General features: G+C 60.9%; 44 protein-coding genes and 2 riboswitches (2 of these 46 cut by a window edge). Of the genes, 21 read left to right on the top strand and 23 right to left on the bottom strand.

Annotation, left to right across the window (positions count from 1 at the left end; translation table 11 throughout):
• Both GJT30_14100 and GJT30_14095 read left to right on the top strand, forming a co-directional pair.
• Positions 1–5,476: the 3' portion of a hypothetical protein gene (locus GJT30_14100; protein MSM40744.1), read on the top strand. It extends 3,356 nt beyond the left edge of the window; only the last 5,476 of its 8,832 coding nucleotides appear in the window; its start codon lies off the left edge, out of view; it ends in the stop codon at positions 5,474–5,476.
• A 41-nt stretch (positions 5,477–5,517) separates the two neighbouring features.
• Positions 5,518–6,681: a hypothetical protein gene (locus GJT30_14095; protein ID MSM40743.1), complete on the top strand. Its 1,164-nt coding sequence runs from the start codon at positions 5,518–5,520 to the stop codon at positions 6,679–6,681.
• 520 nt (positions 6,682–7,201) lie between these two features.
• Here GJT30_14095 and GJT30_14090 read toward each other — a convergent pair.
• From GJT30_14090 to GJT30_14080, 3 genes are all read right to left on the bottom strand, one after another.
• Complete coding sequence (locus GJT30_14090) at positions 7,202–7,675, bottom strand: hypothetical protein (protein MSM40742.1); 474 nt, start codon at positions 7,673–7,675, stop codon at positions 7,202–7,204.
• Between the two features lie 49 nt (positions 7,676–7,724).
• Positions 7,725–8,327, bottom strand: a complete 603-nt coding sequence (locus tag GJT30_14085; GenBank protein ID MSM40741.1) for a hypothetical protein — start codon at positions 8,325–8,327, stop codon at positions 7,725–7,727.
• 107 nt (positions 8,328–8,434) lie between these two features.
• A complete protein-coding gene (locus tag GJT30_14080; protein ID MSM40740.1) occupies positions 8,435–9,076 on the bottom strand; it encodes a hypothetical protein in 642 nt (213 codons plus the stop codon).
• Between the two features lie 530 nt (positions 9,077–9,606).
• Here GJT30_14080 and GJT30_14075 point away from each other — a divergent pair.
• From GJT30_14075 to GJT30_14050, 6 genes are all read left to right on the top strand, one after another.
• The gene (locus GJT30_14075) at positions 9,607–10,356 is read left to right on the top strand and encodes a hypothetical protein (GenBank protein ID MSM40739.1); all 750 of its coding nucleotides are present in this window, start codon (positions 9,607–9,609) and stop codon (positions 10,354–10,356) included.
• A gap of 44 nt (positions 10,357–10,400) precedes the next feature.
• Entirely contained in the window at positions 10,401–12,542 is a 2,142-nt protein-coding gene (locus GJT30_14070; protein MSM40738.1) for a DUF4034 domain-containing protein, read from the top strand.
• Positions 12,543–12,586: 44 nt separating this feature from the next.
• Positions 12,587–13,447, top strand: coding sequence for a hypothetical protein (locus GJT30_14065; GenBank protein ID MSM40737.1), 861 nt, complete (start codon positions 12,587–12,589; stop codon positions 13,445–13,447).
• Positions 13,448–13,546: 99 nt separating this feature from the next.
• On the top strand, positions 13,547–14,332 hold the full coding sequence (locus GJT30_14060) for a pentapeptide repeat-containing protein (GenBank protein ID MSM40736.1): 786 nt from the start codon (positions 13,547–13,549) through the stop codon (positions 14,330–14,332).
• 110 nt (positions 14,333–14,442) lie between these two features.
• Positions 14,443–15,366, top strand: a complete 924-nt coding sequence (locus tag GJT30_14055; GenBank protein MSM40735.1) for a hypothetical protein — start codon at positions 14,443–14,445, stop codon at positions 15,364–15,366.
• Between the two features lie 167 nt (positions 15,367–15,533).
• The gene (locus GJT30_14050; protein MSM40734.1) at positions 15,534–16,292 is read left to right on the top strand and encodes a hypothetical protein; all 759 of its coding nucleotides are present in this window, start codon (positions 15,534–15,536) and stop codon (positions 16,290–16,292) included.
• Positions 16,293–16,655: 363 nt separating this feature from the next.
• Here the strand turns inward: GJT30_14050 and GJT30_14045 are convergent, their stop codons facing one another.
• Entirely contained in the window at positions 16,656–16,808 is a 153-nt protein-coding gene (locus tag GJT30_14045) for a hypothetical protein (GenBank protein ID MSM40733.1), read from the bottom strand.
• A gap of 446 nt (positions 16,809–17,254) precedes the next feature.
• Here GJT30_14045 and GJT30_14040 point away from each other — a divergent pair, with 446 nt between their 5' ends.
• The 6 genes from GJT30_14040 (at position 17,255) to GJT30_14015 (ending at position 24,561) form a co-directional block, all read left to right on the top strand.
• Positions 17,255–17,713 (top strand): SRPBCC domain-containing protein, encoded by a 459-nt coding sequence (locus GJT30_14040; GenBank protein MSM40732.1) that lies wholly within the window; start codon positions 17,255–17,257, stop codon positions 17,711–17,713.
• A 256-nt stretch (positions 17,714–17,969) separates the two neighbouring features.
• Entirely contained in the window at positions 17,970–19,082 is a 1,113-nt protein-coding gene (locus GJT30_14035; protein ID MSM40731.1) for a DUF2235 domain-containing protein, read from the top strand.
• Between the two features lie 331 nt (positions 19,083–19,413).
• The gene (locus GJT30_14030; protein ID MSM40730.1) at positions 19,414–19,986 is read left to right on the top strand and encodes a hypothetical protein; all 573 of its coding nucleotides are present in this window, start codon (positions 19,414–19,416) and stop codon (positions 19,984–19,986) included.
• Between the two features lie 144 nt (positions 19,987–20,130).
• Positions 20,131–21,393 carry an exonuclease SbcCD subunit D gene (locus GJT30_14025; GenBank protein ID MSM40729.1) on the top strand — a complete coding sequence of 421 codons (1,263 nt, stop codon included), beginning with the start codon at positions 20,131–20,133 and terminating at the stop codon, positions 21,391–21,393.
• A 309-nt stretch (positions 21,394–21,702) separates the two neighbouring features.
• Positions 21,703–22,077 (top strand): GxxExxY protein, encoded by a 375-nt coding sequence (locus GJT30_14020; GenBank protein MSM40728.1) that lies wholly within the window; start codon positions 21,703–21,705, stop codon positions 22,075–22,077.
• Between the two features lie 42 nt (positions 22,078–22,119).
• On the top strand, positions 22,120–24,561 hold the full coding sequence (locus tag GJT30_14015) for an AAA family ATPase (GenBank protein ID MSM40727.1): 2,442 nt from the start codon (positions 22,120–22,122) through the stop codon (positions 24,559–24,561).
• Between the two features lie 158 nt (positions 24,562–24,719).
• Here GJT30_14015 and GJT30_14010 read toward each other — a convergent pair whose 3' ends face one another.
• From GJT30_14010 to GJT30_14000, 3 genes are all read right to left on the bottom strand, one after another.
• Positions 24,720–25,208 carry an adenosine monophosphate-protein transferase gene (locus GJT30_14010; GenBank protein ID MSM40726.1) on the bottom strand — a complete coding sequence of 163 codons (489 nt, stop codon included), beginning with the start codon at positions 25,206–25,208 and terminating at the stop codon, positions 24,720–24,722.
• Between the two features lie 74 nt (positions 25,209–25,282).
• Positions 25,283–26,419, bottom strand: a complete 1,137-nt coding sequence (locus tag GJT30_14005) for an aminotransferase class I/II-fold pyridoxal phosphate-dependent enzyme (GenBank protein ID MSM40725.1) — start codon at positions 26,417–26,419, stop codon at positions 25,283–25,285.
• On the bottom strand, positions 26,416–27,564 hold the full coding sequence (locus GJT30_14000; GenBank protein MSM40724.1) for a methionine biosynthesis PLP-dependent protein: 1,149 nt from the start codon (positions 27,562–27,564) through the stop codon (positions 26,416–26,418). The genes GJT30_14005 and GJT30_14000 overlap by 4 nt, the downstream gene beginning before the upstream one ends.
• Before the next feature lie 70 nt (positions 27,565–27,634).
• Positions 27,635–27,740, bottom strand: a riboswitch (SAM riboswitch).
• A gap of 229 nt (positions 27,741–27,969) precedes the next feature.
• On the opposite strand from GJT30_14000, the gene GJT30_13995 reads away from it, so the two are divergent.
• Positions 27,970–29,307: a hypothetical protein gene (locus tag GJT30_13995; protein ID MSM40723.1), complete on the top strand. Its 1,338-nt coding sequence runs from the start codon at positions 27,970–27,972 to the stop codon at positions 29,305–29,307.
• 24 nt (positions 29,308–29,331) lie between these two features.
• Here GJT30_13995 and GJT30_13990 read toward each other — a convergent pair whose 3' ends face one another.
• Positions 29,332–30,375, bottom strand: a complete 1,044-nt coding sequence (locus GJT30_13990) for an aminotransferase class V-fold PLP-dependent enzyme (protein ID MSM40722.1) — start codon at positions 30,373–30,375, stop codon at positions 29,332–29,334.
• A gap of 230 nt (positions 30,376–30,605) precedes the next feature.
• Here GJT30_13990 and GJT30_13985 point away from each other — a divergent pair, with 230 nt between their 5' ends.
• Positions 30,606–32,123 carry a DUF4070 domain-containing protein gene (locus tag GJT30_13985; protein ID MSM40721.1) on the top strand — a complete coding sequence of 506 codons (1,518 nt, stop codon included), beginning with the start codon at positions 30,606–30,608 and terminating at the stop codon, positions 32,121–32,123.
• Between the two features lie 12 nt (positions 32,124–32,135).
• On the opposite strand, the gene GJT30_13980 is transcribed toward GJT30_13985, so the two are convergent.
• On the bottom strand, positions 32,136–32,714 hold the full coding sequence (locus GJT30_13980) for a CDP-diacylglycerol--glycerol-3-phosphate 3-phosphatidyltransferase (GenBank protein MSM40720.1): 579 nt from the start codon (positions 32,712–32,714) through the stop codon (positions 32,136–32,138).
• A gap of 171 nt (positions 32,715–32,885) precedes the next feature.
• Here GJT30_13980 and GJT30_13975 point away from each other — a divergent pair, with 171 nt between their 5' ends.
• The gene (locus GJT30_13975) at positions 32,886–33,548 is read left to right on the top strand and encodes an OmpH family outer membrane protein (GenBank protein ID MSM40719.1); all 663 of its coding nucleotides are present in this window, start codon (positions 32,886–32,888) and stop codon (positions 33,546–33,548) included.
• Here the strand turns inward: GJT30_13975 and GJT30_13970 are convergent.
• The 5 genes from GJT30_13970 to GJT30_13950 form a co-directional block, all read right to left on the bottom strand.
• Positions 33,545–35,458 (bottom strand): ATP-binding cassette domain-containing protein, encoded by a 1,914-nt coding sequence (locus GJT30_13970; protein MSM40718.1) that lies wholly within the window; start codon positions 35,456–35,458, stop codon positions 33,545–33,547. The genes GJT30_13975 and GJT30_13970 overlap by 4 nt on opposite strands.
• Positions 35,459–35,644: 186 nt before the next feature.
• Entirely contained in the window at positions 35,645–38,170 is a 2,526-nt protein-coding gene (locus tag GJT30_13965) for a CxxxxCH/CxxCH domain-containing protein (GenBank protein MSM40717.1), read from the bottom strand.
• Positions 38,171–38,492: 322 nt separating this feature from the next.
• Positions 38,493–39,248 carry a YdcF family protein gene (locus tag GJT30_13960; protein MSM40716.1) on the bottom strand — a complete coding sequence of 252 codons (756 nt, stop codon included), beginning with the start codon at positions 39,246–39,248 and terminating at the stop codon, positions 38,493–38,495.
• Between the two features lie 50 nt (positions 39,249–39,298).
• Entirely contained in the window at positions 39,299–39,628 is a 330-nt protein-coding gene (locus GJT30_13955) for a translation initiation factor Sui1 (GenBank protein MSM40715.1), read from the bottom strand.
• A 45-nt stretch (positions 39,629–39,673) separates the two neighbouring features.
• On the bottom strand, positions 39,674–40,888 hold the full coding sequence (locus tag GJT30_13950) for a class I SAM-dependent rRNA methyltransferase (protein ID MSM40714.1): 1,215 nt from the start codon (positions 40,886–40,888) through the stop codon (positions 39,674–39,676).
• Between the two features lie 168 nt (positions 40,889–41,056).
• Between GJT30_13950 and phrB the strand changes: the two genes are divergently transcribed.
• Positions 41,057–42,409, top strand: a complete 1,353-nt coding sequence (gene phrB / locus GJT30_13945; protein MSM40713.1) for a deoxyribodipyrimidine photo-lyase — start codon at positions 41,057–41,059, stop codon at positions 42,407–42,409.
• A gap of 24 nt (positions 42,410–42,433) precedes the next feature.
• On the opposite strand, the gene GJT30_13940 is transcribed toward phrB, so the two are convergent.
• From GJT30_13940 to GJT30_13925, 4 genes are all read right to left on the bottom strand, one after another.
• A complete protein-coding gene (locus GJT30_13940; protein ID MSM40712.1) occupies positions 42,434–43,435 on the bottom strand; it encodes a D-2-hydroxyacid dehydrogenase in 1,002 nt (333 codons plus the stop codon).
• Positions 43,436–43,515: 80 nt separating this feature from the next.
• Positions 43,516–44,820 (bottom strand): DUF4147 domain-containing protein, encoded by a 1,305-nt coding sequence (locus GJT30_13935; protein ID MSM40711.1) that lies wholly within the window; start codon positions 44,818–44,820, stop codon positions 43,516–43,518.
• 159 nt (positions 44,821–44,979) lie between these two features.
• A complete protein-coding gene (locus tag GJT30_13930) occupies positions 44,980–45,459 on the bottom strand; it encodes a desulfoferrodoxin (GenBank protein MSM40710.1) in 480 nt (159 codons plus the stop codon).
• A 148-nt stretch (positions 45,460–45,607) separates the two neighbouring features.
• Complete coding sequence (locus GJT30_13925; GenBank protein ID MSM40709.1) at positions 45,608–46,774, bottom strand: exonuclease; 1,167 nt, start codon at positions 46,772–46,774, stop codon at positions 45,608–45,610.
• A gap of 249 nt (positions 46,775–47,023) precedes the next feature.
• Here GJT30_13925 and GJT30_13920 point away from each other — a divergent pair, with 249 nt between their 5' ends.
• Positions 47,024–47,224 carry a cold-shock protein gene (locus GJT30_13920; protein ID MSM40708.1) on the top strand — a complete coding sequence of 67 codons (201 nt, stop codon included), beginning with the start codon at positions 47,024–47,026 and terminating at the stop codon, positions 47,222–47,224.
• Between the two features lie 61 nt (positions 47,225–47,285).
• Here the strand turns inward: GJT30_13920 and GJT30_13915 are convergent, their stop codons facing one another.
• The 3 genes from GJT30_13915 to GJT30_13905 all read right to left on the bottom strand — a co-directional run bounded on the left by GJT30_13915 (position 47,286) and on the right by GJT30_13905 (position 48,204).
• Entirely contained in the window at positions 47,286–47,615 is a 330-nt protein-coding gene (locus tag GJT30_13915; GenBank protein ID MSM40707.1) for an RNA-binding protein, read from the bottom strand.
• Positions 47,616–47,720: 105 nt separating this feature from the next.
• On the bottom strand, positions 47,721–47,897 hold the full coding sequence (locus GJT30_13910; GenBank protein ID MSM40706.1) for a hypothetical protein: 177 nt from the start codon (positions 47,895–47,897) through the stop codon (positions 47,721–47,723).
• A complete protein-coding gene (locus tag GJT30_13905) occupies positions 47,890–48,204 on the bottom strand; it encodes a hypothetical protein (protein ID MSM40705.1) in 315 nt (104 codons plus the stop codon). Before GJT30_13905 ends, GJT30_13910 begins: the two co-directional genes overlap by 8 nt.
• Before the next feature lie 61 nt (positions 48,205–48,265).
• A riboswitch (cyclic di-GMP riboswitch) is annotated at positions 48,266–48,342 on the bottom strand.
• 450 nt (positions 48,343–48,792) lie between these two features.
• Here GJT30_13905 and GJT30_13900 point away from each other — a divergent pair.
• Together GJT30_13900 and GJT30_13895 are read left to right on the top strand one after the other, a co-directional pair.
• A complete protein-coding gene (locus GJT30_13900) occupies positions 48,793–55,377 on the top strand; it encodes a hypothetical protein (GenBank protein ID MSM40704.1) in 6,585 nt (2,194 codons plus the stop codon).
• Between the two features lie 297 nt (positions 55,378–55,674).
• Positions 55,675–55,920: a hypothetical protein gene (locus GJT30_13895; protein MSM40703.1), complete on the top strand. Its 246-nt coding sequence runs from the start codon at positions 55,675–55,677 to the stop codon at positions 55,918–55,920.
• Between the two features lie 33 nt (positions 55,921–55,953).
• Here the strand turns inward: GJT30_13895 and GJT30_13890 are convergent, their stop codons facing one another.
• Together GJT30_13890 and GJT30_13885 are read right to left on the bottom strand one after the other, a co-directional pair.
• The gene (locus tag GJT30_13890; GenBank protein ID MSM40702.1) at positions 55,954–56,943 is read right to left on the bottom strand and encodes a cytochrome C; all 990 of its coding nucleotides are present in this window, start codon (positions 56,941–56,943) and stop codon (positions 55,954–55,956) included.
• Positions 56,944–57,255: 312 nt separating this feature from the next.
• Positions 57,256–57,671: the 3' portion of a nitroreductase gene (locus GJT30_13885; protein ID MSM40701.1), read on the bottom strand. The gene runs 145 nt beyond the window's last position; the window shows 416 of its 561 coding nt (coding positions 146–561); its start codon lies beyond the right edge, outside the window — the gene reads right to left on this strand; it ends in the stop codon at positions 57,256–57,258.

The following is a 57,671-nucleotide window of genomic DNA, read 5'->3' as shown; positions in this document are numbered from 1 at the left end:
GGGGAAGGCGATCACGGTCTCCAGCAGTGGCGGGGCTGAGGTCACCATCATCGATGGCAACCTGGCGGGTCCGGTCATCACCTTCAGTACGGGAGAGTCCCTCACCAGCATTCTCGACGGCTTCACCATACGAAACGGCAAGGCATGGTCCAGCGCCCCGGCGTACGGGAACGGCGGGGGCATCTATATCTCTTCAGCCTCCCCCACGATCCGCAACAACAGGATTACGGGCAACAGCGCGAGCGAGGGGGCCGGCATCTACCTCTTCTCCGGTTCTCCCCTCATTCAGCACAATCATATCAGTCGCAACCACAGCCTCTTATACGGCGGCGGCCTGGGCATGGAACTGGCCGTTGGGGCACGAATCCTGGACAATGTCATCACCGACAACAGCAGCGACTACGCGGGGGGCGGCATCAGCATATACTATGGCAACGACGCAACCCTCAGCGGTAATGTCGTCACGCATAATACAGCCCTGCAATCCGGCGGGGGGGTCTGGACAATCGGGTCACCATGGCTCAGGCTCGTCCAGAACCTGATCGCGGACAACGTGGCGAAGAACGGAAGCGCTCTTTTCTGCATCGATACGCATAATACCCTTCTGGCTGGCAACACTCTCTTCGACGACAACAGCGATCAAGGATCGGTCGTGTACATTGATACTGACATCCCCTTGGGCCTCTTTGCCAACAATATCGTCATGGCCGCAGGGAGCAGGACAGCCGTTTCCTGCAGCCTGAGCGATTCAGCAGTGCTGGAGTTCAGCCACAATGCGGTCTATTCCGCGTCAGGAGCCGCCTATGGCGACACCTGCACCGACCAGAACGGCGTAAACGGCAACATCACCGCCGATCCTCTGCTCATCGCCCCGGCATTCGGCTACTACGGCCTGCGTTCCGGGTCGCCGGCCATTGATGCCGGCGACAACGGCGTCTCGTCCCTGCCGGCCACCGACCTGGACGGTCTTCCCCGGATCGTCGACGGCACCGGCCAGGGGGTGGCCTCGCTCGACATTGGTGCCTACGAATTCGATCCGGCCGGGGTGAGGGCGACCCTGTCCGGTGTGCCGGTCGGCGCCACGCAGGAGACCTGGGCAACCATCTCCGTCGGTGGCACCGACATCGTTTCCTATCGCTATGCCCTGGACGGCGGCGACTTCACCACCATCGACACCCCGGTTGCCACCCCCATCAGCCTGACCGGTCTGGGGGGCGGCACCCATGCCATTGCCGTCATCGGCAAGACCTCCAGCCGCGAGCAACAGATCAGCTCGGCGACCGTTGCCGAATGGACGGTCGACACCATTGCGCCGGTCACCACGGCATCGCCGGCCGGGGGGTCCTTCTCGGTTCCCCAGACCGTGACCCTTGCCTGCAGAGACGGCTCAGGCAGCGGCTGCGCCGGTACCTTCTGGTGCCTCGGTGGCGGCTGCTCCCCGACAACTCCCTACACCGCCCCCATAGCCGTCAACGCCACGGCAGGTCTTCGTTTCTACTCCGTGGACACCTTTGGCAACCGGGAAGAGGTCAGGCTGGCCAGCTTCACCCTGGTCGGCACCATTTCCGGCCGGGTCATTGATAGCGGTACCGGTGCCGGCATCCCGAATCTGTACGCAACCGCATACAACGCCGCTACCGGTGTTACGGCCGCCTACGCCCTGACGGACAGTACCGGGGCCTACCGGATTGCCGGCCTCCCGTCGGGCAGCTATAAACTCTATTTTTCTCTCAGCGGTTATGTGGGGCAGTGGTACGACGGCCAGACGGACCGTTCCGCCGCCGCCACCGTTGCCGTCACCGCGCCCAATGACACCGCGGGGATCAACGTGGCAATGGCTCGGGGGGGCGTCATCACCGGTACCGTCACCGATGCCGCTACCGGCACTTCCGTCGGAAACGTGTACGTTACCATCTTCAGCGCTCTCTCCGGCCAATATATCGGCAGTGGCTACACGGATGGCACTGGCGCCTACAGTATCGGCGGTCTGGTTCCGGGAAGCTATAAGCTCAGTTTCCAGCATTACGGCAATGACGGTTATCTGGGCCAATGGTACAGCAACGCGTCCGATCAGGCCACGGCGACCATCGTCAACGTGGCGGCGGCCGCCACCACCAGCGGCATCAATGCTGCGCTGCGGAAAGGGGGGAGCATCAGCGGCACCGTCACCGACAGCGGCACTGGTGCTGGCATTCCTTCGGCGGGCATTATCGTGTACGATGCCGCAACCGGTTCGTGGATCAAATCCGTCTCCACGGACAGTACCGGCGCGTACAGTGTCAACGGGCTCAGCGGCAGTTACAAAATCAGATTCACTGCGGCCGGTTATATCGACCAATGGTTCAACGGCAAAAGCGACCTGAACACCGCCGACAGCGTCACTGTCACCGCACCCAACCAGACATCGGGCATCAATGCGCTCCTGGTAAAGGGTGGCAGCATCAACGGCCTCGTCACCGACAGCGCCACCGGTGCCATCATTGCCGGTGCATCGGCAGAGGCTCTGGATGCCACCAGCGGCAGCTGGATCGGTTATGCCATGACGGACAGCACCGGGCACTACGGCATAACCGGTCTCCCCAGCGGCAGTTACAAGATCCGCATCAGGAAATCGGAATATGTGGAGCAGTGGTACGGCGGTGAGAGCCAGTCGAGTGCCGCCAGCATTGCGGTTACGACAGCCAACGCCACCAGCGGCATCGATGTCCGACTGATCAAGGGGGGCATCATCTCCGGTACCGTCACCGACAGGGTTACCGGTGTCGCGATATCAGCGGTTTACGTAACAGCCGAGGACGCTGCCACCGGCACCTGGAAGGGCTCCGGCAACACGGACAGCAGCGGGAATTACAGCATCAAAGGACTCTCAACCGGCAACTACAATATCCGGTTCCAGGCGCAGAGCGGTTCCGGTTATGCCACGCAGTGGTACAACGACCAGATCGGGTCTTCCTCCGCAAACACGGTGGCGGTAACCGCGCCGGCCACTGTCACCGGTATCGATGCAACCCTGGCCATGGGTGGCACCATCCAGGGCGTTGTCATCGACCGCGATACCGGCATGGCCGTCCAGAATGTTTACGTTTACGCCTATCACGCCCTTTCCGACACATTGATCGCCTCAACGGGTACCGATTCTGCCGGTTCCTACCGCTTCATCGGCCTCGCCACCGGCAGCTACAAAGTCAGATTCAGCGCAGCAGGCTATGCTGTCCAATGGTATGGCAACGCAACCGTTCAGGAAGATGCCGCCAGTGTGACGGTCACAGCCCCTGAAACGATAGCGGGCATCAATGCTGCCCTTGTCAGGGGGGGCAAGGTAACCGGCAGGATCACCGACCGGATAACCGGTGCCGGGATTGCCAATGTCTATCTCTATCTCGTCGACCGCCACACCGGCAACTGGGCGGCGAGCGGCACCACCGACCAGACCGGCGCCTATGTCATTTCCGGTCTGGTCCCAAGTTCATACCGGCTGAGAATCGAACCCTCTTCTGCCAGCGGATATTTCGCAAGCTGGTACAAGGATCAGGAACTCCCCGCCTGTGCCGAGACGATAACCGTTACGGATTCGAGCACCATTGCCGGCATCGATGCCCAGCTCGACCCCGGTGGAAGCATTTCCGGAAGGGTCACCGATGCCGCTACCGGTGCCGGCATCTCCAACACGGTCATCGGCTTTGCCAACATCACCACCAGCCCGGTGAGCGTTTCCACCGGGGGGATAGTCGTCGATGGAACCGGGGCCTACACCATCGGCGGATTGAGGAGCGGCAGTTATCGACTCACCTTCTCCGCACCTGGCTACGTGCCTGTCACTTCCGCCACGGTTTCAGTGACGGCACCCGGCGCCGTTGCCGGCACGGATGCGGCCCTGACCAGGGGAGGCGGGATCAGCGGCAAGGTTACGGACAGCATTACCGGTGCCGGCATCTATGGCGTGTCGGTCATGGCGGTCAGCAGCGTTCCGGGCTGGAGCGGCCACGGCATCTCCGACCCTTCCGGCAACTACACCATCACCGGTCTGCCGAGCGGCGACTACTACCTGTATTACGATGGCCGTGACAGCATGGGCAACGGGTATGGTTATGGCTGGTACCAGGCCAGTACGAGCAGCAAAACGGTTGCCTCCGATTTCAGCTCGATCGAGATCAATGTCGGGATAGCGTATCCCGACGACACGGTCATTCCGATCGCGTCGTCCGATGTCATAATCTTTCCGCTTCCGGAGACCGTGTCCCAACCGATTTCGGTTTCGCTGCCCACAACCTTCGTTTCCAGTGTCTCCTTCGTGCCGGCAGGTACGCCGGTCACGGTGACGGCACCGGGTACCATTACCGGCATCAACATGGGACTGAACAGGATGGGGGGGATCTCCGGCAGGCTAACCGACAGCCGGGACGGCACCTCTCTCGACTGGATCTCGGTCAGCGTCTACGACGCCACAACCGGTGTCAGGGCCGGCAGCACCATCAGCAATCTGGACGGCTCCTACAGTGTTGGCGGACTGCCGAGCGGCATCTACCGGGTCCAGTTCAGGAGCCTGTCGGGAAACAGGTTCTATCCCGCTTCCTGGTATGGCAGTTCGGCATCCTTTCCGGCAGAGGTAAGGGTGACCGCGCCCGATACCACTGCGGGCATCGATGCCTCCCTCGTTGCCGGGGGGATCATTGCCGGCTCGATATCCACGACGGTCTGTCCCGGTCCGGATCTGGTACGGGTCAAGGCCTATGACGCCGTCAGCGGCGTCCTGGCCGGTGATGCCCTCGTCGGCATGAATTATTCGGACCGGTTCACGCTGGCAGCGCTTCCTGCGGGGAGCTATAAGATCGCCGTGAGCGTCATGGAGGACGGCTTCATCGGGCAATGGTACGACAACAGTAACGATTCGACCACTGCCGAACCGGTAACCGTCGCCACCGGCATCGTCACCGACGGCATTAACCTGATTATCGCCGTTGGCAACGGCAGCATCGCCGGCCGGGTAGCCGACAGTTCCGGCGCCGCGGTCGTCAACCTTCCGATCAAGCTGTTCGACTGGTATTCGGGTGGCCTTGTCGCGGAAACGTCGACTCTATATGCCGCTGGCAGCTACAGGCTGGCCGGCATCGCCAACGGCACCTACAAGCTCTTGTTCGGAGCGTTCGGTGGCTACCCGGACCGCTGGTACCGGACCGCCAGCGAGTCGGCCGAGGCATCGCCCATCGTTGTCAGCGGCGGGGTTCCGGTTACGGGGATCGACCTGACGACGACAGGCGAGCCCGACTGCGACCTGGACGGCAGCGGTGGGTTGCCGGATCTGGTCGATGCCATCAAGGCGCTGCGGATCGCGGCCGGCCTCCAGGCTGTCACTCCGGAAAACCTCGCCCACGGCGATGTTTCACCGCTGATCAACGGCAAATCGGCGCCCGACGGCAGGATCGATATCGGCGATACGGTCCTCATCCTGCGCCGGGTCATCGGCATTCCCTGGTAGATACCGGCTTGTTAGCCACAACCTTACGGAGATATTCGCATATGAAAACATTCGGCCATCTTTTGCTCATACTCTTTCTCCTGCTCCTCCTGGCCGGTTGCGGAGGCGGCGGGGGAGGCGGTTCATCGTCCGCCATTGTCAGCGGCGTTGCCTCCAAGGGGATCATCCGCAACGGCACGATCAGGATCTACGCCCTGACCGCCGACGGCAGCAAGGGTTCACTCCTTTTGGAAACGACCACCGACAATAGCGGTGCCTATCGGGCCGATATCGGCAGTTACCGGGGTCCGCTGCTGGTGGAGGCGAGCGGCAGCTACACCGACGAGGCGACCGGTGCAACCGTGGAGATCGCGGCTGCTGCGCCCCTGCGGGCCGCCATCACCGCGCAGTCCAGTAGTCTGACCGTTTCCGTGACTCCATTGACCGAACTGGCCGTACGGAAAAGTGAGGACCCCCTGACCCACCGGATTACCGTGAACGCCATCGAGACGAACAACGCACTGATTTCAGAGATCTTCCGGGTCGATGCTCTTGGCACCCTGCCGGTGGATGCCCTGTCTGCGGTCGACGGTACCGAGAGCCAGAAGGAGTATGCCCTGGTCCTGGCAGCCGTGGCCAAACTGATGCAGAGCAGGGGGACCGATCTCTCCACTGTTCTGACCAGTCTGAAAGATGCCATTGGCACCGACAACCGGCTCGACGTGACCGTGGCAGCTGAACTGCAGACCGCCCTGGTCGAATTTGCCGCCAGCGCCGCCAACATGACCGGCATAACGGATATTTCCGCCACCCCCCTCATCAACATCGGCTGGGGCATAAAGACCCTTTCCATCGCCACCACCGGGGCAACTGGGCAGATTGCCGGCATAGGCACTACCATAACCCTGCCAGCGGGGGTCACGGTCAATGCGGATGCAAGCGGCGCCATTGCGTCCAGCGTGCTGACGACCTCGGGGGCAGCACAGGGGCTCGCCATCCTGGCCGGTCGTTACGTTCCGGCCACTGACAGCCTGCGCGCTACCGTCAGGATCGCGGTTGTTTCCGCCACCGCATTCGACGTGGGCGGATTTGCCACGCTCACGTGCAACATTGCCCCGGATGCGGTATCCATTGCCGCCGCCGACTTTACCGTCTCGGAGCTGACTGTCGTGGACGTCAACACGAATGTCATCCCGGCGGGCATTGCATTGACCCTGTCGCCATAACAAGATCAACGGCATGGTGCTCGCCGCGACCAGATTCCTGCAGGCAGATATCGACGATACCTGACTGGCCCTCAGAGACTGTCATTGAGGTGAGACGCTGAAAAAAGGGTGTCGTGACAGGGTGTGTCGCGGCCCAAACCTCAACCATCTGCATGCTCGAAAAGATCAGGATGAGAAGCTGGGACCGCTTCCGGCGAGCACGCAACCGGTGGGGCAACAGGAGGGGCGCAGTACTGAATTTTCCGATATGAAGGTGATGATCTTCCAGACCTGCGAAGAAGCCACCAAGGCGGCGGCAGAGTTTCAGCAATAGTGAAAGGGTACACAGCCTGTTCGTTGCAGATCATTGCCTTGATTGAAAGGAGGGTCTCGGTGTTTTTGAGGACCGTTCCTGTGGAAGCCATAAAATCGATGGAGACGTTTCAGGCAGCACTCAGAATAGCTAGGGGGGAGATTACCACTGATCTCCCGGCTGCCATGAAGAGGATCGATCTACTGTGGCATGAATTGGGGAAATGAGTCAGGCGAGGCGTAACCGCCCAAGAGATGCATGTGCACTTCCCCCGTTTATGTCCGGCACAATTACCAGTTCGATTGCGGTCACTCCGGCCAGGTCAACAGTATAGTCTTCTATCTCCTGGGATGTATCCTGAGGGGTGAAATTGTATTGTTGACGTACAATGTCTTCGTACGATCGGCCAACGTCCGGGGACCATCGCAGAACGAATTCTTGAGTTCGCTGCTGCTCACCTTCGTGGAACACCAGGTGAACACGTCTGATGTGAAGCGGTTCGTCAAACAGCAGCCGAATAGTCTGCCGACCAGGTTCCGATGCACGCCAGCCAGATCCCCCGAAAGGATTCAACGCCGACTCAATGGGATGAGAAGATTCTTCGGAGGTGAGTTCGACTCGAGCAATGTTTGGGAGATCGAGCCAATTCATTTCAGGTGAAACGATCCCTTTGTTTTCCTGTCCGATTATACTCTTACGCATTTGTTAACCTCCTGTGGGATTGGTACCGTCAATGGATCTCCCGACGTCCTCACGGGTTCGGCCCAAGGCCAAGGGTGACCGGCTTGTAGACGAGGATCAGGACCCCCACCTTCTCGCTCAGGCCCATGACCGGCGACACAACCATGATTTCACCATTATCCCGGGTAGTGAGGGTAGTGCTCTCCACTTGCAGCACCTCTGCCGGGAAGGAGTCCGTAATGGAGGCGCCTTCGAGTTTCTTGTTCGTTGCCGCCATTACCTTGCCATCAGGTCTGGCGACGACAAGTTCCTTCATGTTTTTTTCTTTGATGAATTGTGCCAGATACTGGTTGACCTGATCGTAATTGTCCCTGATCATCTCGCTACGCACCGCCCAGGCCAATGGAACTGCAACAAGCTGAAGATATGTTTTGTTCTGCTCGTCGATAACCTGTTCGGCTCTTTGCGTCAGGTCGGCTTTGGCCCTGGCCACCTCCATGTTCTTCCAGACATAGGTCCCGGCCACGGCAACAATGAGTAGAAGGATTACGATGAGATACCAGTATTTCAATACCTTGTTGTCCGACGGCGGTTTGGGCGCCGGTTTCTTCGCTTGAGAATCGTTGCCCTCCTGGCTGGATGATGCCGCCGGTGCGTTCTTTTCCGTTGTCATGGTATATTCCCCTTTCGTAACCACGATTGATTGTGGAAATATGGTTGTCTACTGACAGCTTCTTGCCGTTATGCGTTCAAGTCTTCGATTGAACATTCATGCCGGCATCAGAACTTGCTCCGGTCGCCGCCAGAGGAACGTTCGAGCCGCTTTTCACGAATGTGCCGATCCTCAATGCCTGCCTTCTCGGCAAGCTTTTCGTCCACATAGATGATCACGACGTCGCCACCGATCATCTTCCAGTTCGATTCCATAGTAACCATGTCTCCGCCACCTTTCCAGGCATGGCGCTGTACATTACGCATCTTATCTACCAGTTGCCCGACAAGGCTGTCTGCCGTAGGTTCGCTCTGGTCCTTGTATTTTTTGTCGAGCTGCCGTGCAATGGTATCAGCCAGCACCTCCATGTCGGCCTTTTCCGATGAGAGCGGCAGGACGATCGTCACACGAAGTGTGTGTAGCAGACGGCTCTCCGGCGTAAAGGAAAAGAGTATTTTTGCGTCATAACCCATGAGCTTGGTTTCGCTGCGGTACTCCACCCTTACCGCCAACTCCTCCGGCTCACTTTTCCCGAAAAAAGAGAACCCTCCACTGTCCAATTCAACTGAAGCGCCTTTCTCCTTTCCAACCTCGATGACCTTGGCGATTTTCATTCCGGATTTCCAAACGTCGAACACAAATCCATCGGCGCACGAAACCGAACCGAGAAGGAGAAGAAGGGCCAGTTGCCACGATAACCTCAAAATCATTCGACTATCCCCCCGCTCTTATTAATCCTGTATTCTTCATGATTTCGCCGATTCTCATGTAATTATACAGGGGAAGCCATGATTGACAAATGCCCCGAACCCGAGCCAGAGGGCACTTTCTTCAGGCCGATCAAGGTGAGGACAGGGCATTTTATGACAATGTGCATCAAATTGTATTATTATCTCTCATGATTCAACTATTGGCATGACACAGCGGTTAGTACTACTGACTAACCACGGCTAATCGTTACTGCTTTGTCGAGAGTCGCAGTACTAATGTGTATTGATGACTACAATTGCCCTTGCAAAACCGAAATAACTGGTGTAGTAATCCTTATTATTTCACTGCTTATGTGAAGGGATGAGGATGCAAGGGCGAGGGCAGCAATTCCCGGAGGATTCAAGGCCGCGTTGGTCAGTAAAGAGCTGACTGGCGCGGCTTTTTTGTTTTAAGGCCGATATCCGGGCAGCATGCAAGTTGGGGATTGACGCTGCCTGCAATAGCCAGTTTTAGCGGGGGGGGTAGGGCGATGATTGCACGACATGCCAGGTACGGAAGAGTGGCGGGCATCGGCCTTGCCGTGCTGGTTGCCTTTTTTTCCGGCAACTGCGCGGCAGAAGTCCGGTCGCCGGACCGCGCCGTGGAGATCGTCGGTTCGGTGCTGCAGGCCTATGGCGGCACAAAGGCCGTTGCGAAGATCAGGTCGGTGAAGGCCACGGGCAGCATCGCCGAGTTCATGACCGGGAGGAGCGGCGCCTATGCCCGTTACCTGGAGCGCCCCGGCAAGCTGCGTATCGAGATCATGCCCGGCCAGGAAGGGGAGGTACGCATCCTCGACGGCGGCCGCGGCTGGCAGCTGGGCCGGAGCGGCTTCGAAGCGTCGAATCCGGTCATGGTCCAGTCGATGGTCTACCAGTACTGCTACCTTGACCTGCCGATGGGGTTTGCCGACGGGAGCTACCCGGTCAGCTATGGCGGCGTGCACAAGCTCGGCAACCGCGAGACCTACCAGTTGAACCTCAGACTGAAGAACGCGCCGGAACTGCACGTCTTCATCGACACCAAGAGCCGTCTGATCGTCAGGGTCTCTTCGCGCTTTGCCATGGGCGGCATGGGCGTCGGCGAGCTGGCTACGGAATACGGCGACTTCCGGGCCGTGGACGGGGTGCTCTTCCCCCATCGGTTGACCAACTATGCCGGCGACGTCAAGCTGTCGGAGATCGACCTGAGCGAGATCAGCGTCAACGGGAAGATCCCTGCGTCGCTTTTTGCCCCGTAATGCCACCGGGAAAATAGGGATGGGGGTGTCCCCTCGGTGGTTCGATGCGGTCAACATTTTTTCTGACAAGGAAGGAAAACATGAACGTAGTCAGGCAGTACACGTTGATACTGTTCGTGATAATGCTCTGTATTGCTGGAGGTGGGCATCGGGCAGCGGCTTTTGAGGCGGCGGAACTGGCGGACGGGCCCGTTGCCAAGGGTCATTTCAAGCGTCAGGTGACGGCCCTCTTCTATCAGGACAATTTCAGCGCTCTTGAAGAGATGGCTGTGAAGCTCAGGTCAGAAAAAGCAAAATTTCCTGATGGAACATGGCAGCTGTACAGTTTCTATGATGGCTTCGCCCATCCGCGAAATAGGTCGGATGAAGGGTGGCAGCGTTTCCTGTCCCGTTTCGACAGCTGGCTGGCGCGCTATCCCGATTCGGTAACGGCGCGAACCGCCGCGGCAACCGCCTGGATGGCGTACGGATGGCAGGGGCGCGGCGGCGATTATGCCGACAAGGTCACGCCGGAAGGGTGGCGACTGTTCCGCGAGCGGCTGCAGAAGGCGTACGATTATGCTTCAATAAAGCCAAAAAAACTGGCCGACGACTGCCCGCAGCGCTACGATATCCTCCTCTCCCTCGGCGTCTATCAGGGTATGGACCGGTTCCATTTCGAGTCGCTGTTCAATGAGGCAACCTCATCGTTCCCCGAGTACAACCTCTATTATTACCAAACCAAGGCAGGCTATCTCCGTCCGAGCTGGCACGGCAGCATGGCAGAGTTGCAGGAGTTCCTGAGCAAGACCGCCAGCCTGCCGCCGGAACTGGGCGTGAAGGGTATCTATGCCATCATCGTGGCAACATACTGGGGGCTGGAATTCACTTCATTCGAAAAGGACCGCATTCCCTGGCAACTGGTCAAGCAGGGCTTCGAGGACCTGCGCCGCAAGGCTCCCCGCTCGCCCATCTTACTGAACATGTACTGCGAAGTAGCCTGCCGCGCCGGCGATCGGGAAACGGCACGGGCGCTGTTTCGGGAGATCGGCGACCGTCCCTATCTGGAATCCTGGAACTATCTGCTTCGGCCGGCTGAGTTCCTGAAATGGCGCGATTGGGCATTTGCCGGCGAGAAGACCGCATGGGACACGACATTTGCCAACGGCACGGAGGACTTTCGGCAGCAATTCCTCTGTGCCGAAAAGGGGGATGCCGAATGTCAATACCAGGTGGGCCTAATGCTGGAACGTGGAGATGTGGTCAAGAAGGACCTGAATGAGTCGGTGATCTGGTTTAAGAAAGCCGCTCTGCAGGGGCATCGTTACGCGCAGTTATTGCTGGCATCGTATTACTTCAACACGGAGAAGGATGGACAGCGGCAATATGCGGAGGCCGCCCGCTGGGACTACATTGCAGCCATGCAGGGGGACAGCAATGCCGCAAGCTCACTCGGTCGTATGTACATGAGCGGTAACGAACTCGCCCCGGATCTAATCAAGGCCTATGTCTGGTATAGCTTGGTCACGCAATGGAAAGATCCGCATGTAAAGGAAATCGCCGCCAAGCTCACTCCAGAGCAGCTTGGCGAAGCCGAGAAGGAGATCAGTCAGTTGCGGGCCGCCATCAACGCCAACATGAGAGCCGCCGAGGTCAGGCCGATCGATCCCTCTACCATCAAGGTACCGGAATTCAAGCAAGTGCCGCCGGTGGTGTTTGTAGCAGCGCCCCAGCTCAAGCTTCCCACCGGCAATCTGCTGACGGGCATCACGTGGGCACTGTCCGGCGGTGCCTCTTTCGACGGCACAACCCTTACGATAAAGGGCAAAGGAGACGCTACTGCAAAGATGAAAGTCACGCCTGCCACTGACGGCTGTGTGCTGATTGGCATGCGCCTGCGACTGCCGCCTACCGAGCAGAACGGGAAAGCAGCTCCTTTTTTGATGGCCAGCATGATGAACGGCACTTTCGAGGAGAGTCAGCGGATCTACATGGGGCTGGTGGGCCCTCTGCCGGTGAGTGCACAACCGGTTCCCTGGTACAAGGTGCATAAGGTCGAAGCGAATGCCTTCGACGGGGTGAAGGTCCGTCTCGGAATGGTGGCACAGCCGGAGGAGCAGCATACTGAATTTACGGACATGCGGGTGATGATCTTCAAAACCTGCGAAGAGGCAAGCAAGGCCGCGGAAGGGTATCAGCGGCAATGATCGGAAAAAGTTTTCCGCATTTAAATGAAACAGAGGAGCTTCAGATGCATTGTCGCCGCTGGTTGTTGTCGCTGATCTGCCTGGTCATGTTGGTCTTCCCGGCTCTCGCTGCTGCGGATACCCACGAGGAGCTGGTTGCCCGCTATATCGAGCTGTCCGGGTTGAGCGAGGCGCTTGCCTCCGTTCCCGGCACCTTCGATGCGCTCGCCAACCAGAAGAGCCTGACCTCGAAAAATTCGGAAGCGGAGCAGAAGGTCTACCGGATGATGAAGGAATCCTTCGACGTCAGGCAGGCCGAGGAGGACCTCTCCGCCTTCCTGCTGGTCAGCACGGACGAGCCCTATCTTCGGGAAATGCTGCGGTGGCTGGAAAGCCCGCTGGCCCGGAAGATCACCCGCGAGGAAACGAACGCTTCGGGTGCGGAAAGCCGGGCGGAGATGCTCCGCTACCTCGCCGACCTGCAGGACAATCCGCCGTCGCAGCAACGGATAGAACTCATCCAGGGGGTGGAGCAGGCAACCCACATGGCAGAACTGACGGCGGATATCCTCATCGAAGTCATGATGGGGATGCTGGAAGCCACGAACGCGGCACTGCCGGCGGACCGGCAGGGGGTGCCGGAAGACGCCTACCGGGAGATCGACGGGTTGCGGACGACCATCGAGAGCGGCCTGCGCGAGCAGATGGTGCTGGAGTCCTATTACACCTACCGGAACATCACCGACGCTGAACTGGCGGCATACATCGGGTTCTACGAGACAGACCTGGGGCAGACGGAGATCGAGAAGACCGGCGAAGCCCTCACCTATACCCTGAAGAACTGGTTCGACAGCTTTGTCGAACGGGTTATAGCGCTTGCCCAGGCCGAGGCGCAGAAGAGGAAGATGCAGCAGTCGGCGTTTTGAGGGGATTTAACTTGTCGACTTGGAAGACTTTGGTGCCCCTGCATGTGATGCATTGCGGAGCCAATTGAAGGGAACTATATACCACTTCCAGGGGGAGATATGAGAAATGCGTTTGCGGTAACTATTGTGTTTTTGATGACAGTTGGTACCTATGGCTACGCTTTTGACAGAATAGTTATTGAAAAGGCAAAAACATTAGGTGAATGCGAGGACTGTAATTTTGAGAAAGCAGATCTCAAAGGTGAAGATCTCAGAAATATCAAATTTGATGGGTCGAATTTCATTGATTCAGATTTGACTGGCTCAAAATTAGAAGATTGCGGAGAGTGTGACTTTACGCAGGCGAACCTGACAAACACAGATATGGTGAAGGCAAGTCTCGATGAAGCAATTTTTGTAAAAGCGGATCTGACTTCTGCTCATCTTACCGGCGCGTATATTCACAAGGGAAATTTCTCTAATGCAAACCTGACAGGTGCAGAAATGAAGAAAGTTAATGTGGAGAAAGGCAAATTCATCGGTGCAAATCTAGCAAGTACAGATTTTTCCGGCGCGAAACTGAAAGATGCCGACTTTACAGATGCAAAACTAAGAGAGTCAAATTTCTCATTTGCCGACCTGTCTTCCGTAAATTTCAACGGAATGGACCTTAGTGGTCTCAATTTCAAGGGCGCAGTTTTTCACGGGACAATCTTGGTCGGGACCAATCTCACAAAGACCGATTTCACTGGCGCAGATCTCAGCAGTTCGAAATATTCATTCACCATGGTATATGACAATTCAACTGCAAATGGTCGATTAATCGAAACATTCGCACCAATTTCATGTGCAGATCTGAAGAATGCAGGTGCAATATATAGCGAATCGACCAAATGCGCAAAATAGTGTCCGTCCGGAAAGTGTAATATCATGATATTTACCTGCACAATCACGAATATTTCACTGTGTCCCCCGATTAACCCACTGTGTCCCCCGATTAACCCTAGGAGTATAAAATGAAAATTTGTCCAATTTGCACGTCAGGCATAACTTACAGGGACCTAGAGAAGCAATCAAAAGTGATATGCTCACGGTGTGGAGAGTACATAATCACGGGTACAGCTCTAGGGATGATAAGGAATGCAGAAAGTTTGGGTGAACCACATTTCACTCCACGACAACTAGCAAATATTTCAGGTTGGCTGAAAGAAAACCCCGGTTTTACGGTTTCTTCAGATAACTTTGATTTCTTGAAAAACATTCCAACACCCTCTTTCCATGAACGTTGTGACAAATTTCTATTAAAACTTGAGTCACTGACAAGCTATGCAGGGGAACAATTGGAACAAAATGAATCCTGGCTCGCAATGGCATGGGCAATCAACGTTGAGGAGTTATACGAGATTTTGGGCTATCTCATATCAAGTGCCTTTCTGATCGATCATGGGTCTGTAATTGGAACAGCAAGAGTAAAGATTGGCCCTGTTGGATGGGCGCGGCTCGAAACCCTCAGATCAGTGAATCAAGACAGTAGTCAAGGTTTTGTGGCAATGTGGTTTGACCCTCAGATGCAGCAAATATATGAGAATGCTATTTTTACAGGTATAAGAAACGCAGGCTTCATGCCTCACCGTGTGGATCTTCGCGAGCATAACGACAAAATTGATGATGAGATAGTTGCTCAGATCAGACGGAGCAGGTTTGTCCTCGCCGACTTCACAGGGCACCGTGGAGGAGTGTACTTCGAAGCTGGGTTTGCTAAAGGTCTTGGTCTTGAGGTGATATGGACCTGTCGGGAAGATCAACTTGATGACCTTCATTTTGACATCAGGCAATACAACTGCATCACTTGGAAGGAGGAAGACCTCGTCTCCTTTAGCAAGCGAATTTCTTATAGGATAGAAGCGGTATTGGGCAGAGGAGGAATTCCGGGGACGTGATATTTAATTGATATAAGATGCCGTTTCCTTTAGACAAACAGGGGGGCGCGGGTCGCGGCGTCGGGCGCCGGGGTCAGGTGGTGAATTCCGGGGACGTGATATTTAATTGATAATAGTCTTGGTGGTGAATTCCGGGGACGTGATATTTAATTGATAATAGTCTTAACATGCCGTTTCCGTTAGGCAAATGGGAGACTTTACAGCACATGCTCAGCACCAACATCCTTTACGCAACTCTCCCCCGCAGGATCAAGGCCAGCATTATCGACGGGGTTTTCGTGCTGGCTCTGTTCATCCTCAGTCCGATGGCAATTGCGGCAATCACTGGCAGGGAGACGGGGCTGAATGCCCTTGCCATGTTTGCCCCGCTTCTTGTTCTTGAGCCGCTATTGGTCTCATTATGTGGCTTCACCCTCGGCCAATACCTCTTCGGAATTCAGGTGGTACGGCAGGACACCGGCGGGAAATGCCCGCTGTTCGCCTCGTTCATGCGGTATTACACCAAGGCTCTACTCGGTACTCTTTCGATAGCCGTCATGCTCTTCAGCAAGAAGCATCAGGCCATACACGACCATGTTGCGCAGACACTGGTTGTGCTGTCCCGCAAGAGAATTGAAAAAGATCCCGAGTTTGCCCAATACGGCGAAAGAGAGCAGATGCATGAAGACGACAGCACTTTCGCTTATCCTTCCGCCTTGAGAAGATTCAGTTTTTTCTGTTTATGGATGATTGTTGCGAGCATTTTATATGGGTTTATTGCCGAGACCGCTGCGCAAATTTTGCTGCCGGGATATACCATTGAATCGGAAAGCTTGCCTAAACCTATCGAAATAGCCGTTAATGCAATCTACTCCATACTTTTCATCAGCATAGCGGTTTTGGCTTCAAAGGGATATTTGCCAGGGGCAAAACGGAAGCAGAAGTAACAGGAATATGGGATTGAATGCAGGATGTGAAGCCTGGCTTCCAAGTTGACAAGTCAGGATTCCGGACCAAGTTCTTTAATTCCATCCAGCTCCCATTCCTTCACCACGTTGAACATGTTGTCTTGGGAACATCAAAGGGGTCGAGTCTCAATAATCAACAAAAACTACTGGTTAGTAAAATATTGAGACGAGACCCCTCGGCGATTTCTTGAAGAACTGGTTCGACACCTTTGTGCAACGGCTCATTGCGCGAGCCCAAGCCGCGGCGCAGAAGAACACAATGCCTGATGAAAAGGGCGGCCGATTCGGCCGCCCTTTCTGTTGCGTGTCCGGAGCGGGTTACGGAGGGGCTCCGGGCCTCGACTACCGGCAACAGCTGCTGGTTGCCGTGGTGGCGCAGCAGTTGTTCACCTCCGGTTCGACGCAGCATGACTTGGCTGCGATGGCGTAACCGGCAGCACCGAGAGTAAGGGTGACAACGGCAAGGACAACGATGGTACGAAGGTGTTTTTTCATGTGGTCTGTTCCTCCGGAATGATTTTGCGGGCGCGGCCCGTTACCGTGAGATATAGCATCGCCCGTGCCAGTAATGGTCATACAAAAAATGCCTGGTATTACAATGAGATGTGAAGTGGTTGCGGCCTGAAGGGAGGTGGTCTGGGTACGCCGGTAGAGGATATTCTCCTCCTTGTGAGGGATATTCCGCATAACAGGCGACGGCCGCGGCGGAAAGGAAAACCTCTGTGACCTACTTGCGGGAAATGACCATCGGGCCAGGTTCAGTTCGGCCAGCCCTTCATCGATTTCACGACAGCGCGCAACGTGGCCGGGAGTTGCATCGCTTCGGCGATGATCTTTTCAGCTGGTAGTCCCATGGTACCAATCCCACCCCCCTCCTGCTTGCTTGCACCGTGCAGGCTATAATGCGATAATTTGCATATAAAGAGCAGGAGGTGATTACCATGGTAGACATTATCCATCGTATCGGGATCAAGTCCTCTGCAGCGAAGGTCTATACGGCGTTGACAACCCTGGAAGGCCTGGGCCATTGGTGGACCGAGGACGTTTCAGGCGATGTCCGGCTCGGCGGAAAGATCAAGTTCCGCTTTCTGTCGGAGACCGGTCAGCTCATGGGGAGCATGGTCATGGAGGTGCAGGGGCTCAACGAGCGGGAAGAGGTCCGTTGGCGCTGCGTTGAGGGGCCGGATGAATGGGTTGGAACCGACATTACCTTTCGCCTGTCGGAGCAGGACGACCAGACCATTGTCCTCTTCGGCCACAGAAACTGGCGCGAGGCAACGGAGTCGATGTCCCACTGCAGCATGAAGTGGGCAACGTTCCTCCTGAGCCTGCGGGAGTATCTGGAAGCCGGGAAAGGGAAGCCATCGCCCCACGACCTGAAGATCGACAACTGGAATTGAAATCTCCGCGCCGGTTTCGGCGCAGACGATGACGGGCAAGGACGGAAAACCGGGAAGTGTCTCCGGTTTTCCGTAACAGGCCATATTCTCCGCCGCTATTGGCGGCACCGCCCGACAGACGGGAAAAAGCGGAGCCCGACGCTTTCCTCTCTCCCTCCAGTGTTGTACAATTAATCCCAGATAATATTTCCCCTTTATCCGCTCTGTGCGCGACATCTGACATGCTCTGTATCACTCGATACCAAAGGAGGCTCCCATGGCTAAAAACATCATCTTTTGCGCCGATGGCACCTGGAACGACCCGAACCAGGACGAAAACCACGACAACCTGCCAGATCAGACCAATGTCTACAAGCTGTTCCTGGCTCTCCAGGGTGAGCTGGACAGCGGTACCATCCGGAGTGCCGACGAGCAGGAAAAGGCGCTGGGCACGAGCCAGGTGGCCAAGTACATCCACGGCGTGGGCGATTCGAAAAACCCGATCAACAAGCTGTTCGGCGGGGCATTCGGGGCTGGCATAATCTCGCGCATCGTTCGGGGCTATACCTTCATCTCCCGCAACTATCAGCCCGGCGACGCGATCTACATCGTCGGCTTCAGCCGCGGCGCCTACACTGCGCGCGCCCTGGGCGGCCTGATCTGCTCCCAGGGGCTTTTGACCGCGAAGCTCACCAAGGACAAGGAACAAGCCTACCGGTCGGGTGCCGAGGCCTGGTACCGCTACCGGAAGACTCTCTCCCTGAAGACCAACATCTTCTCCCGGATGGCGGAGATCGTCCGCGACCTGCCGGCGTTCCTCTCCTGCGATTCGCTGAAGGATGCGGATTTCGTCCCGGTGGAGAGCATCGCTTCCGTTGCTGTCTGGGATACGGTCGGTGCCATGGGTATCCCGAAATACAGCGGTGGCGCCAACTATGATGCCTTCCAGTTCGCCGACACCAAGCTGAGCGCAAAGGTGAAAATGGGCTACCATGCGGTGTCGCGGGACGAGCAGCGCGAGGTGTTCAGTCCGACCCTCTGGGACAAGGCGGCGAACGTGACGCAGCTTCTCTTTGCTGGAGCCCATGCCGATGTGGGAGGCGGCTATCCGCAGGTCAACAAGGAGAGCGGGCTGTCGGACATCGCCCTCTGCTGGATGATGGAGAACCTCAGGGGCGCGGGGATGCTGGTGAACGACTGCCCGGTGAAACCCGATCCGGCTGGCACGGCCCACAAACCCTGGATTCACGCACCGTGGGACACCCTGGCCTTCCCCCATGGCCCGCGGAAATTCAAGGTGAAAATCGACGAGCACGCCTCGGTGCAACAGCGGCGCGACGCAGCGGCAGTTAAGGCCGATCCGGGGGAAAAGGCTGCAAAGTACGAGTAGCATGCGGGGGAGGAGAGTCCGGGACCGGTCATGCCCTGCCTGCGCCTGTTCACGTTCTGCCCCTGATATCGGACCCCTGACCCAGCTTCCGTGCTATAATTAGTTACCGTCCGGAAAGGGTTCTTTTCCGCCCTGGCGGCGTCAATCTGCGGGATTGCTTGTGCGGCGTACCGATGTACGCCTCCGCGCAATCCCTTGATTCCCTTGCCAGAACGAAAAATTCCTCCTTTCCGATTCGGAAACCAATGGTTTCTCATCCGGAGTTTCCGGATGGAAACTAATGAGGTCATGGAATGGAGCGGAAGCGATTGCTCCATCGAGGGGGTGGATCATGAGATGGTTCGTTCTATCGGCGTTATCGTTACTGCTGCTTGCCGGATGCGCCCATGTCTTCAGCGACCGTGCAGAGAGACTGGTCGACCCGACCATCGACTTTGCCCAGGTGAAACAAAACCCGCAGGGATTCGTCGGCAAGTACGTGAAAGTGGGCGGGATCATCGTCAATACGGAGAACAGCAAAAGCGGTTCGCAGATCGAGGTGCTGCAACTGGGGCTCAGTTATGACGATATCCCCTATGAGGACGAGGGTTCCTATGGTCGCTTCCTGGCAACGACCGGCGACTACCTGGACAGCATGATCTACAAGGCTGGCCGTCGGGTGGCGATCATCGGCGAGGTCACCGGGGTCAAGACGATGCCTTTGGACAAGGTCGACTATACCTATCCGGTCATTGCCATTACGGAGATCCACCTCTGGGAACATGCCGCTCCGTATCCGTATCCGTACCCCTATGCCTATCCGTATGGCGGGCCGTATTTCTACTACGCTGACCCGTTCTTCTACCCCTATGGCTGGTATGGGACGTACTGGTATCCGTACGGTCATCATTTACGGCGCAGATGATCCGCATGGCGGGCCGGCCGGCGCTCGGCCGGCCCCCTGCAGTTTGCTCTGGAAAATCATCCCGTTGTCAGGCACAATCCCCCCGTACCATTACTGTTTTGCAGCACCAGCCGGTCCGCATTTCCCGGCACGACAGGCATACCCATGTCCATCCGCTTCATCCATACCGCCGATATCCACCTGGGCAAGACCTACCGCACCTCCGGGGGGGAGTCAGAGCGCTTTGAAGACTTCTTCCGCATGCTCGCAAGCATCGTGGCCGACGCCATTGCCGAGCGGGTCGACTTTGTCCTGATCGCCGGCGACCTGTTCCACACCGGCCAGATCCTGCCCCGCACCTTTGCCAGGACCATCGAGACCCTGCAGCCGCTGAAGGAGGCCGCTATCCCCTGCATCGCCGTGGAGGGGAACCACGACTGGATTCACCGTCGCGACAGCATCTCGTGGATGGAGGCGCTGTCGCAGATGGGCTACATACGCCTGCTGCGGCCGACGCGCACCGAGAATGGCGGCTACAGCTTCGAGCCGTTCGACCCCGAGGCCGGCATGGGGGGGCGGATCGGGATCAAGGGGCTGAACATCTACGGGCTCGGCTACATCGGCAGCCAGGCGGGGAGCCATGTAGGGCGGATCTGCGAGGCAGCGGCCACGGAAAACAACCTGCTCCTCTTCCATGTGGGGATCTGGACCTATTCGCCGGTGGAGATCGGCAACATGCAGCCGGACGAGGCGCTGCCGCTGGCGGAGAAATTCGGCTACGTGGCGCTGGGGCATGGCCACAAGCCCTACATTGTTGCCACCCCGGACGGACGCCCCTACGCCTTCAACCCCGGCGCGCCGGAGCGGGTCAACTTCGGCGAGGAGCGGTACGACAAGGGGTACTACCTGGTGACGCTGGAGGAGGGGGTCTATCGCCACGAGTTCCGCCCGACTGCGCCCCGGCCGATGTTGTCGGTGACCGTCAACCTGGACGGCGCGGAGCATGCCGAGCAGTCCCTGGAGAGCTTTCGCAGCCAGATAGCCGGGAAACTCCCGCAGACCGGTGACAGGCGCCGGCCGCTGTTGGAGCTACGGCTTGCCGGTCGGGTGGCGTTCCACCCGTTCGAACTGGGGCGGGAGCGGCTCCGGCTGGTCCTGGACGAGCTCTGCAACCCGCTGCATGTGGAGATCAGGAACCACCTCTCCCTGGTGACCCGCAGCAGCGAAGGGGAGGAGGTCAAGCGGAGCCTGGCCGAGATCGAGCGCGATGTCCTGGGGGAGCTGATCAGCGCCAACAGCGTCTACAAGGGGCGGCAGGACGAACTGGTAGGCCTGGCGCTCGCCATCCGCGATACGGTCCTCAAGGGGGAAGTCGACGGCGAGGAACTGCTGGGACTGCTTCAATCGTATTCACCTCGGAGTCACTGACGTTCAGTCCACCACGGAGTCACGGAGACAGGGAGAAAATCTGAAACTGTTGGGGGAGAAGCAAAAGCTTTCAGTCCACCACGAAGACACGAAGGACACGAAGAACAGCATAATCTTTTTGGGTGAGACGATGCTTTCAGTCCACCACGGAGACAGGGAGACAGGGAGACAGGGAGAAAAACAATAACATTTCTGGGTAGAAGCTAAATGCGTTTTATTTTACCACGGAGGAAATCCTGAGTATTGCGGGATGAATCGAAAGAGTTCAGTTTCACCACACGGGATACAGTCGATGGCGTGAGGTAATACATGTTGCTCAATGGGGATGTAACACAGGGAATCATTGCTGCTGCCATGGAAGTTCATCGCTCTCTTGGTCCGGGACTTCTGGAGTCGGCCTACGAAGAGTGTCTCTGTCACGAATTGACTCTCCGTGGGATCGCTTTTTCCAGGCAGGTTACCTTGCCGCTCGAATACAAGGGGGTACAGCTCGATTGCGGTTATCGAATGGATCTGATCGTCAGTGACGTGGTCGTGGTTGAATTGAAATGCATCGAGAAGATCCTCCCGATTCATGAAGCCCAGTTGTTGACATATCTGAGGTTAACCGGATGTAAAACCGGACTCATCATAAATTTTAATACATCACTCCTCAAGGACGGCATCAGGAGACTCGTTTTGTAACTCCGTGTCTCCGTGACTCCGTGGTTCAATGAAGCAGGTGCTATGCAGATTCTCTCCGTACAACTGAAAAACATCAAGTCCCACCGCGAGACCGAGCTTTCCTTTTCTGCCGGGATCAATGTCCTGGCCGGGCCGAACGGGGCGGGGAAGAGCACGGTCTTCGAGGCGATCGGGTATGCCCTGTTCGGGGTGGATGCCAAGGATTTCGTCGGCAATGTGGAGCGCTTCCTCACTATCGGCGCGAAAAAGGGGGAGATCGCCGTGGTCTTCCGGGCCGATGACGGCGAGACCTGGCGGGTGAGCCGCACCGTCGGGGCCGGCGCCAAGTGGCTTCTGGCCAGGGAGATCGGGGGCGGCTTCGAGGTGGAGGACCATGCCCGGCTGGAGGAGACCGAGGCGCGCATTGCCGGGATCCTCGGCCTGGACAACGGCCGGAGGCTGGCGGACCAGTTCAAGCTGGTGATCGGCCCGTTCCAGAACGACTTCCTCGGCCCGTTCGTCATCAGGCAGCCGACCAGGCGGCAGGAGGCCTTTGACGAGATCCTCGGCATCGATGCCTGGCGCAAGACCTACAAGGGGACCAGCAGCATGCTGTCGGCGATCCAGGAGCGGGTGAACGTCCTGCAGGCCGAGATCCGCGGCAAGCAGGAACAGTTGGCGGTGCTGCCGGCCCGCGAGACGGAGCTGGCAGCGATCAGGGTCGACCTGGCCGGCAAGGGGGAGCTGCTGCAGGGGAAAGAGACGACCCTCGCGGCCCTGAACCTGCGGCTAGGCGAGCTGGACCAGCAGGAGAAGGCGATCACGGCGCTTTCCACCGAGATCCAGGTGGTGCAGGGGCGCCTGACCGAGGGGGGGAGCAAGATCGCTGTCCAGCAACAGCGGGTGGAGGAGTCGGAGAAGGCGCTTACGACCATGGAGGCTGCCAGGGGGGGCAAGGAGGCCTTTGATCGGGCTGAGGAAGGGCTGCGGGAGCTGCGCCAGCGGGAACTGCAGCGTCGGACCCTGGAGCAGGAGATCGCCGGCCTGGAGAAGGAGGCTGCCCGCCTGACCCAGGCAGTGGGGCATGAACGGGCAGAGATCGGGACGGTTGCCGCCCAGTTGGCAGCGGAGGAGGCCCGGCTGGCTGCAGCGCGCCAGGAAGCCCGGCCCGATTCGGAGCTGGCAGGGACCGCTGCCCGGCTTCCCGGCCTGCGCCAGCTGCTGGAGCAGCAGCGTGCTGCCCGCTCCCTGCTGGAGGGGCGCCGCGAAAGCCTGCTGGAGGGGAAGGAGAAGCTGGCCGAGGGGATCTGCCCCTTTTTTCAGGAGGAGTGCCGCCACCTTGCGGGAAGCGCGCCGCGCGATCTCTTTACGGCCCGGACCGCCGACCTGGAGCGCCAGATGCAGGAACTGGACGGCCGGATCGAAGAGCTGGCCCGGATGGTGAAAGAGACGGAAAATACGGAGCAGGAGCTGAAGGCGCGGACCGTCCGGCTGCAGGAGCTGGACAAGCAGGCCGGATCGCTGGCGGAGCGGCGACAGCAGCACCAGGTGCGGGCAGACGGCCTCGAAGCGCTGGCCCTGAGCCAGGCTGCGGCAAGTGCCGCGGCCGAGGCCCGCAAGGCCGATCTGCAGGCGTTTGCCGACCTGGACGGCCGGATCGAGCGGACCGAACAGGAGCGGCTGCAGCACCAGGCAGCCAGGGACGCCTACAATGCCGCCCAGAAAGACGCCCTCGACCTTGCCGAGCGGACCCGGATGCTGGAGCGGATGCGGAATCTGCTGGAGGAGCTGAAACAGCAGGCAATAACGAAACAGACGGAGCTTTCGCGGCTGCAGGAGACCTACCAGCCTGCCATGCACCAGCAGGTGCGCACGGAACGGGAAGAGCTGGTAGCAGGGATCGCGACCCTGCGACAGCAGATCGCCGGCCTGGACAAGGACCGCGCCCGCCTGGAGGGCGAGATTGCCCAGCTGCAGCGGATCAAGCGGGAGATCGACGGAAAGCTGGCCGAGGTGGGGGAGTTTGCGGAAAAGGAAAAGCTGGTCAGGTTCCTGCGCAACCAGGTGTTCAAGAATGTTTCCAGCCAGCTCTCCGAGCGGTTTCGCGAGGAGATCGGCCTGCGCGCCGACCGGATCTACCGGACCATTGCCGAGGCGGACGAGGAGCTCGCCTGGGGGGAAAACTACCAGATCACCCTGCGGGACCTGCAGGATGGCGTGGTCCGCGAGCGCAACGACGACCAGCTCTCGGGCGGCCAGCTGATGAGCGCCGTGGTTGCCCTGCGGCTGGCGCTGTTGCAGACCATCGGCGCCCGCATCGCCTTTTTCGACGAACCGACCTCCAACCTGGACGCCTCCCGCCGGGAGAACCTGGCCCATGCCTTCCGCGCCATCGACGTGGGGCGGGAAGAGGTGACCGAGCACTGGTACGACCAGCTCTTCCTCGTCAGCCACGACGTGGCGTTCTCCGAGATCACCGACCAGATGATCCTGCTGGGGGAGTAGCGTCCCGCGGTTGGCTCCAAAAAAGCATTGAACCGCAGATGAACGCGGATACACGCAGATACATCAAAGGCAAAAGCGGAATTTAACTTCACAGCCTTCGGTTAAAAGGGCTGTTTTTATCCGTAGTTATCTGCGGTTAATTGCCGTTATTCCCGCTTTCAGCGTTTGTAGCCGAAGGTGCGCAGGAGGGCGTGGCGACTCTGCCGGTCCGCGTCGCTCTCCATCCCCTTGGGTGAGGAGCCGTCGATCACCCCCATGATGCCGCGACCCTGGTCGGTGCAGGCCACGACCACCTGCAGCGGGTTGGCGGTGGCGCAGTAGATCCGGCAGACCTCGGGGCAGTTCTTGATCTGGTTGAGGACGGCGATGGGGAAGGCGTCTTTCAGCAGGATGCAGAAGATGTGGCCGGCGGCGATGGCAGCCAGGTTGGCGGCACAGATCGCGGTCAGCTCAGGGTCGTTCCCCTCGGTCCGGATCAGGCAGGGACCCGAGGCCTCGTTGAAGGCGATGCCGAAACGGGCGTTCGGGATGGCGGCGGCGAGGATCTCGTACAGGTCCTCCACGGTCTTGATGAAGTGGGTCTGGCCGAGGATGATGTTGGCCCCTTCGGGGATTTCCACCGGAACGGTCTGCATGTGGAGATGCATGGTCCCTCCTTTACGCTGCTTGCATGGGATCTCTGTTCAGAGCATAGCCGAATTCGGGCGCGGCGCAAGCCGGTCTAGTCGCAGAGAATCCGCGCCAGGTCGGCCATCAGGTCGTCCGGGTCTTCCAACCCCACGGAGAGGCGCACCAGGGTGTCGCTGATCCCCCGCGTTGCCCGTTCCGCCGGCGGCATGGCCGCATGGGACATCTTCGCCGGATAGGAGAGGATGCTCTCCACCCCCCCCAGGCTGACGGCAAAGGCGGCCAGCTCCACCCCCTCCAGCAGTTTCCTCGTCAGTTCCAGGTCTGTAAGTTCGAAGGAGAGGACCGCGCCGGGGCCGTCTGCCTGCCCCTGGTGGACGGTATGGCCGGGATGGCCCGAAAGGCCGGGGAAATAGACCCTGCTCACCTGGGGAAGCGTGTCCAGCCAGGCGGCGATCCGCACGGCGGACGCCTGGCTCTCTTCCAACCTGATTTTCAAGGTCTTTAAGCCCCGCAGCACCAGCCAGCAGTCCTGGGGGCCGAGGATGGCGCCGAAACCGTTCTGGATGAAGCCGATCCGCTTCCCCAGCTCGGCATCGGCCACCACGGCGAAGCCGCAGACCACGTCGCTGTGGCCATTCAGGAACTTGGTGCCGCTGTGCAGGACGATGTCGCAGCCGAGCTCCAGCGGACGCTGCAGGTAGGGGGTCATGAAGGTGTTGTCGACGATGGTGAGGAGGCTATGCTCCTTGGCGATGGCCGCGGCGGCCCGCAGGTCGGTGATCTTCAGGAGCGGGTTGGACGGGGTCTCCAGGTAGAGCGCCTTGGTGGCCGGGGTGATGGCGGCAACGATGGCATCCGGATCGGTGGCGTCGACAAAGGTGACGGAGAGCCCCCACTGGCTGAAGAGCCGGGTCAGGATGCGGAAGGTGCCGCCGTAGACGTCCTCGCAGACCACCAGGTGGTCGCCGGGGGCGAACAGGAGGAAGGTAGAGGAGATGGCGGCCATGCCCGAGGCAAAGGCAAAGCCGCGGCTCCCCCCCTCCAGGCGGGCGATTGCCTCCTCCAGGGCCTCGCGGGTCGGGTTGCCGGAGCGGGCATAGTCGTACCTGCCGAAGTGGTCGACCGACTTCTGGGCAAAGGTGGAGGTCTGGTGGATCGGGATGCTGAGAGCCCCGGTGGCCGGGTCGATGGCGTGGCTGCCGTGGATGAGCTGGGTGGCGAATTTCATGGCTGTTCCTCCTGGCTGAATGCCCGGTCAAGGTCGTCGATCAGGTCGCCGGCATCCTCGATCCCCACGGAGAGGCGCAGCAGGACGCTGTTGATGCCGAGCCGGGCACGGGTTTCCGGTTCGATGTCGGCGTGGGTCTGCACCTCGGGGAAGGTGATCAGGGTCTCCACCCCCCCCAGGCTCTCGGCAAAGGATATCAGGTTCGTCTTCAGGAGCAAGCGCTCGACCAGGGCCGGGTCGCTCACCTCGAAGGAGACCATGGCGCCGAAGCCCTTGCCCTGGCGCTGCAGTAGCTCGTGGCCGGGATGGTCCTCCAGGCCGGGATAGTAGACCTTTCGCACCAGAGGGTGATGGCGGAGCCAGCGGGCAATGGCCAGGGCGTTCTCCTGCTGGCGGTCGAGCCTGACCGACAGCGTCTTCATGCCGCGGATGGTCAGCCAGGAGTCCTGGGGACCGAGCACGGCACCGGCGGCATTCTGGTGGAACGAGACCCGCTCGGCCAGTTCGGGCTCCTTCACCGTTACCAGGCCGCAGATCGTGTCGTTGTGGCCGGCCAGGTACTTGGAGCCGCTGTAGACGGCGATGTCCGCCCCGAGATCGAGCGGCCGGAGCAGGTAGGGGGTGAGGAAGGTGTTGTCGACGATGCAGAGCGCTCCCCGATCCTTGCAGATGGCGGAGAGCCGGCCGATGTCCGCCACCTTGAGCAGCGGGTTGGTGAGGGATTCCACGAACAGGGCGCGGGTGGTGGGGCGCCAGGCCCGCAGGACCGCCGCTTCGTCGCTGGTGTCTAAGTAGGTGAACTCCAGCCCGTACTGGTTGAAGATCTTCTCGAAGAGGCGGTAGGTGCCGCCGTAGAGGTCTTCGGTCACCACCAGGTGGTCCCCCTGCCGGAAGAGCAGGAGCAGGCTGGCGATGGCGGCCATGCCCGAGGCGTAGGCGAAGCCGCGGCAGCCGTTGTCCAGGCGGGCGATCCCCTGTTCCAGTGCCTGGCGGGTCGGGTTGCCCGAGCGGCTGTAGTCGTAGCCGGTGCTCTGCCCCAGGCCGGGGTGGCGGAAGGTGGCGGTCTGGTAGATCGGGACGGTGACCGCGCCGGTGCGGCTGTCCCAGTCGAGTCCGATCTGTGCTGCTTCTGTTGCGATCTGCATGGTGCTACCTCCAATTAAAAAAGTCCCCTTCCGGGGTGCGGAAGGGGACTTTACATTGAAGGTCCGCGCTCCCTTATCTCCCGGAACCGTTCGGTTCCGCAGGAATTGGCACCTTTCCCTTGCGGGTGGTTGCCGCGACGTCACAGGGCCTGTCCCTCGGTCGCTCTCGATAAGAAATCGTCTGCTATTCGATTGTGGGTGACGGTCGCCGGATGGCGCGCATCACATGTATTAATCTTTACCGTATCGGTAGGGTAAATGTCAACCGGATTTTCCGGGGGGTTGCCATGCCGGTGGCGAGAAACTGCTTGCCAGGCAGTCTGAATTGATTACACTCTTCTCGTGGAGCGCAACCTCTGGCGCTTCGTGCACAGTCTGCTGCCGAAAAACGACAAGGAGTCCTGCGTGATAAACCCCGACAGGCCGAATACCGGCGTGAGCGATACCCTCCTGAGCGAGAAGATGATCATCTGCTGCGGCGAGGACACAACGGAGCTGCTCTGGGCGCTGCGCAGCGTCTGCGCCCGCGCGGAGACGGCATACCACGAATACCGCTGTTACCGGTTCTGGAAATTCGAGGAGTTCACCCTGGTCTGGTCCGGCATCGGCACCGGCTGCATTGAGCCGCTTTTGTTCGAGCTGATCGACGGTTTTCCCCTCAGGCAGGTGGTCCTGATCGGGACCTGCGGCGCCATACCGGGGCGCGGGGTCAGGCCGGGGGAGGTCTTCCTGGTGGACAAGGCCTATCTGGGGGGCGCGGCGATCCGCTTGCCCGAGAGCGCGTTCCCGCTTTCCTGCCGCTTTGGCGAAGAGAGGCTGGCCGGGCTCGGCCTGGAGCGAAAGACCGCCATCTCCACCGACTTCTACTACGGCTTTGCCGTCGATCCGGGTGCCCGTGTCAAGCGGCTGCAGGGGCAGGATCTCTCCCTTGCGGGGGACCTCGCCATCTATTGGGACAAGGCCGATCTGGTGGAGATGGAGATCGGGCAGTTCTACTATCTCTGCAGCGTCTTTGACAGCGACCAGCTGGAATACGTCGCCATCAAGGGGGCTGCCAACGCCACAGATGCCATTGCGGAGCAGACGGTCTATTCCCGCCGGGTCTTGCAGAGGTCGCTTGCGAGCGCGCTGCAGCTCCTGGGGGTAGAGGAGCGGTTCGAACCGCCGGCTGCGGTCAGCGGGGGAGGGGGAGAGTCGGCCGGGGATATGACCAAGCTGACCGAGGAGATCAAGCTCTACTGGACCATCCAGCTGGCGGTCTGCGCGGTTCTCGGTTACCTGGGGTCGAACCTGGACTTTTCCCTGGCCGGGGGGGCCAAGGCCATGAAGAACTTCGTGGTCAGCCTGATCGCGTTCATCCCGATCACCATCGGCTCGATCTACAACCTGGTGGGGAACTACTACATCCGGATGTGCGGTTACACCATCGAAGGGGCCGAACAGGAGGACATCCTCAGCCCGGCCCTGGCCATCGCCTACCTGATCGTCTCCGGCATGATGTGGGCTGTGATCTGCCATTCGTTCATCAACTACTTCTGGCCGGGTCAGGTCAAGAACTGGATGAGCCTTACTCTCGGCCTCTCGGTCGGCATTCTCATCAACCTAGTCTGCAGCAGGTTAGTCATTTATGAGTTGTGCACGCGGGAAAAGCATCTTCCGTATGCCCAGCGTAAATATGCCGGAAAATATTCTGAAAAGCTTCGCCATCTCTACAGGTGTGCCTGCCCGGAAAAGAAGCGGTGATCTCTTCGGGGCGGGCTGTCTCCGTTACCCCGCCAGTCCCCTGATATCGGCCACCAGCGCCGCCACGTCCTCTTCGGTGGTTTCCCACGAGCACATGAAGCGCGCTCCGCCCGAGCCGATGAAGGTGTAGAAGTGCCAGCCCTTGGCGCGAAGCTCCGTTACCACCCGTTCGGGCATCTCCAGGAAGACCGAGTTGGTCTGGCCGGGGAACATCACCCTGATGCCGGGGAGGCCGGCGATCCCCTGTTCCAGCAGGCGGGCGCAGCGGTTGGCATGGGCGGCGTTTCTGAGCCAGGCGCCGCTCTCCAGCATGCCGATCCAGGGGGCGGCGAGAAAGCGCATCTTGGAGGCGAGCTGGCCGGCCTGCTTACAGCGGTAGTCGAACTCCGCGGCCAGTTCCCGGTTGAAGAAGATGACCGCCTCGCCGAGCGCCATGCCGTTCTTGGCGCCGCCGAAACAGAGCACGTCCACCCCGGCCTGCCAGCTGATCTCCCTGGGGTGGACCCCCAGGGTGGCGACGGCGTTGGCAAAGCGGGCGCCGTCCATGTGGACCCGGAGCGACAGCCTCCTGGCCAGTTCCCCCACCTTTTGCAGTTCGTCCACCGAGTAGACGGTGCCGAGCTCCGTGGCCTGGGTGATGCTCAGGACCCGCGGCTTGGGGTAGTGGATGTCGGTGCGCCGCTTGACGGTGTGCTCCACCGCGTCCAGGTCAACCTTGCCCCCGGCGCCGGGGACCAGCAGGACCTTGGTGCCGTTGGAAAAGAACTCGGACGCCCCGCACTCGTCGGTCTCCACGTGAGCCATCTCGTGGCAGATGATGCTGTTGTAGGAGTGGCAGAGGGAGGCCAGGGCCAGGGAGTTGGCCGCGGTGCCGTTGAAGACGAAAAAGACCTCGCAGTCGGTCTCGAACAGGTCGCGGATCAGCCTGCAGGCCCGTTCCGTCCAGGGGTCGTCGCCATAGGAGGTGGCATAGCCCTGGTTGGCGGCGGCCATCGCCTCCCATGCCTCGGCGCAGATCCCTGCATAGTTGTCGCTGGCAAACTGGTTGCGGATCAAAGGGGTTTCCATGTCGGGCCTTTCATTGTTCTCGCTGGATTCGATGCTTGTTCGTGAATGTTTCCCGTTTAAATTAAACAGATTGGCGCCATTGGTCAAGACGGATTCAGCTGAAAAGCGTCCATACCGCAGCGATGTTGTTCAGTTCCCGCCATTTTTACATTTGTTTTACCTGACATGAACGGTAGCGGGGATACAATGGAAAAGTACCGAATCTGACTATCCGGTACAGGAGGTTTCCCATGAATGTCCTCCTCGTCTACCCCCGTTACCCCGATACCTTCTGGAGTTTCCGCCACGCCCTCAGGTTCCTCGACAAGAGTGCCGCCTTCCCACCGCTGGGGCTGTTGACCGTTGCGGCCCTCTTCCCTGCCGGATGGCCTGCCCGCCTGGTTGACCTGAACGTCCGCCTCCTTGCCGACGACGATATCCTTTGGGCCGACCTGGTCATGGTCAGCGCCATGACCATCCAGCAGGAGTCGGCCCGGCAGGTGCTCGACCGTTGCCGGCAGCTGGGGGTACGCGCCGTTGCCGGTGGTCCCCTCTTTACCACGGCTCCTGCCGATTTCCCCGAGGCGGACCACCTGGTGCTGGGGGAGGCCGAACTCTCCCTTGCCCCGTTCCTGGCCGATCTGCAGGCCGGTGTCGCCCGTCGCCTCTACGCTGCAAAGGGATGGGCCGAGCTGAAGGAGACGCCCGTTCCCCGCTGGGACCTGATCGATCCGCGCGACTATGCCGCCATGAATATCCAATATTCCCGCGGCTGCCCCTTTGACTGCGAGTTCTGCGACATCACCCAGCTGTTCGGCCGCGTCCCGCGCACCAAGACGCGGCAGCAGCTGCTTGACGAGCTGGAGGCCCTCTACCGGCGGGGATGGCGCGGAGGGGTCTTCTTTGTCGACGACAATTTCATCGGCGACCGGCAGAAACTGAAGCAGGAGACCCTGCCAGCCCTGATCGCCTGGATGGAGGAGCGGCGGCAGCCGTTCTCCTTCTTTACCGAGGCCTCCATCAACCTGGCCGACGACGCCGAGCTGTTGGAGCTGATGGTGCGGGCCGGTTTCGAGGAGGTCTTCATCGGGATCGAGACCCCCCATGACGAGGGGCTGGCCGAGACGGGCAAGGCCCAGAACCGGAACCGCGACCTGATCGCCAGCATCCGCCGGATCCAGCGGGCCGGACTGCAGGTGCAGGGCGGTTTCATCGTCGGTTTCGACAGCGATCCCCCGTCCATCTTCGAGCGGCAGATCAGGTTCATCCAGGAGAGCGGCATCGTCACCGCCATGGTCGGCATGCTCACCGCCCTGCGGGGCACCCGGCTCCATCGCCGCCTGGCCGAGGAAGGGCGGCTTCTCCACGATGCCTCGGGGAACAATACCGCCATCGCCCTCAACTTCGTCCCGCGCATGCGGGTGGATGACCTGGTCGACGGCTACCGGACGATCCTCAGCACCATCTATGCCCCCAAGAACTACTACCGTCGGCTGCGCACCTTTCTGAGTGAATACCGCCCCCTCAAGCGGGAGCGGCACAGTCTGAAGGCGAGCCAGGTCCGGGCGCTGATCGCCTCCATGGTGATGCTCGGTCTGGTGGGGCGGGAGCGGTTCCAGTACTGGAAGCTCTTTTTCTGGTCCCTTGTCCGGCGGCCGCGGCTCTTCCCCCTGGCCATCACCCTGGCCATCTATGGCTTCCATTTCCGCAAGATCACCGAACAGATCGAGTGCACCGGTATGTTCGAGAAGAACAGCTGCCTGGAATAAACTACTGTACTCTCAGAGCCGCTGTGCCCGCCGTCCCCAGATGACCACGTAGTGAAGCCCGGAAAAGAGGGTGGTGCTGAAGGTGAAGCTGAAGAAGAGTGGCAGCCAGGGGATGATGGCGGTCACTCCGGCGTGGGCGCCGATGACCAGGTAGAGGAGGCTGATCTGGCAGAAGGTGTTGGCCTTGCTCAGCCAGCTCGGATCGATCTCCAGGCAGCCGGCCTTCCGGTACCAGGCAGCGGCGCCGCAGAGGATGACCAGGTCGCGTAGGACCACGGCCGCGGCCAGCCACCAGGGGACCAGCCCTGTTCCGGCAAGGACGAGAAACGTGGCAACGACGAGGGTCTTGTCGGCCAGCGGGTCGAGGATTGCCCCGAGGTGGGTCAGCTGGTTGAAGCGACGGGCAATGAAGCCGTCCAGGGCGTCGGTGACCCCGGCGCCGAGCAGGAGCCACATGGCTGCCTGATAACGGTCGCGCAGGATCAGGAGAATGATGACCGGCACCAGCAGGATGCGGAGGATCGTAAGCAGATTCGGGATGTTCACCGAAGAGACTCCTCTCCAGGAGGCAGTCGCTCCTGCTACAAGGATAGCTGTGCAGGGGGATAAGTCAAACCCTTGTGCTGCGCAGGCCGCCCAAACAGGGTGACGGCAGATCGATCTGCCGGGTGCCGGGCCGCGGGAAACTCTGGTTGCCCCGGAGGGGAAAACGCGCTATCCTCTGCCTGACTCTACAGATCCCACAACTACGAGGTTAGATCAATGTCCCACATGCTGTCGTTTGTGCGCATTTCCGTTGCCGCTGCCTGTCTCAGTGCGCTGCCGCTGCTGGCCGTGGCCGCCCCCGCTTCCGGACCGCTTCCCGCAGCTTCTCCGGCTGCCGAGGTTGCCCCTGCCGTGGCGCCTGCAGTTACGCCTGCTCCGGCAACCGAGCTGAAGGAGGTCGTTACTCCGGCGCCGGCGCCGCGGTTTCGCATCGGCGTTGTCGATATCGTCAGGGTCGGCAAGGAGTCCGAGGAAGGGAAGGCGATCCAGGTAAAGCTCATGGAGCGGCTGGACAAGTTCAAGGCCCAGCTTGCTGCCAAGCAGAAACAGCTGGAGAAGCAGAAGGCTGCCATCGAGGCAAAGCTTTCGTCCCTGTTGCCGGAACAGCGTGCCGCCAAGGGGCGGGAGTTTGAGAAAAAGGTGGAGGCATTTCGCAAGCAGGCGCAGAGTGGCGAAAAGGAGCTGATGAAGGTGCAGGAGGAGATGACCACCAAGCTGCTCAAAAAGATCGAGCAGGCTGCCGCTGCTTACGGTACAAAGGCCGGTTATGCGGCCATCGTGGTGAAGAAGGATCTCCTGTACCAGAGTGGCAGCGTGGAGAGTGTTGACGTCACCGAAGAGCTCATCGGGCAGGTTAACGGCATCAAGGAAGGCAACTAGCCCCGCAGGCTTTCCAGCTCCTCCCAGCGCTGGTAGACCGCTGCCAGTTCCTCTTCGACGGTCGCCAGCCTGGCATTGAGGGTTGCCACCTCGTTACCGGCGGTCCGGTAGAATGCCGGATCGGCCAGGGTCCGGTGCAGCCCTTCCTGCTCCTCTTCCAGCGCGGCAATCCGGTCCGGCAGCCCCTCAAGCTCACGCTCTTCCTTGAAGGTGAGCTTGCGGGGGCGGTCGGCAGCCTTTGCCGGCCTCTCCGATTTCTCCGTGCCGGGCTTTTTGACCCCCTCCGCCGTCGTTGCCGGTATCAACGCCGGTTCGGCAGCCGCCTGCCGGAGCCAGTCGTCGTACCCTCCCACATATTCCCGCACCGTTCCGCCACCCCCCATGACCAGGGTACTGGTCACCACGTTGTTGAGAAACTCCCGGTCGTGGCTCACCAGCAGCAGGGTTCCGGAGTATTCCAGCAGCAGGTCCTCCAGGAGTTCCAGGGTTTCGGCATCCAGGTCGTTGGTCGGTTCGTCCATGACCAGCACGTTTGAGGGCCTGGTGAAGAGCTTGGCCAAAAGCAGCCGGTTCCGCTCGCCGCCGGAGAGGATCCTGACCGGCGACCTGGCCCGCTCCGGGGTGAAGAGAAAATCCTGCAGGTAGCCGATGATGTGGCGCGGCTTGCCGCCAACGACCAGGGTGTCGTTCCCTTCCCCCACGTTCTCCTGGACGCTTTTGTCCGGGTCGAGCTGCTCCCGCATCTGGTCGAAGTAGATCACCTCGCGACGGCTGCCGAGCCTGACCTCTCCCTGCTGCGGCGCTAGCTCCCCCAAAAGGAGCCTGAGCAGGGTGGTCTTGCCCGAGCCGTTGGGGCCGATGATCCCGACCCGGTCCCCCCTGACAATGGTGGTGGTGAGGGAGTCGATGATCGGCCGGCCGTCATAGGCAAAGGAGGCTCCTTCCGCCTCCACCACCAGCCGGCCGGAGCGTTCCGCTTCCTGCAGCTGCATTTTCACCGCCCCCTGGCGCTCCCGCCTCTGGAGCCGTTCTTCACGCATCCGCTTCAGCGCCCTGACGCGCCCTTCGTTGCGGGTACGCCTCGCCTTGATCCCCTGCCTGACCCATACCTCTTCCTGTGCCAGCTTCTTGTCGAACAGCGCCTGCCGGGTGACCTCGGCGGCGAGCAGCTCCTCGCGCTTTTCCACAAAGGCGTCGTAGCCGCAGGAAAAGGCGTAGAGTCTGCCGCGGTCGAGCTCGGCGATCCGGTTCGCCAGCCGGCGGGCAAAGGCACGGTCGTGGGTGACAAAGAGGAAGGTCGTCACCTGGCGGACCAGGAATTCTTCCAGCCAGACGATGGTATCGATGTCCAGGTGGTTGGTTGGCTCGTCCAGGAGCAGAATGTCCGGCGCCGCCACCAGCGCGCGAGCGAGCAGCACCCGGCGCTTGGTGCCGCCGGAGAGGGTGGCGAAGGGGGCCTCCGGGTCGAGGGAGAGCCTCCCCAGGATCCGTTCCACCTCTTGGTGCAGCCGCCAGCCGCCGCTCTCCTCCAGCCTCTTCTGCAGCTCAGCCAGCCGCTCCAGCAGCCCTTCATCGCCGTCCGTCGCCAGGCAATGGCTTACGTGGTGGTATTCGGCCAGAAGAGAGGTGGCGTCCCCCATCCCTGCCGCAACCACGTCGAATACCGTGCCGTCCAGCCCCTGGGGGACCTCCTGGGAGACGAGCGCTACCTTGAGCCCCTGCTGGCGGACGATCTCGCCTGCCTCGGGGCTGAGTTCGCCGCTGATCAGCTTCATCAGGGTCGATTTGCCGCTGCCGTTGCGGCCGAGAAGGCAGAGCCGGTCGCCGGCATCAAGCTGCAGGGTGACCCCGTCCAGAAGCGGCGGACCGCCGAAAGCCAGGCTGATGTTGCGCATGGTGAGAAGTGCCACGGTTACTCCTTCAGGTGCGGACTGTAAGGAGCAGATATTCGCCTATTTCTCCGCGCACGTCAACCAGGAGCAGCAGCTTCCCCTGCAATGGGCGTTTGCCGGTGCCGAGTGTGAAAAAGGAAAGCCCGCCGGAATCCGACGGGCTTTTGATCGGGAGGGTTCCCGGCAGTGGATCTGACCGTTTTGCTAGGGGCAAACAGTCCCATACTGGTGGCAGCGGTAGCATTCGGAGCTGCTGTAGCGATAGGGGATGCCCCATTTCACGCTTGTCTGCCCACCGCAGGCGCTGTTTAGTGGCATGTGACAGGTCACGTTGGTGCAGGTCTGCGTAGTCGGCTCGTAGCCTGAGGTGCCCAGGTTGATGGAAACGACGCCATAGGACGAGGTGGAATAGTTGAAGAGCCTGGCGGAGTTGAAGGTCACATCCTTGATGCCGTTCACATGCTTGGCATGGTTGGCGATCGGTACGTCGCTGAGGGTGGCAACGTCTTTGGCCGTGCGGGTCCAGCTGTTCACTGCAGTGACGGTCCCATAGTGGCAGTAGGTGCAACTGATCGGCTGCCAGCTGTGATTGTAGTTGTGGAGGTTCTCGTAACCGGATGCATCTATCCAGGAGTGGCTGTTGCCGGAACCGCCGGCATTGGTCGGTGCAGAGGTCGTGGGTGGGTTGGCGTGGCAGCCGGCGCAACCGAGCGCAGGGCCACCCCAGGCAACCGTTTTGTAGTGCGTGGTGACGACCAGGTTGGTTGGAAGCCTGGTGCTGCTGGTATACGGGGTCAGGACCCCACCCGGTGTTGTCCAGTCGGTGTAGCTGTGGCAATAGACGTTGCCGCAGGTGCCGTAGCTGTAGGGGAAGCCGCGGCTATCCAGGTGCACGGTGGTCCCGTTGGTGTAGACGGCGGACGACAGGTTCAGCGCCTTGAGCGATCCCTGCGGGGCGCTGGCATTGTAGAGTTCTACCTCGACCACGCCGTTGGCATGCCGTGCCGCATCCATGGGGTGACAGTTGCCGCAATTCATGATGTAGGCGCTGGATGAGGCGCCGAAATCCGCGGCGATCCTGACGTCGCCATAGCCTGCCTGTGCGACGCTGCCGCCAAAGTGGATGGCGTGCGATGCCGTGGCCGGTGGCGCGTCGTGGCAGCCGTTGCAGGCAAGAGCGGTACCCCAGACGGCATTGCCGCTGTGATGGCAGCTGATGTTGGTGCAGGTGCCGCCGGAGGTGGCGAAGGAGTAGGTGAAGGTGATGCCAGTTCCGGCGTCGACCGTGTACGCCCTGTTGACATGGTAGCGCGAAGTGGTGATGGCGCTGCCGTTGGTGGTGGTGCTGTAATGGCATTTGTCGCAGCTGTAGCCGTTGTGGGCCTGGTGGCTGTTGGCCTTGGGACTGCCACTGGCGTAGAGGGGCGGATAACCGTGGCATCCCGTACAGGTGAGGGCGCCGGACCCCCAGGCAATGGATGAGTATGAGTTCAGCACGCCGGTGGAGATGGCAGTGCCGTCACTGTGGCAGAAGAGGCTGTTGCAGGAGCCATAGGGCGTTCCTGGCACCGTGTCGCCGGTATAGATGGCGGTCCCTTCGCTGAACAGGGAGTTGCCGGGATCGAAGGTTACCCCGATGATCTGGTCGATGTGGTTTTTGAACGGGCCGTGGATCGTGTGACACCCGGAGCAACCGACGCCGCTGCCGGTGAAGTTGTAGTGGCAGGCCTGGCAGTTCCCCGATTCATTGAAGCGATAGGCGAGGTGGCGCTCGTGGCTTCCCGACTGGAGTTTTCTGAAACGTACCTGGTCGTCGGGTATCGCTGCATCGTCGGGATGGGCAAACCCGACGCCGTGACACCCCTTGGTGCCGGCACAGATGCTGTCGGCGAAGGTTTCTCCCCAGGTCGGCGCATAGAGCGTCGCCGGAGGCTGGGTCGGATTGGTGACCCCCTGGACGGTACTGTGACAGTAAACAGTGGTGCATGTGCCGAACTGGTTTACCTGGCTCGGGAGAAAGTCCCTGGTATTGGCGGAATACCGCCCGTAGCTGCCGAAGAACGGGCTGCTGGATCTGACCAGCAGACCCCGGTTGGCCGCACTTGAGGCATGGGCGAAGGGGGCCGGCTCGACGACGTGGTTTGCATGGCAGAGGGCGCAGTTGGTCAGGCCGGAGAAAAAGGTATTGTGGGTAGCGTGGCTGCCGGCCGCGCCGCCGGTGCCGCCGGCAGGAGGAGACGCATGGCAGGAGCCGAGGCAGTCGCCGGGGTAGACAAAGTCTGCGGATCCCCAGACGGGCGTTGTTTTCTCGAAGTGGCAATTGGCGTTGGTGCAGCTCCCCAGAAGCGGAGTCGGGGTTTGGGGGAAAGCGGAGGTGGCGTTTTTGTAGAGTGCCTGCAGGGGTGAGCTGTTGATGTTGGCGGAGAGCTTGATCATGCCATCCCGGTGGCCGACGGTGTAGTCGGAGCTGCCGGGGTGACACCGGTTACAGCCGGAGGGTGAAAGGGCATTGGCCACGTGGGATCGGTGATTTCCCTGAAAGCCGCCGGTGAAAATAGCGCGATTTGGCGAGTCGAGCGGTCGAAAATCAGTCGGGCTTCTGGTTCCGTGGCAGTCCTGGCAGCCGAACGTAGCCCTGGCCTCGGAGGCCTGCAGCAGCGCCAACACCACTGTCAGCCCCATGATTACAAGCTGAGAAACCGGGTTGCGTGGACAGTTCATCCCGTTCATTCCCCCTCCTCACTGCGGATGCTCGAAAGCTTGAACCGTGCGGTATGGTGCGTTGTGCGCGATTCTCCGGGGTTCCCTCCCGTCGGTCGGAAAAAATACGACCGAAAAAAGTTTGCGTTAATATTGCATAATTGATATCTTTTAATGCACAAAATGTGCCGACATGTCGTTGTTTTGTAATATGTTGATAACTTGCTGAATATATTGGCCGGCTGACGCGGAGACGGTTTTACGGGGGTGGTGATATGACGGAGAGGTAACGGGAGGAGGGAGGGAACGGAAAGTGAAAAAGGAATGGGGTGTGCGGCGTTGGGGCAGCCGGTCACCCCCCCAGGCGGTAGAAGGCGAGACCGAGGTATTCGTGTAGGGATGAGGCCGATGTCTCCAGGGTGCCCGCTTCCGGCAGGTAGCTGGTCCAGCGCAGTGGTTTCCTGCTGCCGGTGCTGAACTGCGCCGGCACCGGGGTCACTGTCACGCCGGCCTTGCCGAAGGCCGCCAGCGAACGGCGCATGTGATAGGCCGAGGTGACCAGCAGCGGCCGGTGGAAGCCATGCAGCGCCAGGATCTCCCTGCAGTAGAAGGCATTTTCCCTGGTGTCGCGGCTGCGCTGATCGATCAGCACCTGTTTCTCGGGAACTCCCAGGTCGACGAGAAAGCGGCGGATCACCGGTGCTTCCGCATCCTGCCCCGCATAGACCGCGCCGCCCGAGACGATGACCGGAATTCCGAGCCGCCGCTGGAGGCGCGCCGCCGTCACCAGCCGGGTCATCATCTCTTTGCTCGGAGCCCCTCTGCCGGTAAGATCGGGCACATCTTCATGGATGCCCCCTCCGAGGAGGATGATCACGTCCCCCTGCAGCTGGCGAGGGACGGTCAGCCCCTTTTCCAGCCCGGCCCGCAGCCACATTGCCACCGGGACCGTTGCCAGCCCCCAGAGGAGCAGGGCCACGGTCAGGTTGCACAGGGCGATGCCCCGCCGGCGTCGCTGCCAGAGCCAGACGGTCGAGGCGAGGAGGACGACGATCAGGATGCCGGGGGGGAGGAGGAACGGGGCGATCAGTTTCTTGAGGAAAAACATGCTGCAAGGTCCTTTCCCGGGTATTGCCGGCGGCACTGGGCCGATGCCGGCTAGCCGCCGGCCCGCTTCACCGTGAAGCCGCGCCGGGACAGCTCGGAGATCAAGAGGTCGCAGTGATCCCCCTGGATTTCGATGATGCCGTCCTTGAGGGTGCCGCCGGTGCCGCAGCGCCGCTTCAACTCTCCGGCCAGCTCTTTCAGGGCCGCATCGTCGCCCGGCGCGCCGGTTACCACGGTTACGGTTTTGCCTCCGCGCCCCTTGGTTTCGCGACGGACCCGGACGATCCCGTCGCCGCCGGTCCGCTGCTCTTTCTTCCGGCAGCTGCAGGAGGCTGCTGGCCTGCCGCAGCGGGGCAGACCCGGCCGAGTTCCGACGACCAGACCAGGGGGGTATCGGCTGTGTGGCGGGGTTTCATGATGTCTCCTTCAGCTCACCGGGCTCTTGGCGCAGATCGCGTATTTCAGGTAACGCCCCTCCGGGAAGGTGACCGGATAGGGGAAATCCTCGGGCTGGGAGAAAAGGCCGATCACCCGCAACTGGGCTCCGGCCTGGAGGGCCCCACGCCTGAGCTCCTTCAGGTAGTCTGCCGTCTCTACCTTCTGGTGATTGGATGAGGCGATGAGCAGGCCATTGTCCGGCAGCAGCGGGAGGGCGGCGGCTACCAGTTCCGCTGTGCCCCCCCTGGTGGTGAAGCGGCTTTTGGCGGTGGTTGAGAAGGAGGGGGGGTCCATGAGGATGACGTCGTAGCCTTTCCCCTGGCGACCGAACTCCTGCAAAAGCTCCAGGCAGTCGGCGACGATGAATTCGTGCCGCTTGGGATTGAGCCGGTTGGCGCCGAAGTTTGCCCTGCCCCAGTCGGTATAGCCGGGGGAGGCGTCGACGCTGGTGACCAGCGTGGCCCCGGCGGCGGCAGCGGCCACGGAAAACGCCGCGGTGTGGGCAAAGAGATTGAGCACCCGCTTCCCCCTGACCCGTCCCATCAGGTCCTGCCGGTTTTTGCGCTGGTCGAGAAACAGCCCGGTGTTCAGCCCCTGCTCCAGCCTGACCAGGAAGTTGAGGCCGTTTTCCGTCACCTGCAGCGGTTCGGGCGGGGTCGTGCCGGCCAGGAGCCGGCCGAATTTCCTGGTTTCGCTCGTTGCCTCCAGTTCCCTGGTCTGCCGGGGGCGGGTCTTTTCCATGATCCCCACGGGCTGCACAAGCTCCTGCAGCGCCTGGGTGAGAACCTGCAGATGCGGGCGCCAGGCTGCGCTGTAGAGCTGCACCATCAGGTAATCGCCGTAACGGTCCACGGTCAGGCCGGGGAGGCCGTCCCCTTCGGCGTTCACCAGCCGGTAGGCGGTGGTGCTGTCCAGGTCCGCATGGCTGCGGCGCAGCTGCAGGGCAGCCCCGAGACGCGCGGCGCACCAGCTCCGGTCCAGCCGCATCCGCTGCCGCCCCAGGACGCGGGCAACGATCCGCTCGCCGGGGTCGAGGAGCGCCGTGGCGAGAAAGCGGCCGCTGCCGTCGGTGAGCTCTACCAGGTCGCCGGCATTCCCCTGGGGCCAGCGCTTGGTGAATGAATCGGCAATGATCCAGGGGTGCCCCAGTTCGAGCATCCGCACCGATTCCGGTCCCACTGTCCATTGTCCCGGCTGTTTCATGGCATTCCTTCCCGCACGTCCACGGGGTGAACGGCTGACGCGCACCATAATCGCTTTTTTCCTGCCTGCCGTCAACCCGCTGCATGGAAATATGGAGGCATGGATGCGGAACCGTCCCTCAGCGGGTATGCTATCCAATGAGGAAAAGCGGACGCCAGGGGGAAAACGATGGACAGTCGCCGGGTCAGGAGCATCAGGGAGGGGGAGGTCCGGCCGGGGCCGGTGGTCTACTGGATGAGCAGGGAACAGCGGGTTGCCGACAACTGGGCCTTGCTGCATGCGCAGGAGCTGGCGCTGCAGCGGCAGGCGCCGCTGGCGGTGGTCTTCTGCCTCGCCCCGGCCTTTCTCGGCGCCACCATCCGGCAGTATGGCTTCATGCTTGCCGGGCTGGCCGGGACAGCCGAGCATCTGGCGCGGCTGGGGATACCGCTCTTTCTCCTGCGGGGAGAGCCTGTCGAGACGCTTCCCGCCTTCATCGAAAGTCACACCGTGGCCTGCCTCGTTGCCGACTTCGACCCGTTGCGGGTGAAGACCGGGTGGCAGCGGCAGGTGGCCGAGCGGACCGGTATCCCCTTTGTCCAGGTCGATGCCCACAACATCGTCCCTTGCTGGATCGCCTCGGGGAAGCAGGAGTACGGCGCCTACACCCTGCGACCCAAGCTGCGGCGCCTGCTGCCCGAATTCCTCACCGACTTTCCACCCCTGCAGCAGCAACAGACCCCCTGGCCTGGGGAGGTGCCGCGTGTCGACTGGCAGGCGGTGAAAAAGGGGCTGGTCGTCGATCGCTCGGTGGCGGAGGTGACCTGGCGCATCCCCGGCGAAACAGCGGCCCTGGCCGCCATGGCCGATTTCATCGACACCGGCCTTGCCGTTTACCACGAGCGACGCAACGATCCGAACCTGGCAGGGCAGTCGGGTCTCTCTCCCTATCTCCACTTCGGCCAGCTTGCGCCGCAGCGGCTTGCCCTGGAGGCTGCCCGCTGCAGCGGCGGGGCACCGGGAGGGGAGGCGTTCCTGGAGGAGCTGGTGATCCGCCGCGAACTTTCCGACAATTTCTGTCTCCATAACGGGGAATATGACAGCTGTGCCGGTTTTCCCGCCTGGGCGCAGAAGAGCCTGGACGCCCATCGCGGCGACGACCGGCCATATCGGTACTCGGCATCGCAGCTGGAGCGAGGGGAGACTCACGATCCGCTCTGGAACGCGGCCCAGCAAGAGATGGTGGCTTTGGGGAGGATGCACGGGTATCTGCGGATGTACTGGGCCAAGAAGATCCTGGAATGGAGCGGGTCTCCGGAGGAGGCGATGGCCACCGCCATCCGGCTCAACGACCGTTACCAGCTCGACGGCCGCGATCCCAACGGCTATGCCGGCATTGCCTGGTCCATCGGTGGGGTGCACGACCGCCCCTGGCAGGAGCGGCCGGTCTTCGGCATGGTCCGCTACATGAATTACGCCGGCTGTTGCCGGAAATTCGATGCGGTCGGCTATATCCGGCAGGTGGAGCGGCTGGCAGGGTGAGGAAGCCGGGGTGCCGTGCGCCGGTCAGCGGCCGAGCTCCCTACTATTGACGAGATTCACCGGGTTTCCGTCCAGAAATGCGGCGATGTTGGCGGCGGTCTGGGACATCAGCCTCTTGCGCGCCGCCAGGGCCGCCCAGGCCAGATGGGGGGTGATCAGGCAGTTGCGGGCAGAGAGGAGCGGGTTGTCGGCAACGATCGGCTCGCAAGAGACCACGTCCACGGCCGCCCCGGCCAGTTTCTCCCGGTTGAGCGCCTCTGCCAGGTCGTGCTCGTTGACGAGCCCCCCGCGCGCGGTGTTGATCAGGAACGCCGATGGCTTCATTCCGGCCAGCAGCGGGCCATCGACGAACCCGGCATTTTCGGACGTCTGGGGGCAGTGGAGGGAGACCACGTCGGCGGTGGCGAACAGCTCGGCAAGCGGCACGAAATCGACCGGCGGCTCGTCGGCCGACGACGGCGGGTGGGGTGTGTGGGCGATCACCCGCATGCCGAAGGCATTGGCAATATTGGCAACGCAGCGGCCGATCCGGCCGAAGCCGACCAGGCCCAGGGTGAGGCCGGTCAGCTCGACCAGCGACCCGCTGCAGAACGAGAAGTCCGGGCAGCGGCTCCATTCGCCATCCTTGACCGCGGCGTCGTGCCTACCCACCCGGTTGGTGAGTTCCAGGAGCAGGGCAAAGACGTGCTGGGCCACCGTGGCGCTCGCATATTCGGGGACATTGGAGACCGGTATGCCGAGCCGCCCTGCCGCTGCCACGTCCACCACGTTGAAGCCGGTCGCCAGCACCGACACATAGCGAAGACCGGGGAGGGCCGCAAGGGTCGCCGCGTCCAGGAGGGTCTTGTTGGTCAGAAGGATTGCCGCGCCGCTTGCCCGCTCAAGGGTGAGCTCTCTCGCTGTCCGGTCATGCACGGTCAGCTCTCCCAGCTGCGCCACCGCATCCCAGGGGTTATCCCCCGGATTGAGGGTGAACCCGTCGAGGACGACGATCTTTACGCTCTTCCCTGCTGTGCTGACTGCCATGATCACCCCGTTCGCTGCCGGTGTTGTCCCTGCTCTCCTCGTGTATATACTATCCCGTGCTTCTGCACAATCCGAAGGTTTCAGCCGCTGACGAGGCAGATCTGCAGGTCCATCACGTTGGTCCCGGTCGGCCCGGTCCTGATGAGGGCGTCACAGCGGTCCAGAAGACGGTGAGAGTCGTTGTCCGCAAGGGCTTGTGCCGGGTCGATGCCGATCGACCGGGCGCGGGCCGCGGTCTGGCCATCCACGATGCCGCCGGCCGCGTCGGTCGGCCCGTCGATGCCGTCGGTACCTGCCGAGAGGAGGGAGATCCCCTCCACCCCGTCGATGGCCAGGCAAAAGGCGAGGGCCAGCTCCTGGTTGCGCCCGCCAATGCCGTTTCCCTGCACCGTGACTGTGGTTTCCCCGCCGCTGACGATGCAGAGCCTTTCCCCCGGTTTGAGGCTCTCTCGGGCACGGAGCGCCTCCTGGGCCAGGATTCTGCCTGCCTCTCGCGCCTCTCCGGTGACCAGGCCTTCCCGGATGCGGGCCTGCACCCCCTGCATGCCGGCAGCCCCGGCAGCTCCCTCCAGGGCGTCGCAGTTGCCGGCAACGATGGCGACCAGGCCGGAGCAAAAGAGCGGATTGCCCGGCTTGGGGGTCTCGCCGATCCGGCCGGCAGCGCCCCGCTGCAGCCGGTCGAGCACGGTAGGGGGAACCTTGGCCGCAAGACCCCGCTGTTCCACTATGGCCAGGGCCTCGCCGAAGGTGGTTGGGTCGGCGACGGTTGGGCCCGAAGCGATCAGGTCGATCCGGTCGCCCGGCACGTCGGAGATGGCCAGGGTGACCAGCCAGGCCGGGTGGACCAGCTGGGCAAGCTGGCCCCCCTTGACGCCGGAGAGGTGCTTGCGGACCGTGTTCAGCTCACGGATATCTGCCCCGGATTCCATCAGGAGCCGCGCCGTGAGCTGCTTCTCGGCCAGTGTGATGCCAGTTGCCGGCGAGACGAACAGGGCCGAGCCGCCGCCCGAGACGAGGAAGAGGAACAGGGAATGCTCATCGCTCTCCTGTGCCAGCCTGGCGATCCCGGTGCTGGCCGTCACCCCGGCCTCGTCGGGGTGGGGATGGCCTGCCCCGGCGACCGCTATCCGAGAGAGCCCGTGGGAGAGCGGGGGAGGGTGGGGGGTAATGACGAGGCCCTGGGCGATGAATTCCCCGAGCTCCTTTTCCACGGCCAGGGCCATGGGGATGCTGGCCTTTCCGGCCCCTGCCACGACCAGCCGGGTGAACACGCCGCTGCCACAGCATTCCCTGATTGCTGCCAGGTGCGGTCTGAGTGCCGCAGCCGGCTCAACTGCCGCAAGGGCTGCGGCAAACAGCTGTCGTAAAAGCATCCTGTCGTCCATGACGCGCGCCTCCGGTGGTCACACGGGCCTGGACAGGGAGCGGCTGCGGCCCCTGTCCCGGCCGGAAACGGCAATGGCCTGCGGGTGCAGGCCATTGGCTCGGTAACAGTCCAGATGATCATTCTCTGGTTCAGCAGGGGCAACCGGCTACTCTGCCGTTCAGGTCACGGTAATGTCCAGGTTCCCCTCCCAGAGCCCGTGGAGGTTGCAGTGCTCGGTGGCGACCAGGGTTACCTTGCCGGCCGGTGCAGCCTCCTTGGGAACCGTCACGGTGAAGGTCACCTTCGGTTTCAGGTATCCCTTGGGCTGGAATTCCGCCCTGCCCGCCGGTTCGTTGCCGATCCGCAGCTCGACGTATTCGATCCAGTGGGCAGGCCCCATGTCGTGGAGGACCTCACCCACCGCCACCTCGACGGTGAACGGCTCTCCCCCCTTCACCGAGGCAGGGGCACTGATGACCGGGGCATGCTTCTTTTCCAGCGGGGTCTTGGCAGCGGGATTCTTGGCCCGGTTGATCCCTTCAAACAGCGCCTGGTCCACCTTCAGCGGGAAGTAACGCTCGGCGGCTGCTGCAGTGCCGGCTATCCCCGCAACCATTGATCCGGTTACCGCGGTTTTCAGAAAGGTCCGTCTGTCCATCCTGGCACCTCCTTTTCGAGATTCCGCCCGTCCTGATTCCGGCGGGCAGTATCTGAAAAGTGTAACCTGCGGCAGGGGCAAGTCAACGTATCGGTATCAGTGAAAAAAAAGGCCCGCATCAGCGGGCCGTTGGGGCGAATCCGGGTTGTCAGCCTTCGTTCATCCAGTCGTCGATCCGGCGCATCTCCTCCTCCCATCCCGGGGAGAGCCGCATGGCGAGAAAGGTGGCAAAGAGGCTGTCAAAGAGCTGCAGGCCGAACTCCAGCACGTACATCCGCTCGAAAAAGACCGCTTCCCGCTCGCTCAGCTCATCAACGGTGTTGTCGCGCTCTTCCTTGACCTGCGGGGATTTGAACGAGGCGAAGTGGAACTGTTCCCCCTTCAGGGTCAGCTTCCAGACATGCTCCCCGTGCTCCAGGTAGATGGCCGCCTCGGTGATCCGCTTGCCGCCGCGCAGGGAGGTGCGGAGCTCGCCGAACCGGTCCAGGGAGCCGGATGCGGTGAATTTCTGCACTCCCTCCTCTCCGGAGGCACAGAGCACCATCCGGTCGTTGAGATAGGCGACGAAGGTATCGCCGTCAAGGGCCGGGCCGGGCCGGTTCACACGATATTCAGACGAGTCGTTCATGGTCCGGTACATCAGCCAGAGGAGAAAATCCCAGCCGAGCCACTGGTTGCTCTTGATCTGGTCCAGGACCGCGTCGGAGGTCGCCTTGTTCGCCGCTGCCAGCGCCTCCGCGAATCCCTCGGGCACGACCTGGCCGGCGCGGTCGAACGGGTGCACCGCCACCAGGCGCAGCCCCTCGAAGCTTTTCTTGAAATGGGTCTCGAACAGTTCGACCGCCTTGGTCCCCAGGGTGGTGAGGGTGAGGATGTTGCTGCGGGTGTCCCAGACCGCGTCGTAGGTGGTCGGCACCGCCAGGGTCCTGGCCAGCAGGCTGCTCTTGACGATTTCTTTCAACTCCTCGCGCTTCTGCTTCGGCACCCTGGTGTAGCCGGGATTGGCAGCGAGGAACTCCTGCTCTGCCTCCTGCTGGTGGGCGCGGAACAGTTTCGCCGGGATCGACCGCTTGTCCTGGCGCAGGGTCAGGGCCAGGTAGTGATCGCGCCAGAAGGCAGACGGCGAGGCAAAGGAGTTGTCCCGGTGATCGTCCAGGTGCACCCAGCCCACCGAGAGTTCGGCCGTTCCCTGGTCGATGGGGATGAAACCGTTTCCACGCAGCTTTTCGGAAACCCATTGAAAGAGGTCAATGGCGGGTTGATCGCCTGCGACCCTGAACTGACAGATGCTGACTGTGTTCGCCAGTATTCCCATGATAGAATGCTCCTTGGCTTTGGTGAAAGGGTCACAGGGATACACCTTTTTGGGTCCGAGGGCAAGGGAAAAGCACCCCCCGGCGATCGGTCCGGCAGGGACGAACCGGCATCTCCCCTGTGTACCGTGAGAAAATATTTGCTTCCCGCGGATTTAAAATGTTTGACAAGGGTGCGGCAAAGCTGCTACGTTCAAAAAGCATCCGGGCAGAGCACGGATAAAATAACACGCAGTATCAGGAGAATGTACGTGGTAAAGGGAACAGTAAAGTGGTTCAACGACAGCAAGGGGTTTGGTTTTCTGGAGCAGGAGAACGGCGAGGACGTATTCGTCCACTTCTCTGCCATCACCGGTGAAGGTTTCAAGTCCCTGGCTGAAGGCGAAAGGGTAACGTTCGAAGTGGTTAAGGGTCCCAAAGGGCTTCAGGCTGCCAACGTCACCAGAATCTAACGATCTAACTACAACCGCCATTAGGCACGAAAAAAGCCCCGGAGCGCTCCGGGGCTTTTTTTTATTTTTTGCCGCGACTGCCGCCAGAACGATTCCCCGGCCCGCTCCTGCGGGGCACCGGGGCGGCAGTCCGCTCCCTGGGGGGCATCGGACGCGCCTCCACGACCGTGATGACCCGGTCGATCAGCAGTGCATCGTCCAGGGTGTTGATGGCCTCCTTCATCTCCTTGGCATTGGCCATCTCCACGAAGCCGCACCCCTTGAACTTGCCGGTCCGGTCGTCGGTGAGCATCTTGATGTGTTTGACCGTGCCGGCCACGGAGAAGAGTTTCCAGATATCTTCCTCTGTTGCCCGAAACGATATGTTGGTCACGTACAGCTGTTTTCCCATCTGTTTCCAGTCTTTCCGGCATCGTCGTCAGGATAGGCGATGCCCGCTCCGATATCTGCTGCGTGTGTAAAGCATAGAACCAGTTTCGCTGTCTAAAGTCAAATACTAGTATTCCGCATGGTGAATCCGTCGCAGAAAGAGCGGGGAGTTCTGGTGCCTGGCCAGTCGAGTCGCTGCGGGCAGGGCAAGACCCTGCCGGGGCGCCGCAACGAAGCTGGGTGACAGCAGGTCCGGGACGACAAGGATCGCATGAGCTGCAGAGTGCTCTCGCGGGTCACTCACGGCCGAAGAACCTCTTGATGTCCTGCCCCATCTTTCTGAACGCGGCGCCGGTCTTCTGCCCGGTCTCCCGGAACCATTCACCGACGGTCCTGCCACTCTTTTTTGCCGCCTGCCCGGTCTCCTTGCCCATCTTCTTGAATCCCTGGCCAATCTCCTTGCCCCCTTCCTTGAATGCCTTGCCGGTCTCCGTGCCGATGGTCTTGAATCCTTGGCCGACCTCCTTGCCCCCCTCTTTGATGGCATTATCCGCTGAACAGAGTGCGACGAAGAATAGGGCCGCAATAATGATGAGTAGTGTTGTGCGCATGGTCCGCTATTCCCCCTTTCCGCGACCGGACAAAAAACAGCCGGGTCGCCAAATATGATATTTCGGCAACCCGGCTGTCTCGGTGAGACCCAATGGGCTTTCCGCCCCATCCTCGCGGATGGTTGAGTAGTGTCGTCTATCAATCAGAACAACTAGTTTTGCCCTATTTTCCTGAAAATGATCCCTTTGTCAATACCGTTTCCCGCTTCCTTTGAGATTCCGGTCTGTTGGTCACGTTGCTTCTGCCGGAGAGGAAATCAACGGTCTGTCAGAAGTATAGATATATCTAATGACGGTAATGACTGTTTATCTTCAGGAAACCGTTATGAAATGCCTGTCAGAATCTCATCCCTGCACGTGATTTGACATGGCACCCGGATGTAACACTTTAGTATGATGTTCGCTCCCGTGACGGTGTTGTCCGGGGCATAATCGTACGAAGGGTGCGGAATTCCATGTCCATTATTCATTCGCTATTTGGCAAAGTTAGCAGATTTTACCGCCAGGGCATAAACATTGCGTAGCGGTTCACCTCCATGCAGGTGTTTCATTAAAATTGTGCAGGGTGTCGAAGGAGGGAACAGGACTATGAGTGACGGGAATCACGTCTGCCGCATGAGGCGGGGCTATGGCAATGCAGGGTGGCGCAGCCGGTTTTCGGTAATGCTGCGGCTGGTGCTGATCAGTGCGACCATCTTCTGCGGTCTCCCTACACCCCAAGCCCCTGCCAAGACGTTTTCCCACATGGCCGAGATGGGATCGACCCGCTACGGTCACAGCGTCACGCTGCTCCCCAATGGCAAGGTCCTGATCGCCGGAGGCTACAACGATGCCTCGTGCCTGCGGACCGCCGAGATCTTCGACCCGGAAAGCGGTAGCATCACCCCGACCCGCAACATGGTTGCGGCCCGCATGGATCATACCGCCACGCTTTTGGCAAACGGCAAGGTGCTGATCCTGGGGGGGAGAAACGGCACTGCTACCGTCAATACCGCCGAGATCTTCGATCCGGTGCAGGGAACCTTCAATCCCACAACGGACACCACCATCGGCAGGGTCGGCCATACGAGTACCCTTCTTCCCAGCGGCAAGGTGTTGATTGCCGGCGGCGTCAACGACAACAGCTATGTCGCCGCGGCAGAGATCTTCGATCCCGAGACCGAGACCTTCTCGGCAACGGCTGCCATGGCGGATGTCAGGAGAGGCCACAGCGCCACGGCCATGACCAACGGCAAGGTGCTGATTGCCGGGGGGATGAAAGGGAATGCCTACGTCTCCAACGCCGAGATCTTTGACCCGGTTACCAGGACCTTCACCGCTGCAGCTCCGATGCAGTCTGCCCGCGTCGCCCATACGGCAACGCTTTTGAGCGATGGCCGGGTGCTGATCGCCGGCGGGCGCAACGGCTCGGCCATTGTCAATTCGGCGGAGATCTTCGATCCGGCAATGGGAACCTTTGCCGCAACCACGGGGATGAACTCGGAGCGTGACGACCACACCGCTACGCTCATGCCCGACGGCACCGTCCTCATCGCCGGGGGGCGGGATGCCCGGGGATATCTGGACACGGCCGAGGTATTCGAGCCGGAGAGCGGCTCCTTTATCCCTACTTCCAACATGACCTCCATCCGCGAGATCCATGCGGCCATCCTTCTCCCCAACAGCAAGGTCCTGATCGCTGGCGGCTGGAACGGCTTTTCCGCTGCCGGCAGTGCCGAGATCTTCGACCCCGAGTATGTCTGCTCCATCTTCAAGCTGTCACTCAATACGGTGGGAAAAGGGGAGGGGACGGTCAGGTTTTCTCCGGGGAGAAGCTGCAGCGGCTCCTGCAGCCAGTTTTTCCGTAGCGGCACCGAGGTGACCCTCTCGCCGGTGCTGGACAACAATACCTCCTTCCTCGGCTGGTCGGGGTGCGATGCGGTCTCCGGCACCGACTGTTTCGTCACCATGACGAACAACAAACGGGTCAAGCTCAAGACGACCGAGTGCGAACAGGACGACGGCAAGGATACCTACCTGATCACGGCCTCGGCCGGTCCTCATGGCTGCATTTCCCCCTCCGGACAGACTCCGGTTGTGCGCGGCGCCAACCAGACCTTTACCATCGCCTCCGATCCCGGCTATCACGTGGAGCAGGTCCTGATCGACGGCCGCCGCGACATGGGGCCGCTCACCTCCTTCACCTTCACCAAGGTAAAGAAGCCCCACACCATCTCGGCAACCTTTGCGCTCAACGATGCCATCACCATAACGGCGCAGGCAGTAGAGCACGGCAGCATTTCGCCCAGCGGCGAGGTTGCGGTTGCCATCGGCGACAGCAAGAGCTTCACCATCCTGCCGGCAGCGGGTTATCAGGTGGCGGATGTGCTGGTGGATGGCATCTCCGTGGGCGCGGTGTCGACCTACAGCTTCACGAATCTCACGGCAAACCACACCATCTCGGCCAGCTTCACCCCCATCGTCTACAGCATCACCACCACGGCCGGTCTGAACGGCAGCATCGACCCGGCAGGCGTGGTCAGCGTCAACAGCGGGAGCGGCTTTGCCTGTACCATCACCCCGGCAGCAGGTTTCAAGGTGGCTGACGTGCTGGTGGATAATGCCTCAGTGGGTGCGGTGACCAGCTACACCATCGCCGCGGTCACGGCAAACCACACCATCGCCGCCAGCTTCACCCCCATCGTCTACAGCATCACCGCCACAGCCGGTCTGAACGGCAGCATCGACCCGGCTGGCGTGAGCAGTATCAACAGCGGCGCAGCGCAGAGCTACACCATCACCCCGGCTGTTGGTTACAAGGTGGCGGACGTGCTGGTGGATGGCGTCTCCGTGGGTGCGGTCTCGACCTACGGCTTCACGAACGTTCAGGCAAATCACACCATAGCCGCCAGCTTCACCTCCATCGTCTATACCATCACCGCCACGGCCGGTCTGAACGGCAGCATCGACCCGGCAGGTGTTGCCAGCGTCAACAGCGGCGCAGGGCAGGACTACACCATTACCCCGACTGCCGGCTTCAAGGTGGCGGACGTGCTGGTGGACGGCGTCTCCGTGGGTGCGGTCTCGACCTACGGCTTCACGGGCGTCACGACGAATCACACCATCTCGGCCAGCTTCACCCCCATTGTCTACAACATCACTGCTACGGCCGGCTCGAATGGCAGTATCGACCCGGCAGGGGCTGCCAGCGTCAACAGCGGTTCTGGGCAGAGCTACGCCATCACCCCGGCTGTCGGCTTCAAGGTGGCGGACGTGCTGGTGGATGGCGTCTCCGTGGGTGCGGTCTCGACCTACGGCTTCACCAGCGTCACGGCAAATCACACCATAGCCGCCAGCTTCACCCCCATTGTTTACAGCATCACAGCCACGGCCGGTCTGAACGGCAGCATCGACCCGGCAGGTGTTGCCAGCATCAACAGCAGTGCGGCACAGAGCTACACCATTACCCCGGCTGCCGGCTTCAAGGTGGCCGACGTGCTGGTGGACGGCGTCTCCGTGGGCGCGGTGACCAGCTACAACTTCGACAACGTCATAACGAACCATACCATCGCTGTGAGCTTCACCCCCATCGTCTACTCCATCACCGCCGTGGCCGGGTTGAACGGTAGCATAGACCCTGCCGGCATTGCCAGCGTCAACAGTGGTGCAGGGCAGAACTACACCATCACTCCGGCTGCCGGCTTCAAGGTGGCGGACGTGCTGGTGGATGGCGTCTCCGTGGGAGCTGTGACCGGCTACAGCTTCGATAACGTCACAACGAACCACACCATCTCGGCCAGCTTCACTCCCATCGTCTATAGCATCACTGCCACGGCCGGTGCCAACGGCAGCATCGACCCGGTTGGCATGGCCAGCGTCACCAGCGGCGGGTCGCAGAACTACACCATTACCCCGGCTGCCGGCTTCAAGGTGGCGGACGTGCTGGTGGACGGCGTCTCCGTGGGTGCAGTCTCGACCTACGGCTTCACGGGCGTTACGGCAAACCATACCATCTCGGCCGGCTTTACCCCCATCGTCTACACCATTACTGCCACGGCCGGAGTCAACGGCAGCATCGACCCGGCCGGCGCGGCCAGCGTCAACAGCGGCGGGTCCCAGAGCTACACCATTACGCCGGATCAGGGTTACAAGGTTGCCGATGTGCTGGTGGATGCGGCATCGGTGGGGAAGGTCACCAGCTACAGCTTCGGCAATGTGACTGCGAACCACACCATCACGGCCTCGTTCACCCCCCTGATCCTGAACGAGGATTTCTTCATCATCACCGCCACGGCCGGCGCCAACGGCACCATCGCTCCCGCTGGTGACATGGCGGTCCTGAAGGGAAACGACAGCCCGCTGATCACCATCACCCCGGCAGCCGGCTACAAGGTGGCAAACGTGCTGGTCGACGGTGCCTCGAAAGGGGCCATCACCAGCTACTCCTTTGCCGCAGTCACGGCCAACCATGCCATCACCGCCTCCTTCACCCCCCAGCTGTATGCTATCACCCCCATCCAGGCGGCCAATGGCTCCATCACCCCCACCGGTACCGTCTATGTCGGGTACGGCGGCAGCCGTTACTGCACCATCACCCCGGCAGCGGGCTACCATATTGCCGACGTGCTGGTGGATGGCGTCTCCGTGGGTGTCGTGACCAGCTACACCTTCACCGGCGTCTCTTCCGACCATACCATCACCGCGGTCTTTGCCGAGAATCCGTCCATCGTCATCACCGCCACGGCCGGGGCCAACGGCAGCATCTCGCCGGCCGGCGACGTCACCGTGGTGAGCGGCACCAGCCCGACCTTCACCATGACCCCGGCACCGGGCTTTCGCGTTGCCAATGTGGTGGTGGACGGCGTTTCCAAGGGGGCAGTGACCAGTTACACCTTTACCAAGGTCACGGCCGTGGCCCACACCATCGGCGTCACCTTTACGGAGGATGTCTATACCATCACCGCCTCTGCCGGCTTGAACGGCAGCATCTCCCCGGTCGGTGCCGTGACCGTGGCCAGGGGAGGGGACAGCCCCACCTATACCATTACCCCGGCAGAGGGGTACAAGGTGGCGAACGTGCTGGTGGATGGCGTCTCCAAGGGGGCCATCACCAGCTATACCTTCACCGGCGTTACGGCCAACCATACCATAGCCGTCACCTTTACCCAGCTCGTCTACGCCATCACCCCCGAGGTCGGTCCCAACGGCAGCATGACCCCTGCCATTACCGTCTATGTGAACTACAACGGCAGCCGCTACTGCACCATCACCCCCGATCCGGGCTACCACGTTACCGATGTCCTGGTAGACGGCGTTTCCGTCGGGGCGGTTACCACCTATACCTTTACCTCGGTCATGGCCGACCATACGATCAGCGTGACCTTTGCCCCGAACCAGCCGGTCACCATCACCGCCACGGCCGGTGCCAACGGCACCATTTCGCCGGTCGGCAACATCACGGTCCTGAGCGGCAGCAGCCCCACCTTTATCATGACCCCGGCAGCAGGCTACCGGGTGGCCGACATCCTGGTAGACGGCGTCTCCAAAGGGGCGGCAAACAGCTACACCTTCGGCAACGTCTCTGCAACCAACCACACCATCAGCGTCTCCTTCATGCTTGACGTCTATACCATTACCGCCACGGCCGGCCTGAACGGCAGCATCGATCCTGCCGGCGTCGTCACATTGGCCAGGGGGGGGAGCCAGACCTTCACCATTACCCCGGCGGCAGGGTACAAGGTGGCGAGCGTCCTGGTGGACGGCGTCTCCAAGGGTGCGGTCACCACCTACACCATCGGCAACATCGACGCATACCACACCATAGCCGCCTCCTTCACCCCGGTGGTCTACGCTCTCACCACCACCTCCGGCGCCAACGGCAGCGTCTCCCCGGCGGGGACGGTCTATGTCAACAGCGGCAGCAGCAGGTATTGCACCATTACCCCCGACCCCGGCTATTATATCGTCGATGTGCTGGTGGACGGTGCCTCAGTTGGCCCGGTGACCTCTTACACCTTCACCAATGTGACCGCTGATCACACCCTGTCGGCAACCTTTGCCCAGAACCCGGTCATCACCATCACCTCGACGGCCGGCCCCAATGGGACCATCAGCCCCATGGGTACATTGGAGGTAGTGAGCGGCACCAGCCCGACCTACACCATCTCAGCGTCAGCCGGTTACCGGGTGGGGGACGTGGTGGTGGACGGCGTCTCCAAGGGTGCCCTTGCCAGCTACACCTTCAGCAACGTTTCCGCAACGAACCATGCCATCAGCGCCTCGTTCGTTGAGGATGCCTACACCATCACCGCTACGGCAGGCGCCAACGGCACCATTGCCCCGGCTGGGGCGACCAGCGTCGTCAGGGGGAGCGACAGCCCGCTCTTCGTCATCACCCCGGCGGTCGGCTACAAGGTCTCCACCGTGCTCGTCGACGGCATCTCCAGGGGGGCGCTGACCTCGTACCAGTTCACCAACGTGACGGCGAACCATACCATAGCCGTCACCTTCACCCCGATCAACTACGCCATCACCCCGATCCAGGCGGCCAACGGCACCATCACCCCGACCAACACCGTCTACGTGAACTACGGTGCCAGCCGTTACTGCACCATCACCCCGGCAGCCGGCTACCATGTGGCCGACGTCCTGGTGGATGGCGTCTCCGTCGGAGCGGTCACCAGCTACACCTTCACCAACGTCACCTCAGACCATACCATCACCGCGGTGTTCGGTGAGAACCTGGCCGTTACCATCACTGCTTCCGCCGGCGCCAACGGCAGCATCAGCCCGGCGGGCGACGTCTCTGTCCTGAGCGGCACCAGCCCGACCTTCACCATGATCCCGGCGGCAGGCTACCGCGTTGCCGACGTGACCATCGACGGCGTTTCCAAGGGAGCCCTGGCCAGTTACACCTTTACCAAGGTTTCGGCGCCCCATGCCATCGGCGTCACCTTCATGCCGGATGTCTATACCATTACCGCCACGGCCGGCGCCAACGGCTCCATCGACCCCGGTGGCGACATCACGGTGAACAGCGGCGACAGCGTCACGTTCACCTTTACCCCGGCACCGGGCTACAAGGTGCTCAATGTGGCGGTAGACGGCGTCTATATCGGCGAGATGGGGAGTTACACCTTCGCCAACATCGATGCGAACCATACGATCACCCCATCGTTCGCATTGATCCCATAGGGCTCGTTCTCCTTCTGCAACAGGGGAAAAGGTTGGCTGTAACGGCCAGCTTTTTCCCCTTTTCCCGGATTCGTCCAGGGGGCTGTGGAGAGGGGAGTTGCACATCCTGCCGATGCCTGGTTTCGTGGCTGGTCATTCAACGGATTCCGGAGCAATCCGGCGGGATTCCACAGACGGAAAGATGACGGTTATCTAGTTGATTTGATTGCGGTCAGGTTACGAATATGCAATCTGGTGCGGATGGGATCATGGGTGGCGGGCGACTGCCTGCCCGGAGTTTTCTGCGGAGGATGCATCATGAAACGGGATAAGCTGGTATTTGAATCGGAATGTCACTTCGACGATCATTCCTATCAGATCAAGGTCTACTGCCGCCTGGATGGCAGGCATTACGCCAAGACCCTGCTGGGCGAAAACGATTTTATTGTCAATGACGGTGTGACGCTGAACGAGGTCCTGGCCATCCAGCATGAAATCCTTCCCCTTGCCGTTTCAAACCTCAAGTCGCATCAGGCCGGGAAAAGAGACCGGGAAGAAACCTGAACCTACGAGCCCTTCCGGCTGCTATTCCGTCTCCTACATGTCGTGACAGCGGTGGCAGTTGAACCGGGTATTAAAGGCGGTGGTATCGTCGTGGCAGGCGCCGCATGACTTCCCCTGGTCCATCTGCTCCATGGTGATACCGCGCTGCTTCACATAGCCGAGTCGGAACAGGCGCGGATGGCAGTCCGTGCAGCCGTACTTTGCCGTATGGGGTGCATGGGGAAACGTAACCGGTGTCGAACCCTTTACCTTCATGACGATTTTCCCGGCCATGTGGCAGCGGGAGCAGTCATTCAGGTCGAATGCCCTGCGCCCGGTATGGCAGGCCCCGCACGACCTTCCTTTCTCCATCTCCATCATGGAGCTGGGGCGATTTTTCCCCTTGTTGAACAGATGTGGATGGCAGGCTCCGCAACCGGGGAGTTTCGCGTGTGGCCCATGGGAAAAGGTGACCGGCCCGGTCGGGACGACCCGGTAGGAGGCGTCATAGCTTTTTTGGTGGCAACGGTTGCAGCTGAAAAGTGAGAAGGCGCTTTGGCCGTGACAGGCGCCGCATGATCTCCCCCTTCCCATTTCATCCATGCTTACGGGCCTCTGAGCCCTGCCGTAGCCGTAGATCCGGGTGTGGCAGTCGGTGCAGCGGAAACGGGACGTATGGGGCGTATGACTGAACAGCACCTGATCTCCCCCAGGTATCTTGAAAGTCAGATCCCTGGTCGGGTGGCATTTGCCGCAGTCGGAAAGCGGAAAGGCCCGTCTGCCGTTATGGCAGCCGCCGCACGACCTTCCCCGCGCCATTTCCGCCATGGTGACGGGGCGTATCCTCTTGGTCTTGAAGAAGTGTTCGTGGCAGATATTGCAGTTGTCGCCAATGGCAGGCGTCTGCAGGTGTTTGTTATGGCTGAAGGTAACGACGCCTCCGTCGCGGATCGGGAAGTTGACGTCGGTCACTTCCAGGCAATAGGCAGAGGTACAGGCCATCAGGCAGAGGATCAGCACGATGGCTCGCTGCGGGCGGTACATGGGATCTCCTTCTGGGGGACGCTACGGGAAGGTTGCTTCCGTGCGGGATAGCATGCAACATCCTTTCCCAGGGAGAGGCTCAGCCGTCGATTCATTAACAGGCTGTTGAAAAACAGCCATCTCGCCGCCGTCCTCGAAAAGCCGCCTTGTGCGGCGTAGCGCTGCCACGCCTCCGCGGGGCTTTCTGCGGGTGCGACGATCTGACTGTTTTTGAACAGCCTGAGTTTTTCAACAACCTGTAAAAAATCAGGGGGGGTGGCAGCGGGAAAGTATGGAGGGGAGGGACGCGCTGGGCGCCCCTCCCCGCAGGTTTCAGTCTTTCCAGGTTTCGTAAAAGACGATTTCGTCCAGGGGTTTGCGCGGCGGTCCGCTCTTGGGAGGGTCCTGGGGATAGCCGATGGGGAAGAGCCCGACGATCCGGATGCCCGGCGGGATCTGCAGCAGGTCCCCCAGCTGTTCCTCGTCGAAGACACCGACGAAGACGGTCCCCAGCCCCAGGGAGTGGGCGGCGAGCATCAGGTTCTCCGTGGCGATCCCCACGTCGGTCATGTAGTAAAGCTGACCGTGCAGGTCCCCCGAATCCAGCGGCTCGGCGCAGGCGACGATCACTACCGGGGCATCTGAGAGCGCCTTCTGGGCCGGGTTGCTCTTGTACCCCTTGGGAGCGAAGAACGCCTCGACAAATGACAGTTCGCTGATCCTGGCCTTTGCCGCCGGGTCCTGCACCA

The organism is Geobacter sp., assembly GCA_009684525.1.
GTDB lineage: Bacteria > Desulfobacterota > Desulfuromonadia > Geobacterales > DSM-12255 > Geoanaerobacter.
This window is presented reverse-complemented; position numbering and strand designations above follow the sequence as displayed.

Excerpts from the sequence above, each read along its gene's own strand:
- GJT30_14095 (MSM40743.1), top strand. The coding sequence starts at position 5,518 with ATGAAAACATTCGGCCATCTTTTGCTCATACTCTTTCTCCTGCTCCTC.
- GJT30_14090 (MSM40742.1), bottom strand. The coding sequence starts at position 7,675 with ATGCGTAAGAGTATAATCGGACAGGAAAACAAAGGGATCGTTTCACCT.
- GJT30_14085 (MSM40741.1), bottom strand. The coding sequence starts at position 8,327 with ATGACAACGGAAAAGAACGCACCGGCGGCATCATCCAGCCAGGAGGGC.
- GJT30_14080 (MSM40740.1), bottom strand. The coding sequence starts at position 9,076 with ATGATTTTGAGGTTATCGTGGCAACTGGCCCTTCTTCTCCTTCTCGGT.
- GJT30_14075 (MSM40739.1), top strand. The coding sequence starts at position 9,607 with ATGATTGCACGACATGCCAGGTACGGAAGAGTGGCGGGCATCGGCCTT.
- GJT30_14070 (MSM40738.1), top strand. The coding sequence starts at position 10,401 with ATGCGGTCAACATTTTTTCTGACAAGGAAGGAAAACATGAACGTAGTC.
- GJT30_14065 (MSM40737.1), top strand. The coding sequence starts at position 12,587 with ATGCATTGTCGCCGCTGGTTGTTGTCGCTGATCTGCCTGGTCATGTTG.
- GJT30_14060 (MSM40736.1), top strand. The coding sequence starts at position 13,547 with ATGAGAAATGCGTTTGCGGTAACTATTGTGTTTTTGATGACAGTTGGT.
- GJT30_14055 (MSM40735.1), top strand. The coding sequence starts at position 14,443 with ATGAAAATTTGTCCAATTTGCACGTCAGGCATAACTTACAGGGACCTA.
- GJT30_14050 (MSM40734.1), top strand. The coding sequence starts at position 15,534 with ATGCCGTTTCCGTTAGGCAAATGGGAGACTTTACAGCACATGCTCAGC.
- GJT30_14045 (MSM40733.1), bottom strand. The coding sequence starts at position 16,808 with ATGAAAAAACACCTTCGTACCATCGTTGTCCTTGCCGTTGTCACCCTT.
- GJT30_14040 (MSM40732.1), top strand. The coding sequence starts at position 17,255 with ATGGTAGACATTATCCATCGTATCGGGATCAAGTCCTCTGCAGCGAAG.
- GJT30_14035 (MSM40731.1), top strand. The coding sequence starts at position 17,970 with ATGGCTAAAAACATCATCTTTTGCGCCGATGGCACCTGGAACGACCCG.
- GJT30_14030 (MSM40730.1), top strand. The coding sequence starts at position 19,414 with ATGAGATGGTTCGTTCTATCGGCGTTATCGTTACTGCTGCTTGCCGGA.
- GJT30_14025 (MSM40729.1), top strand. The coding sequence starts at position 20,131 with ATGTCCATCCGCTTCATCCATACCGCCGATATCCACCTGGGCAAGACC.
- GJT30_14020 (MSM40728.1), top strand. The coding sequence starts at position 21,703 with ATGTTGCTCAATGGGGATGTAACACAGGGAATCATTGCTGCTGCCATG.
- GJT30_14015 (MSM40727.1), top strand. The coding sequence starts at position 22,120 with ATGCAGATTCTCTCCGTACAACTGAAAAACATCAAGTCCCACCGCGAG.
- GJT30_14010 (MSM40726.1), bottom strand. The coding sequence starts at position 25,208 with ATGCATCTCCACATGCAGACCGTTCCGGTGGAAATCCCCGAAGGGGCC.
- GJT30_14005 (MSM40725.1), bottom strand. The coding sequence starts at position 26,419 with ATGAAATTCGCCACCCAGCTCATCCACGGCAGCCACGCCATCGACCCG.
- GJT30_14000 (MSM40724.1), bottom strand. The coding sequence starts at position 27,564 with ATGCAGATCGCAACAGAAGCAGCACAGATCGGACTCGACTGGGACAGC.
- GJT30_13990 (MSM40722.1), bottom strand. The coding sequence starts at position 30,375 with ATGGAAACCCCTTTGATCCGCAACCAGTTTGCCAGCGACAACTATGCA.
- GJT30_13985 (MSM40721.1), top strand. The coding sequence starts at position 30,606 with ATGAATGTCCTCCTCGTCTACCCCCGTTACCCCGATACCTTCTGGAGT.
- GJT30_13975 (MSM40719.1), top strand. The coding sequence starts at position 32,886 with ATGTCCCACATGCTGTCGTTTGTGCGCATTTCCGTTGCCGCTGCCTGT.
- GJT30_13965 (MSM40717.1), bottom strand. The coding sequence starts at position 38,170 with ATGAACGGGATGAACTGTCCACGCAACCCGGTTTCTCAGCTTGTAATC.
- GJT30_13960 (MSM40716.1), bottom strand. The coding sequence starts at position 39,248 with ATGTTTTTCCTCAAGAAACTGATCGCCCCGTTCCTCCTCCCCCCCGGC.
- GJT30_13950 (MSM40714.1), bottom strand. The coding sequence starts at position 40,888 with ATGAAACAGCCGGGACAATGGACAGTGGGACCGGAATCGGTGCGGATG.
- phrB (MSM40713.1), top strand. The coding sequence starts at position 41,057 with ATGGACAGTCGCCGGGTCAGGAGCATCAGGGAGGGGGAGGTCCGGCCG.
- GJT30_13940 (MSM40712.1), bottom strand. The coding sequence starts at position 43,435 with ATGGCAGTCAGCACAGCAGGGAAGAGCGTAAAGATCGTCGTCCTCGAC.
- GJT30_13935 (MSM40711.1), bottom strand. The coding sequence starts at position 44,820 with ATGGACGACAGGATGCTTTTACGACAGCTGTTTGCCGCAGCCCTTGCG.
- GJT30_13930 (MSM40710.1), bottom strand. The coding sequence starts at position 45,459 with ATGGACAGACGGACCTTTCTGAAAACCGCGGTAACCGGATCAATGGTT.
- GJT30_13925 (MSM40709.1), bottom strand. The coding sequence starts at position 46,774 with ATGGGAATACTGGCGAACACAGTCAGCATCTGTCAGTTCAGGGTCGCA.
- GJT30_13915 (MSM40707.1), bottom strand. The coding sequence starts at position 47,615 with ATGGGAAAACAGCTGTACGTGACCAACATATCGTTTCGGGCAACAGAG.
- GJT30_13905 (MSM40705.1), bottom strand. The coding sequence starts at position 48,204 with ATGCGCACAACACTACTCATCATTATTGCGGCCCTATTCTTCGTCGCA.
- GJT30_13900 (MSM40704.1), top strand. The coding sequence starts at position 48,793 with ATGAGTGACGGGAATCACGTCTGCCGCATGAGGCGGGGCTATGGCAAT.
- GJT30_13895 (MSM40703.1), top strand. The coding sequence starts at position 55,675 with ATGAAACGGGATAAGCTGGTATTTGAATCGGAATGTCACTTCGACGAT.
- GJT30_13890 (MSM40702.1), bottom strand. The coding sequence starts at position 56,943 with ATGTACCGCCCGCAGCGAGCCATCGTGCTGATCCTCTGCCTGATGGCC.